This is a genomic window from Pseudomonas sp. P7548, assembly GCF_013386585.1.
Classification (GTDB): Bacteria; Pseudomonadota; Gammaproteobacteria; order Pseudomonadales; family Pseudomonadaceae; genus Aquipseudomonas.
In genome coordinates this window covers 1-57,494 of the sequence record NZ_JACARO010000036.1, presented here as the reverse complement: position 1 = coordinate 57,494, position 57,494 = coordinate 1, and the positions used below count along the sequence as shown (strand labels likewise).

Sequence of the window (57,494 nt, the reverse complement as noted above, 5' to 3'; positions counted from 1 at the left end):
AGCACACGTTCGATGCTGTCGGCCAGTTCCAGTGTGCTTGGGTCAAAGTCGTCGCCCAGCTCGGTTTCACGTACCGCCGAACGGTGCATGCGCGGGGCTTTGCCCAGCAGCACTTCGAGCGGCATGTCCACCGGGCTGTTGCCGAAGTGGCTGTCGGTCACGGTCAGTTGCGGCTCGGCAGTGGCTTCGCCGACCACGGCAAACGGGCAGCGCTCGCGTTCGCAGATGGCCTGGAAGCGCGCGAAGTCTTCTGGGCCGACGGCCAGTACGTAGCGTTCCTGGGATTCGTTGCTCCAGATTTCGTGCGGGGCCATGCCCGGCTCGTCGTTTGGAATGTTGCGCAGTTCGAAACGGCCACCACGGTCACCGTCGTTGACCAGTTCCGGGAAGGCGTTGGACAGACCGCCCGCGCCGACGTCGTGGATGAAGCTGATCGGGTTCTTGTCACCCAACTGCCAGCAACGGTCGATGACTTCCTGGCAGCGACGCTCCATCTCTGGGTTTTCGCGCTGTACGGAAGCAAAGTCCAAGTCTGCCGAGCTGGTGCCGGTGGCCATGGAGGAAGCCGCGCCGCCGCCCAGGCCGATGAGCATCGCCGGGCCGCCGAGCACGATCAGCTTGGAGCCGACCAGGATCTCGCCTTTCTTGACGTGTTCTTCACGGATGTTGCCCATGCCGCCAGCCAGCATGATCGGCTTGTGGTAGCCGCGCACTTCATCGCCACGGGGGGTGGTGATGGACTGTTCGAAGGTACGGAAGTAGCCCGTCAACGCAGGACGGCCGAATTCGTTGTTGAATGCAGCGCCGCCCAGCGGGCCTTCAATCATGATGTCCAGTGCAGTAACGATGCGCTCAGGCTTGCCGTACGGCACTTCCCACGGCTGTTCGAAGCCCGGGATCTGCAGGTTGGACACGGTGAAACCGGTGAGGCCCGCCTTTGGCTTGGCGCCACGGCCGGTGGCACCTTCGTCACGGATTTCGCCACCGGAACCGGTGGCTGCGCCCGGGAACGGGGCAATCGCGGTCGGGTGGTTGTGGGTTTCAACCTTCATCAGGATGTGCACCGGCTCCTGCACCGCGCCGTACTGGCGGGTCTCAGGGTCCGGGAAGAAACGGCCGGCGACGGAGCCGACGATTACCGAGGCGTTGTCCTTATAAGCCGACAGAACGCCTTCGCTGTGCATCACGTAGGTGTTCTTGATCATGCCGAACAGGCTTTTTTCCTGGCTTTCGCCGTCGATGTCCCAACTGGCGTTGAAGATCTTGTGACGGCAGTGCTCGGAGTTGGCCTGGGCGAACATCATCAGTTCGATGTCGTGCGGGTTGCGCTTCAAGCCATTGAAGGCGTTGACCAGGTAGTCGATCTCGTCTTCGGCCAGGGCCAGGCCCAGTTCGGTGTTGGCCTTCTCGAGGGCGGCGCGGCCACCGCCGAGCACGTCAATCGCGGTCAGCGGCTTGGGCTCGGCGTGGCTGAACAGGCCGGCAGCCTGTTCCAGCTGGCTGACGATGATCTGGGTCATGCGGTCGTGCAGGCTGCTGGCGATCAGCTCGGCGTCGGCATCGCTGAACTGGCCGGCGACGTAGAAGGCGATACCCCGCTCCAGGCGCTGGATTTTTTCCAGGCCGCAGTTGCGGGCGATGTCGCTGGCCTTGCTCGACCAGGGCGAGATGGTGCCGAACCGTGGCAGAACCAGGAACAAGCGGCCAGTCGGCTCTTGAACGGGAACGCTTGGGCCGTACTTCAGAAGGCGCGCCAGCACTTGCTGTTCGTCGGCGGTCAATACGCCGGTAACGTCGGCGAAGTGAGCAAATTCAGCGTACAGGCCTGTAACAGCTGGAACCTTCTGGCTCAGTTGCTCAAGGAGTTTGCTGTGGCGAAAGGCAGAAAGGGCAGGAGCGCCGCGCAGGATCAACATCTTCGGGACAGCCTCGGGAAGGGGGTGTGCTTTGAGGCCGTGCATTCTAGCGTAAACCATCGCCAACGGCACCCGAAACGGCACCGGTGGCCGCTGCCGGACGTCAGTTGGCACGGTTTGCACAGTATCGGGGCGTTATCCCGGACATTCCGCGCAGTTATTTTAACCGTCACAATTGCCCGCCAAGCCCCATTTCTGCGGGCTGCAGCACGCTTTTGCGGTGGCTAGCAGACAAGTCCCACGCTGTCGAGATATGGCGCCGTGGGCCGTTTGCGTATACTGCGCAGATGTTCTCCCCTACTGCTTTGCGCCCGCGATGCGCCAAATGGCTCTTCGCCACCGGACTCTTCCTGTTGCTCAGCGCCTGTGTTGATAAACCCAGCACGCTCGAGCGAATCAAGGAGGATGGCGTATTGCGGGTGGTTACCCGTAACAGTCCGGCCACTTATTTCCAGGACCGCAACGGTGAAACCGGTTTCGAATACGAACTGGTCAAGCGTTTTGCCGATGACCTGGGGGTCAAGCTGGAGATCGAGACCGCCGACAACCTTGACGACCTGTTCGGCCAGCTGGGCAAGCCCAACGGCCCGGTACTGGCGGCCGCAGGCCTGGTGAGCAGCGAGCAGCGCCAGCAGCAGGTGCGTTTCTCCCATCCTTACCTGGAAGTGACCCCGCAGATCATCTACCGCAACGGCCAGTCCCGCCCGACCAACGCGGCAGACCTGGTAGGCAAGAAGATCATGGTGCTCAAGGGCAGCACCCACGCCGAGCAACTGGCGGCGCTTAAAAAGCAGAATCCTGCGATTGAATACGAAGAATCCGACGCCGTTGAGGTGGTCGACCTGCTGCGCATGGTGGACGAGGGCCAGATCGACCTGACCCTGGTGGACTCCAACGAAGTGGCGATGAACCAGGTGTACTTCCCCAACGTGCGCGTGGCCTTCGACCTCGGCAACGCCAGCAACCAGAGCTGGGCCGTGGCGGCAGGTGACGACAACAGCCTGCTCAACGAGATCAACAGCTACCTGGACAAGGTCGAGAAGAACGGCACCCTGCAGCGTCTCAAAGACCGCTACTACGGGCATGTCGATGTCCTCGGTTATGTCGGCGCCTATACCTTCGCCCAGCACTTGCAGCAACGCCTGCCCAAGTACGAGAAGCACTTTCGGACCTACGCCAAGGAAGAGAAGGTCGACTGGCGGCTATTGGCAGCCATTGGCTACCAGGAATCGCTGTGGCAACCGGCCGTCACCTCCAAGACCGGCGTGCGCGGCCTGATGATGCTGACCCAGAACACCGCCCAGGCGATGGGCGTGTCCAACCGCCTGGATGCCAAGCAAAGCATCATGGGGGGCGCCAAGTACCTGGCCAAGATCAAGGACGAACTGGACGACAGCATTGCCGAACCGGATCGCACCTGGTTCGCCCTCGCCGCCTACAACGTCGGCACCGGCCACCTCGACGACGCCCGCACCCTGGCCAAGCGCGAAGGCTTGAACCCGAACAAGTGGCTGGACGTGAAGAAGATGCTGCCACGCCTGTCGCAGAAGCAGTGGTACAGCAAGACCCGCTACGGCTACGCGCGGGGTGGTGAGCCGGTGCACTTTGTGGCGAACATCCGGCGTTACTACGACATCCTCACCTGGGTGACCCAGCCGCAGCTGGAAGGCAACCAGGTGGTGGAAGGCAACCTGCATGTGCCGGGCATCGACAAAACCAAGCCGCCGGAAGACAACCCGCAGTTGTAAGAACACTGCAGAACCCATGTGGGAGCGGGCTTGCTCGCGAAAGCGGTGGATCAGTCAGTATATATAGCGACTGACGCTACGCATTCGCGAGCAAGCCCGCTCCCACATTTTGTTCGTGTCGCCTTATAGACCTGTGATCAGGTGTACGACCCCGCCGGCCAACACCATCACACCCGGCACACCGGCTGCCTTCAATGCCTGTTCATCCAACCGCCCCGCATCCTGCAACTGCACCCTCACCCGTGTCAGCGCCACACGCTGCTGCGACTTAAGATTATCCGCCCCCCCCAGCGCGCTCAGCACCCCTGCCGACAACTCATTCTGCACCGGGGCGGCGACCGTCTCGGCAATCAGATCCGGCGTCAGCGCTTTCCAAAACGCTCGCTGCAATTTCTCGAACATGCTCAGTGCTCCAAAACAGATGAGGATTCAACGGTGGCCGCGTGGTATTGGCTCAACGCCTCACGCACTTGGGCGGCTTCTTCCAAGCCCAGGATCTGGCGGGCGATGATATGGCAGTCGGCCAGGTCCAGCTCGCGCACGGTGGCCTTGATGGTCGGGATCAGCGGCACGCTGACCGACAGCTCATCCACGCCCAGCCCGATCAACACCGGCACAGCCAAGGCTTCGGACGCCAACGCGCCGCACACGCCCACCCACTTGCCATGGGCGTGGGCGGCCTTGACCGTGGTGGCGATCAGGCGCAGCACCGCTGGGTGAAAGCTGTCGGCCTGGCTGGCCAGGCGCGGGTGATCGCGGTCCATGGCCAGGGTGTATTGGGTCAGGTCGTTGGTGCCGATGGAGAAGAAATCCACATGGGGTGCAAACACATCGGCCATCAACGCAGCCGAGGGCACCTCGATCATGATGCCCAGCTTCGGCAACTCGTTGAGCCCGAGTGCTGCCGCCTCCTCTTCCAGGATCTTGCGCGCCAAGTGCAGTTCCGACAGCAGGCTGACCATCGGCAGCATGATGTGCAGCCGAGCAAAACCGGCGCTGGCGAGGATGGCGCGAAACTGTTCGCGCAGCAGTTCAGGACGCTCCAGGCACAGGCGAATGCCGCGTAGCCCTAGGAACGGGTTGGTTTCCGCCTCCATGGGCACATAGGCCAATGGCTTGTCGCCGCCGACGTCCAGGGTGCGCACCACCAGGTTGCGCTCGGCGCCCAGGGCGCGGGCGATGGCGGTGTAGGTGCCAGCCTGCTCCTCGGGGCTTGGCGCCCGGTTGCGGTCCAGGTAGAGGAACTCCGAACGCAGCAGGCCGACGCCTTCGCCGCCAAGGGCCAGGGACTGCTCCACCTCTTGCAGCGAGGCGACGTTGGCCGTGACTTCAACGTGATGACCGTCGCGGGTCGTGGCGGGCAAGGATGCCTGGGCGACTTCACGCTGACGGCGCAGCGTCTGCTGTTGGCGCGCCGCTTCAAGCCTCTCGATTTCAGCCAGGTCCGGGTTCAGGTGCAGTTCGCCTTTGTCGGCGTCCAGTAATACCTGTTTGCCGTTGGCCAGCGACAGCACCTGCAGCGATACACCGCAGATGGCGGGCAGGCCGAGGGCCCGGGCGAGGATTGCCACGTGGCTGGTGGCACCGCCGCCGACCGTGACAAAACCCAGCACTTTGCGCGTATCGAGACTGGCGGTTTGTGACGGGGTCAGTTGCTCGGCGATCAGGATCGCGCGCTCCGGTAAATCCCAGGCACTGTCTTGAACGCCAAGGATCAGTTTCAACACACGCTGGCCCACATCGGCCAGGTCTGCCGCCCGTTCAGCGAGCAGTGTATTGCCTAGCGCCTTGAACTGCTCGGCGGTGGCGACCGTGGCGCTGTTCCAGGCAAACGCGGCGCTTTTGCCCTCGGCCAGCAGGCGGTGGGCATGTTCAAGCAGGGTCGGATCTTCGAGCAATTCCTGATGGGCGCGGAAGATCTCGGCCTGGGCGCTGCCGGCGGCCTTGGCTTGCAGGGCTTGCAACGCCTCGGTTGCCGCCAGCAGCCCACGTTGTAGCGCAGCGCGTTCGGCGGCTTCACCGGCGCCCTGTTCAGTGATCGCCAGCTCGGGTTCTACCACCTGAACCACCTGGCCAAAGGCTGAACCCGGCGAAGCACAGACGCCGCGCAGCAAGGTTGCCGACGACACCGCTGCCACCGCTTCGACCGCCTCGGCCACTGCCGCGACCGTCTCCCCGCAACCTTCGACCAGCAGGGTGACGAGCGCCTTGATCGCCGCCTCGGCGTCCTCACCTGCCGCGCTCACCTGCAAGGTGTCGCCGTGCGCAGTTTGCAGCGCCATGATCGCCACCAAGGATTTCGCGTTGGCGCTCTGGGTTTGCTTGTGCAGGTAAATACTCGCGTTAAAGCCTTTGGCCGCCTGGGCAAACACCGCCGCAGGCCGCGCGTGCAACCCGTTGGCATTGGGCAACGTCAGTGGCTTGGAGAACAGTGCGTCGCCCTCCTCTTCATCTGTCGCTTCAATGGCCTCACCCGGAGAAACCTGCATCAGCGGCTGGCCCACTTCCACAAGACCGTTAGCCAACACGGTGAACGGCTCGCCGCTGACCACCAGCACCAGGGTCAACAGGCTGCGGGCATTGAGCGCCACATAGTCGGCATCGAACTCGATCAGCGGTTGGCCCACCGCCACCCGCTGGCCTTCCTGCACCAGCCGGGTGAAGCCCTGGCCAGCCAGGTTCACGGTGTCCAGGCCGATGTGCATCAGGACCTGCACGCCATTGTCATCGGTAACGCTGACCGCATGACCACTGTCCTGGATATTGCTGATCACCCCGGCCAGCGGCGCGCACAGCGTCTGCGACGTGGGGTCGATGCACAGGCCATCGCCGATCAGGCGGCTGGAAAACACCGGATCGGGCACCGTGTCCAGCGCCAGCAGCACACCGGACAGGGGCGCCAGCAGTTCCAGGGGTTGCGTTGCGGTCATGACTTCACCTGCTGTTTTGTTCTGTAAAAATCATTGGCTGGATGCGGATCCTGGGACAACGAAGATCAACTGTGGGAGCGGGCTTGCTCGCGAAGGCGGTGGGTCAGTCAACTTATCCGTGACTGACAGACCGCCTTCGCGAGCAAGCCCGCTCCCACATTAGTCCGCGTATACCCACATTCTTATTTCCACCAATATTCGACTTGCACACCAAAGTTGGAGCCATGCCGCGCCGTGCCGTAGGAGCCGGTGTCGGACAACGCCGAACCCGCCGCCAGTTCATTCGCCGCGCGTTTGGCCGCTTCGTTCCAGGTTGCATAGGTGTAGTACAAACGCACTTCCGGCCGCGCCCAGAAATCGGGCCCTTTGGGCGACCAGGTCGGGGCGAAAGTAAATTTGCTCAGTTTGCGCGTGCCGCCGGTAGCGTCGACTTGATCGTGCCCGAGTTCAGTGACGAGCTTGAACTGTTCGCTGATGGCATACGCGGGGCGCACCCCGATGGACATCCAGGTCTGGTCCTGGCTGCCTGGGCGAATGTCTTTCTGGTACACCGCCTCGATCTGCCCGCCAAAGCGCGGAGTCACCTGCCAGTCGAAGAACTCCACGGCGCGGTAGCTTTTGCTGCTGTTGTCCAGGGTGGTGTCGCCGGTGTAGCCCAAGCCGGTCCCAGGGCCTTCGCCGTATTGCAGGGCGAATTTGTTCTTGCCGCCCAGGAAAGGCTTTTGCACATGCTGCGCCGTGATCGCCCAACCGCTGTTGGTGTCGCGGCCACCGGCTTTTTCGATGTAGCTCAAGCCGAACTCCAGCTCACCGCCGGGGTTGGTCTTGAAGCCCGCCACGTTGAAGTCATGACGGGTGGCGTATTCCTTCTGGTACAGGTTGTCCTTGCGGGAAATGGCGTAGCTGTACTTGAGGTCGCCGATCAACACGTCCTCGATACCACCGCCCGTGGCGCTCTGGTTCCAGTAGTAGAAGTCGGAGATATGGATGTCGTTACGTTTGTAGTAGCGCCGACCGGCCCACACCGAGCCACCATTGAGGCTGGGCAAGTTGGACCACTGCGCATACATCTGCGGCATGCGCGCCGAGCCGTTGTCGTCGCCCTGGAATTTAAGGGCACGGTCGTATTTGTTGTAGAGGGACGCCATGGCGTCGACGCTCAGCACCGAGCCATCGTCGAGAGTCAGCAGGTCCTGGCGCAGTTCCAGCTCGGCATACTGTTCGCATTCGTTGCCCAAACGGTACTTGGATTGCGCCCCCGGCAACTGGAAGCACTGCTGCTTGCCACTGCCCGTTGAAGTGCCCGCGCCGCTGCGCAGGTAACCGGCAAACTCCAAGGCCTGAGCGCCCAACGGCAGGCTCAAACAGGATGCAACGAGGCCCAGCTTTATTGTTGTTTTCATGAAGCACTCCTAATGTTTTTCTTATTGTTATTGCGTGGTGCACGCGCCCTTGTAGGAGCCGGCTTGCCGGCGATGGCGATTCAACTGACGCTATCGCCGGCAAGCCGGCTCCTACATGGGGTAGCGGTGTTTCAGTCCTTCAGGTGCAGGACGAAGGATTCGTAGGGGCGCAAGGCAACCGTGGCGGTACGCTGCGGGCAGTCGGGGTAGTTGCTGATCACCAGGCGTTGCTCGGCGGCCGGATTGATCACACCGTCCGGGAGTTGGATTTCGCAGGGCGTGCCGTAAAAGTTGTTGAGCACCAGCAAGCGTTCGCCGTGGCCTTCGCGCAAATACGCCCAGACCTGCAAGTGGTCTTGCAGCAGTGGGCGGTAAACGCCCTCCTGGATCAGCGGCTCATTACGGCGCAGGGCAATCAGTGCGCGGTAGTGATGCAGCACTGAATCCGGATCGTCCAGCTGGCTTTCGACGTTGATCTGCGCCGCGTTGGCGGGGATGCCGATCCACGGTTCCCCGGTGCTGAAACCCGCATTGGCCTGGGTGTTCCACTGCATCGGCGTGCGGCTGTTGTCCCGCGATTTCTGTTTGATCGCCGCCATGCTTGAGGCTTCGGACTCGCCGGCATCGCGCTTGAGACGGAAGATGTTCAGGGTCTCTACATCGCGGTACTGCGCGATGCTGTCGAAGCCCGGGTTGGTCATGCCCAGCTCTTCACCCTGGTACACATAGGGTGTGCCCTGGAGGAAGTGCAGCGCGGTGCCGAGCATCTTGGCCGAGACCACGCGGTGTTCGCCGTCGTCACCAAAGCGCGAGACCACCCGCGGCTGGTCGTGGTTACACCAGAACAGCGCGTTCCAGCCGCCACCGGCCTGCATGCCCAGTTGCCAGTCAGAAAAAATCTGCTTGAGTTGCAGGAAATCGAAGTCGGCCTTCACCCATTTCTGCATGTTCGGGTAATCGACTTTCAGGTGATGAAAGTTGAAGGTCATCGACAGCTCTCTCGATTCCGGCCGCGAGTAGCGGATGCAGTGTTCGAGGCTGGTGGAGGACATCTCGCCAACGTTGATCAGGTCATGCCCTTCGAAAACTTCGCGGTGCATTTGCTGCAGGTACTCGTGCACGTTCGGGCCGTCGGTGTAGAAACGGCGGCCGTCGGTGTTGTCTTCCGGGAAATCGGCGGGCTTGGAGATCAGGTTGATCACGTCCAGGCGGAAGCCGCCTACGCCTTTGTCGCGCCAGAAGCGCATCAGCTTGAACACTTCGGCGCGCACCTTGGGGTTGTCCCAATTGAGGTCGGCCTGGGTGTGGTCGAACAGGTGCAGGAAGTACTGGCCGGTTTGCGCCTCGTATTCCCAGGCCGAGCCGCCGAACTTGGATTCCCAGTTGTTCGGCTGGTCGCGCCAGATGTAGAAGTCGCGGTAAGGGTTGTCGAGGCTGCTGCGCGCCTGCTGGAACCACTCGTGCTCGATGGAGGTGTGGTTGACCACGATATCGAGCATCAATTTGATGCCGCGCTTGGCCGCTTCGCTGATCAGCAGTTCGCAGTCGGCCATGGTGCCGTAGCTGGGGTCGATGGCGTAGTAGTCGCTGATGTCATAACCGTTGTCACGCTGCGGCGAGCGCAGGAACGGGGTGATCCACAGGCAGTCAACGCCCAGCCATTGGAGGTAGTCGAGTTTGTCCACGATCCCCAGCAGGTCACCGGTGGCGTTACCCGCGTGGCTGTGGAAGCTTTTTGGGTAGATCTGGTAGATCACCGAGTGTTGCCAGGTTTGCATGGGGGGTTCCTTCAATTAGTTTTTTTGCTGGCCTTGAAGGCCTCTTCGCGAGCAAGCCCGCTCCCACATTTGAAATGCATTCCCATGTGGGAGCGGCGGTGCGACTTGCTCGCGAAAGCGGTCGATCAGGCGACCCGATACCCAGGCCGAACAATCTTCATGCTCAACGCACAGGTCAGCACAAACGGCACGACCATCGCGATGACCATCCCGATCACAAAGCTTGGGATGTACTGCGGGATGATCGAGATGAATCCAGGCAGCCCACCGACGCCGATGGCCGATGCCTGCACCTTGTTGAGCGACAGGAAAATACTGCCCAGCGCCGAGCCCAGCAGCGCGGCATAGAACGGGAACTTGAAGCGCAGGTTCACACCGAACATCGCCGGCTCAGTGATGCCGAAGTACGCAGAAATCGCCGAGGTGGAGGCCATGCTTTTGTCCCGCGCGTTGCGGGTCATGTAGAACACGCCGAGGGCGGCACTGCCCTGGGCCAGGTTGGACATGACGATCATCGGCCAGATAAAGGTGCCGCCCTGGGTGGAGATCAGTTGCAGGTCCACGGCGAGGAACATGTGGTGCATGCCGGTGATCACCAGCGGCGCATACAGCAGGCCAAAAATCGCCCCGCCGAGCATTGGCGCCAGGTCGAACAGGGTGACCACGCCTTCGGTGATCAGGATGCCGAGGTGACGCGTGACCGGGCCGATGATCGCCAGGGCCAGCACGCCGGTGACCACGATGGTGGTGATGGGTACGACCAGCAGTTGAATGGCATTCGGCACTCGTGCCCGAAGCCACTTTTCGATCACACTCATCACGTAGGCGGCCATCAGGATCGGCAGGATCTGCCCCTGGTAGCCCACCTTCTCAATCTTGATCCAGCCGAAAATGTCGAAGTACGGCAGGCTCTGGCCGTCCAGCCCCGCCACGGCCTTGCCGTAGTTCCAGGCATTGAGCAGGTCCGGATGGACCAGCATCAGGCCCAGCACGATGCCGAGGATTTCACTGCCGCCAAAGCGTTTGGCCGCCGACCAGCCCACCAGCGCCGGCAGGAACACGAACGAGGTGTTGGCCATCAGGTTGATCAGGCTCCACAGGCCATCCAGGTTCGGATAGGCCTCCAGCAGCGTCTTGCCCTCGATGAACATGCCCTTGGCGCCCATCAGGTTGTTCACGCCCATCAACAGGCCGGCGATGATCAAGGCGGGCAGGATCGGCATGAACACGTCGGAAAATACCCGCACCAGACGCTGCATGGCGTTGGTCTTGTCGGCGCCCTTCTGCTTGACGTCGGCGATGGTCGACACTGCAAGGCCGGTGGCTTCACGCAGGGCGGCGTAGACCTTTTCCACTTCGCCCGGGCCGATCACGATTTGAAACAGGCCGCCGGTAAAGAACGAACCCTTGACCAGATCAACCTGGTTCAACGCGGCGCTGTTGACCCGGCTCGGGTCCTTCAGCGCCAGGCGCAGGCGTGTCACGCAGTGGGCAGCTTGCTCAAGGTTGTCGCTGCCCCCGAGGTTCTCGAGAATCTCGCGGGCGATAGCTGGATAGTCGTGGCTCATGCTTGGTTTCCACTTTGGTTTTTTTTATTGGGGGGCAGTCATTGGCAGCACGCCGAGGGCAAAAGTACTCGTCTGTACGAGTTAATGCAACAACTCGTCTGTACGAGTTACAAATTGTTGGCACTGGCTTGCCGGTGATGCTGTTCGTGAGGCCCCCATCGCCGGCAAGCCGGCTCCTACAAAGGCTCGTTCGCAATGGGTCTAATGGACAAACCCCAACGGTGCCACTATGGTTCCTGCCTGAACGCAAAGGCACAGAGCCATCCCCATGAGCAAATACAACCAGATCTATACGGATCTGCTTGCCAGCATCACCACCGAACGCCTGCAACGCGGCACGCGCCTTCCCTCCGAAACAGAATTGATGGACAGCTACCAGGCCAGCCGAGGCACCGTTCGTCGTGCCATCGAGCAGTTGCAGGAGCGCGGATTTGCCCAAAAGATCCACGGCAAGGGCACCTTCGTGCTGTCCCCCAACCCGATCGAATTCCAGTTGGGCGGCATCGTCAGCTTCCACGAAACCCACGCCGACCTGGGCGATGACGTACGCACCGAAGTGGTCGAATTCACCCAGTTCCCGCTGGAAGGCTCACTGCTGCAACACATCGAAGCCGAACCCGGCACCCTCATCACCCGCATCAAACGGGTACGGCGCATTGGCGGCAAACGCGTGATCCTCGACATCAACCACTTCGTCGCCGACCTGATCCCGGGCTTGGACCGCGACATCGCCGAACAGTCGATCTACGCGTTTATCGAACAGACCCTGCAGCTGCAAATCAGCTACGCCCAACGCACCATCGAAGCCCTGCCCCGCAGCAAGGACGACCAGGCACACCTGGACCTTGACGGGCAAAGCCATGTGATCGTGGTGAGTAACCAGACGTTTTTGCAGGACGGGCGGCAGTTCGAGTACACCGAGTCGCGGCATACGCTGGATAAGTTTTACTTTTCGGATATTGCGCGGCGGTAAGTCGGACTGCACATCGATTGTTACTGTTGAGGCACACAGCGCTACCTGACAAACAGACAGAACCCTACGTAGAATGCCCACGTGGCTATGGAACACCTTCCTTCTAACCTCCTATGACCTAGGGGTTTCGCTCTCCACACTACGCCTGCTGCTTGCAGGCGTTTTTACATCAGTTGTAAAACCACGCGGCAGCTCGCCCAAGACGGCGATCCAGGGAGAAAGTCAGGTATGAATCAGGGATTGTTCCTGCGGCGCCGCAATAAAGTTCACGTCCCGACGGGCACTGGCGGTGCGACGCGCGCCCAGGTTGCATCAGCGATCCGGGAAATTGCGGCATTCCGATGCGTACTATCGGAGCCTCTGATTGAACAAATCGGCAGGTTGTCAGCGGCAGAGCTCAAGTCCTGGCTGCGCGAGATTGTCAGAGTCCTTCGGCGGGAGACAGGGGCTCATGTGCACCACTCCCCGCTTTATCCTGACTTCCCAGAGCAGGTGCTGGCTGCCTCAGAGGCGGAGTTGTACCTTAACGCCGTCATTCACTACCTCACACTTTGGCGCCTACCACCCTCTGAACACGCTCGACCGGCGATGCTTGAAGGCAACTACATCTCCCGCGTGATCGAGCCGGGAAGTGTCTCTGAGTTCGAATCATTGTTCGCGCCGCTGGTGTCATCGCGCAGCTCGCTATCCGAAGAGGAAAGCGCCGACGTGATCTGGTTTATCCGGCAGTACAAAGGCGATGTGTTCCGCCTGCTGCCTGAGGCTATACCTTTCCGTGAGATCCGCGCACAGGTTGGCAGCGCACTTCTCTTGCATGTAGCCGGTGATACGCGAGTGAACGCATTCCTGGAACAGAACGTTGAAACAGCGACTGACGTGCTACGACTTGCGGTAGCACTGAACGCAGGCGACGTGTCGCTGGCGACAGCGTCGACACGTTTCACCGCGATGAAGCGCTCGATGCGCCGCCTGCTGTTGCGGCTGCTCGACGCCATACCCAACGCCGTAGAAGACGTGATGCGCCATACCGAGCGCTGGAAGCGCCTGGCTGAAGTACTGCATCCGGGTGACTACGCCGATAAATACCCACGAGCGCTGGCCGCGATCACGGCAGCGCGTCGCAATGATGCGCCCGCTTCGTTTGGGTCACGTGTAGAAACTTTGTTTGCCCAGCGCCACATCGCCACGCTCACGTCCCTATTGCAGAGTCGTCCTGGTGAGTTTGCACGGCGGTTGGACGCGACCCTGCGACGTGCAGAAGAACCCGAGCCGGTTCTAGACGCGTTCGAGGCGGTTGCGGCACACGTGTCCTCACCTGTTGTGCTGCAACTGCTGGCCCAGGTACGTTCGTCACGCCCTCTTCCTCTGCGAGCGTTCACGCCGAAAGGTGCACTGGCCAAAGTCTATGCCATCAAAGATCGGCGCGAGTCTCTGACACCGGACGTGTTGGCGCGTGCAGCGCGAATCTGCGAAGACGCTCTCGTAAAGCGTTTTGCATCACTGCCGCCACTCGGCCGCTGTTTCATCGATCCCGAGTTACGCGAGTACAGAGTGCCGCTGGCCCAGCGTGCCTCAGCGAAGTCACTGCGTACGCTGGTGCGCGGCAGCCGGTTGCCAATCCCCGATACACGCTTCATTCGCCTGTTCCTATGGTGGAAGAACGGTCGTGCACGCACGGACATCGACTTGTCCGCTGCATTTTTCGACGCCAACTTCGTGTTCAGAGAGGCGGTTGCGTACTACAACCTCAAGGGTTACGGCGGCTACCACAGCGGCGATATCGTGGACGCGCCCGAAGGGGCCTCGGAATTCATCGACCTCGACCTTGATGTCCTTGTCGAGAAGGGAGTCCGCTATGTCGTCACATCCATCAACTCCTTCACCCAGCAACCGTATTGCGATCTTCCAGAATGCTTCGCGGGCTGGATGGCCCGTGCGGACGTGGCATCGGGTGAAGTGTTCGAGCCTAAAACCGTGTTCGACCGTATCGATATCGCGTCCGACACCGTTATCTGTCTGCCGTTTGTGATGGACTTGCAGGAGCGACGCATGATTTGGGCCGATCTGGGACTCACTTCATCGCCACGCTGGAACAACGTCGACAACAACCTCAGCGGGGTATCTTTAATGCTGCGAGCGTTAGTGCATACGCCACGGCCAGATTTGGAGACACTATTCGACCTGCACGTTCGAGCACGGGGAGAACGAGTGGCCTCACTGCAGCAGGCACAGGTGGTATTTGCACCTGATCAAGGAATTACGCCTTTCGATACGGATGTGATTCGATCGCAGTTTCTCTGATACCTGCGCCAGCCTTTACTGCTCGTTGAAAACGACGGCTCTTGCCTCCAATCTTTCTTCCCGTACGCCGGTAGAGCTAACGCCGCACCCCATGTAGGAGCCGGCTTGCCGGCGATGGCGTGCTTGAGATCACTACCTCATTCGAGGGCCTCATCGCTGGCAAGCCAGCTCCTACAGTTGGGGCGAGGCGATCCGTTTACCGTATTCCAAAAACACAAAACCCCGGCGCATGGCCGGGGTTTTGTTATTCAGCATTCACCTGCTAGCGCAGGATCACTCCCACTCAATCGTCGCCGGCGGCTTGCTCGACACGTCATACGTCACGCGCGAGATGCCTTCGATCTCATTGATGATACGGCCACTGACAGTTTCCAGCAGTTCGTACGGCAGATGTGCCCAACGGGCGGTCATGAAGTCGATGGTTTCTACGGCACGCAGGGCCACGACCCACGCGTAACGACGGCCATCGCCAACTACGCCAACCGATTTCACCGGTTGGAACACCACAAATGCCTGGCTGACCTTGTGGTACCAGTCGGCTTTGCGCAGTTCTTCGATGAAGATGTGGTCGGCGCGACGCAGCAGGTCGGCGTATTCCTTCTTCACTTCACCCAGGATGCGCACGCCCAGGCCCGGGCCTGGGAATGGGTGGCGGTAGACCATGTCGTAGGGCAGGCCGAGTTCCAGGCCCAGACGGCGGACTTCGTCCTTGAACAGTTCGCGCAGCGGTTCTACCAGCTTGAGGTTCATTTCCTCAGGCAGGCCACCCACGTTGTGGTGGGACTTGATCACGTGGGCCTTGCCGCTCTTGGCGCCGGCCGACTCGATCACGTCAGGGTAGATGGTGCCCTGGGCGAGGTACTTGATGTTGTCCAGTTTGCTGGACTGGGCATCGAATACGTCGATGAAGGTGCGGCCGATGATTTTGCGCTTCTTCTCTGGGTCGGACTCGCCGGCCAGGTTGTTGAGGAACTGGTCCTCAGCGTTGGCGCGGATCACCTTGACGCCCATGTTCTCGGCGAACATGGCCATCACTTGCTCACCTTCGTGCAGGCGCAGCAGGCCGTTGTCGACGAAGACGCAGGTCAGTTGGTCGCCGATGGCCTTGTGCAGCAGCGCAGCAACCACGGAGGAGTCAACACCACCGGACAGGCCCAGCAGCACGTTGTCGGTACCGACTTGGGCACGAACTTGGGCGATGGCGTCTTCAGCGATCTTCGACGGGGTCCACAGCGCTTCACACTCGCAGATGTCGAGGATGAAGCGCGACAGGATGCGGCCGCCTTGCTTGGTGTGGGTCACTTCGGGGTGGAACTGCACGCCGTAGTAACGACGCTCGTCGCTGAACATGCCGGCGATCGGGCAGCTCGGGGTGCTGGCCAGGATGTGGAAGTCTTCCGGCATCTTGGTGACTTTGTCACCGTGGCTCATCCACACGTCGAGGCCGAACAGGCCGTCGGCGTCGACGTGGTCTTCGATGCCGTCCAGCAGGCGGCTCTTGCCGACCACGTCGACACGGGCATAACCGAATTCACGCAGCTCCGAACCTTCAACCTTGCCGCCCAGTTGCTCGGCCATGGTCTGCATGCCGTAGCAGATACCGAAGACGGGCACGCCCAGGTCGAATACGGCTTGCGGGCAACGCGGGCTGTTGGCTTCGTGCACGGACTCTGGGCCACCGGCGAGGATGACGCCTTTGGGTGCGAATTCGCGGATCGCTTCGTCGTCCATGTCGAACGGATGCAGTTCGCAGTACACACCGATTTCACGCACGCGGCGGGCGATCAGCTGGGTGTACTGGGAACCGAAATCGAGGATCAGGATGCGGTGGGCGTGAATGTCGAGGGCCATGAAGTCAGTCTCGTCTAATGAATCAGAAACAACTCGGGGCTGAAAGAACAGCCCCGGTTACTTAACGTTTTGCTGGAAGCCTCAACCTACGCGGTAGTTTGGCGCTTCCTTGGTGATCTGCACGTCGTGAACATGGGATTCAGCCATGCCGGCGCCGGTGATCCGCACGAACTCTGGCTTGGTGCGCATTTCTTCGATGTTGGCGCTACCGGTGTAGCCCATCGAGGAACGCAGGCCGCCCATCAGTTGATGGATGATGGCGCTCAGGGTGCCCTTGTAAGGAACACGGCCTTCGATGCCTTCCGGTACGAGCTTCTCGGCGCCTGCCGAAGAGTCCTGGAAGTAGCGGTCCGAAGAACCTTGAGCCTGGGACATGGCGCCCAGCGAACCCATGCCACGGTAAGCCTTGTACGAACGGCCCTGGAACAGTTCGATCTCGCCCGGGGCTTCTTCAGTACCGGCGAACATCGAGCCCATCATCACGCAGGAAGCACCGGCGACGATGGCCTTGGACAGGTCACCGGAGAAACGGATGCCGCCGTCGGCGATCAACGGTACGCCCGTGCCTTCAAGGGCAGCGGCGACGTTGGCGATGGCGCTGATTTGCGGCACGCCCACACCAGCAACGATACGGGTGGTGCAGATCGAGCCAGGGCCGATACCGACCTTGACCGCATCCGCGCCTGCCTCGGCCAGGGCCTTGGCAGCAGCGCCGGTGGCGATGTTGCCGCCGATCACTTGCACTTCAGGGAAATTCTCTTTGACCCAACGCACGCGGTCGATCACACCTTTGGAGTGACCATGGGCGGTGTCGACCACCACCACGTCAACACCCGCAGCCACCAGGGCCGAAACGCGGTCACCGGTGTCTTTGCCGGTACCGACTGCTGCACCAACGCGCAGACGACCTTGGTCATCCTTGCTGGCCAGCGGGTAAGCCTTGGACTTCTCGATGTCCTTGACGGTCATCATGCCCTTGAGGGTGAACTTGCCATCGACAATCAGCACTTTCTCCAGGCGGTGCTTGTGCAGCAGCTCGCGCACTTCGTGCTTGTCGGCGCCTTCGCGCACGGTGACCAGGCGCTCTTTGGGCGTCATCACTTCACGAACAGGAACATCCAGGCGGGTTTCGAAACGCACGTCACGGGAGGTGACGATGCCGACCAGGTCGCCATCGTGCAGTACCGGCACACCGGAAATGTTGTGCATGCGGGTCAGGTCGAGCAAGTCACGCACCGTGGCATCGGCCTCGATGGTGATCGGGTCCTTGACCACACCGGCTTCGAACTTCTTGACCTTGCGCACTTCGGCAGCTTGCTGCTCGATGGTCATGTTCTTGTGGATAATGCCGATGCCGCCTTCCTGAGCCATGGCGATGGCCAGACGGGCTTCAGTGACGGTGTCCATGGCAGCGGAAACAAGGGGAATATTCAGCTCGATGCCACGGGTTAGGCGGGTCTTGAGACTGACTTCGTTAGGAAGCACCTCGGAATAACCGGGCACTAGGAGAATGTCGTCGAATGTCAGAGCTTCTTGGCTGATACGCAGCATCGCGGGGGCTCCCGAGCGGGAAAATGGAAGCGCGCCATTATATACATGCACCCTGCCCGGCTCAATGTAAAACTCTGACAAACTTGGTAATACTGATAGATGGAGAAAAACAGCGCCCTGTAGGAGCCGGCTTGCCGGCGATGAGGCCCTTGAACCTTGTGCCAAACCAGCAACCGCCATCGCCGGCAAGCCGGGCACCTACGGGTTGGGCAGCAGAGGTTTAGAGCTCGACTTTGACCCAGCTCATCTTCTGGTCCAGCCAGTCGGCGAATTCGTCGATAAAGCTTTGCTTGAAGCCCGCTTCGGCCCAGTTGTTAAAGATAAAGCCCAGGTTCGAGAAGCCGCATTCCTGCAGGAACAGGAACCCGTTGATGTCATCTTCATGCCCACACAGCGGGCAGGTGAAGTTGTCGGTGTGGCCGGGCATCCACTCCTCCAGGCTTTCGAACAGGGCCTCGCCGACTTCCTTGCGGCACTCCGGGCAGCCGGCTTCTTCGAGAAAACCCTTGGCCGGCGTGTAGATGCAACGCTTGTAGATGATCTCCAGGCCGTTGATCGGCTCGTTGAACGGCAGCGCCTGGGGGTGCAGCACCACGGCGCGGGCACCGTCGGCCAGTGCATAGCCCATGCGGTTGCCGGTACGACCGCAGGTGGTCAACTCTTCCTTGATGATGTTCTTGCGCACCAGCCAGCGCACGATCGCCCGGGCGCGGGGTTCGTGGACGGGCAAGGTGGAGATTTTCGGGACAAGGATGCTTTGGGAGTTCATGAGGCCTGAGAGTCCTGCGGTGTGTCGTCTGACGCCTTCGCGGGCAAGCCCGCTCCCACAGGGGGTCGCATTCCAATGTGGGAGCGGGCTTGCCCGCGAAGGGGCCCTGAAGGCTGGCAGCTTAATCCCTACCCCACACAGGTCAAGTACTCAAGTATCGCCCAATCAAGGCAAGCCCACTGGCCAACACCAACCACGTCACCAACCGCACAAAGGCTTCACGGGACATGCGCATCGTCAGCCTGCGCCCAACCCACAGCCCCAATGCCATCGCCGGCAACAGGCACAGCGCCAACATCAACAACGGCAAATCCGCATACACCCCGGCTATCAGGAACAGGCTCAGGCGCACCACCGTGCTGCAACTGATCAACGCACTCTGGGTCGCGCGCGCCGCCTCCTTGGGCAGGCGACTGTTCAGGTAGATGGCATATAAAAAGCCACCACTGCCGAACAACGCGCCAAACAGTCCGCCCACCGTGCCCATGGGAATCGACCACCCGGCCGCCAGTTGTGTCGGCCGCGCCTTCACCGCCAGGCTATAGATCGCGTAGGCACTGATGAACAGGCCCATCAACAGCAGCAGCAGGTCTGAATGCAGGTTCAGCAAAAACACCACGCCCAGCGCACAACCGATGGCCATGCACGGCAGCAAGCGCAGCAGCTCCGGCGTGTTCACCTCCCGCCGCGATTGCAGCAGGTTGCCGAACGCCGCGACAAAATCCAGCAGCACCAGCAATGGGATGATCTTTGACAACGGCATGAACAGGATCAGCACCGGCCCCGCCACCAGCGCTGTGCCAAAGCCAGCAATGCCGAACACCACGTAGGCCACGATGATGCCCAGGCCGATCACCAGCCACTCCACGCCACCAAACGACCACTGACTCATCAGCTCAACCGGGCTCATGGGCGATTCCTTATTCGAGATGGCGATCACTTTAGCCATCCATGAGTGTTGCGACTAATATCTTCAAAGCCCTCCACCCATCTCGAAAAGGCATGACGCGTGATCTCAACCCGCCAACTGCGCTACTTCGTCGAAATCGCCGACAGCGGCAGCTTCAGTGCCGCCGCCGAGCGCCTGTTCGTGGCGCAATCGGCCTTGAGCCGGCAGATCAAGGAGCTGGAAACCCAGCTGCAAACCCCACTGTTCGAACGCACGGCACGCCAACCCCGGCTGACTGCGGCGGGCGAGGCCTTTTACCCCCGTGCACGCAACCTGCTGAGTGAGCTGCTCAAGGCCAGCGAGATGGCAACGCAAGTGGGCAACGGCGAACTGGGTACGCTGCGCCTGAGCCATTCGAGCACCGTGCCGATGAGCGGCCCGCTATTGAAAGGCATCAGCACCTGGCTGGAGCGCTGCCCGGGGGTGTCCATGGATATCGTCAAACTGTCCTCCGAGGCGCAGTTGGAGGAAATCGCCGACGGGCGGCTGGAAGTCGGGCTGTTGCGCCTGCCCGTGTTGCGCCAGCGCGAAGGGGTGCGGATCGTGCCGTTATACAGCGAACAATTGCTGCTGGCGGTGCCACCCAATCATCGGCTGGCGCACAGCAACACGCCGGTCGAACTGGCGCGGCTCAAGGATGAGGCGTTTATTTCGATCCCCCATCCCCAGCGCGGCGGCCTGAGCTACCTGTCAGCCGAGTTATGCATGCGCGCCGGATTTTTCCCCAAGGCGGCGCGGGTCATGTCTCGCAAGACCACCCAGTTGCAGCTGATCCAGGCCGGCTTTGGAATAGCCTTGTTACCAAAATCCATGCAGGACATCGCGCCGGCCAATGTGCACTTTTTGCCCCTGGCCGACCCGGAGTGCCTCAGCACCGTGGCCTTGGCCTGTGCACAGGCGCCGAGCGCGCTGGTGGAGCAATTCTGCCAAACCTTGACCGAATGCCTATAAACTGCCGCCCATGATTAAAGATCCTTTTGCCCGCCTGGGCCTGGACCGCGAAGTCCTGACTGTCAGCCAGCTCAACGGCCGCGCGCGGGTGTTGCTCGAAGACGTGTTCACCAATATCTGGGTCGAAGGCGAGATCTCCAACCTCGCCCGCCCGGCCTCCGGCCACGTGTATTTCACCCTCAAGGACAGCGGCGCGCAGGTGCGTTGTGCACTGTTTCGCAACAACGCCGCGCGGGTACGCCAAGCGTTGAAGGATGGCCTGGCAGTGAAGGTGCGGGGCAAGGTCTCGCTGTTCGAAGGCCGGGGTGATTACCAACTGATCCTCGATACCGTCGAGCCCGCCGGTGATGGCGCGCTGCGCCTGGCGTTCGATGCGCTGAAGGAAAAGCTCAGCGCCGAGGGCCTGTTCAGCGCCGAGCGCAAGGTGCCACTGCCGGCGCACCCTCGCCGCATCGGCATCATCAGTTCGCCAACCGGCGCGGTCATCCGCGACATCATCAGCGTGTTCCGCCGCCGTGCGCCAAACGTTGAACTGACCCTGATCCCCACTGCCGTGCAAGGCCGCGAAGCCATCCCGCAGATTGTGCGCGCCTTGAAACTGGCCGATGCGCGGGGCTTCGATGCGCTGATCCTGGCCCGTGGCGGCGGCTCGTTGGAAGACCTCTGGTGTTTCAACGAAGAAGCCGTGGCCCGTGCGGTGGACGCCTGCGTCACGCCAATCGTCAGCGCCGTCGGGCATGAGACCGATGTGTCCATCAGCGATTTCGTCGCTGACGTGCGCGCGCCAACGCCCTCCGCTGCGGCTGAACTGCTCGCACCCGACGCCAGCCACCTGGTGCGCCAGGTCGACAACCTGCACCGCCGCCTGGTGATGCTGATGCGCAATCGCCTGAGCCACGACCGCCTGCGCCTGGAGGGCATGGCCCGTCGCCTGCGTCACCCCGGCGAACGCCTGCGCCAACAGGCCCAGCGCCTGGATGACCTGGACATGCGCTTGCGCCGTGCCTTCGAACGCAGCCTCAATACCCGCCGCGAGCGGTTGATCCGCCTGGAAACCCGCCTCGCCGGCCAACACCCTGGCCGCCAGCTGGCCCTGCTGCGCCAGCGCCTGGACAGCCTCGCCGAGCGCCTGCCCCGCGCCATGCGCGAAGGCCTCAAGGCGCGCCGCTTGCACCTGCAAAACCAGGTTCAGACACTTCACGTGGTCAGCCCCCTGGCGACCCTGGGTCGAGGCTACAGCATCTTGCTGGACGAGCGCGGCCAGGCGATCCGCAATGCCGCGCAAACCCACACCGGCCAGCGGCTCACCGCGCGCCTGGGTGAAGGCCAATTGCAAGTGCGGGTGGAAGACAACCACCTGACACCCGTCACACTTTCGTTACTGGATTGATCGATGCCACGTTTTCTCGGTTTGTTGATGCTCGCCTGCCTGACCTTCAATGCCCACGCCGACAGCTATATCACCCGTCTGCTGAACAAGCCGGTGCCTGGTGGCGTTGCGGTGGTCGACCTGGGCACAGCGGCGGCCGCCCCCAAGGCCACGTACCTGAACCGGCCGGTGCTGGTGGTCAAGGAACAGAACAACTGGCTGGCGATCGTCGGTATCCCGCTGACCGTCAAGCCCGGCACCCAGCGTATTACCAGCGGCTCGCAAAACCTGCCGTTTGTGGTGGGCTTCAAGAAGTACCCCGAGCAGCACATCACCTTGAAGAACAAGAGCCAGGTGAACCCGGACCCGGCGCAGCTCAAGCGCATCGAGGGTGAACTGGCGGTGCAGCTCAAGGCTTACCGCAACTTCAGCCCGAACACGCCGAGCAACCTGCTGCTGGATAAACCGGTCAACGGGCCGCTGTCGAGCAAGTTTGGCGTGCGCCGGTTCTTCAACGGCGAAGAACGCAACCCGCACTCGGGCCTGGACTTCGCAGTCGGCGCCGGCACGCCGATCAAGACCCCGGCAGCCGGCAAGGTGATCCTGACCGGCAACTACTTCTTCAACGGCAACACTGTGTTTGTCGACCATGGCCAGGGCTTTATCAGCATGTTCTGCCACATGTCCAAGATCGACGTGAAAGTCGGCGATCAACTGCCCCGTGGCGCGGTAGTGGGCAAGGTCGGCTCCACGGGACGCGCCACCGGGCCACACATGCATTGGAACATCAGCCTCAACGATGCGCGGGTCGACCCGGCGATCTTTATCGGCGCGTTCCAGCCTTGATATGAAGGGTGAGGCTACTGACCTCATCGCGGGCAAGCCCAGCTCCCACATGGGAACACCCTCTTCTGTAGGAGCTGGCTTGCCAGCGATGGCGCCAGATCAGTCGCCCTATTGCGCGGCCAATAAATGCAGCGCAAACAAAACATAACCCATCAGAAAAAACAGCAATAAAATCTCGCATAACACGCAGATAGCAGAACTTATCTCAATTTTTCTCGACTGCTTGCCATCTTTCACCTCGGCGGTTAGGGTTGGGCTTATGAAAACCTCTCACACCCTCATTCAGCTCCGCCAGCACCGCAGCCTGTGCCTCGTCAGCGCACGACTGCCAGGCTGAATCGATCTGCCTCGCCCCACGTTTTACCCCAAACAATAGTTACTCGGCAGGCCGCCTTTTCTCGGCCCCTACTACAAAGGATTCCCCGATGAGCATGCTCAAAGACCCGTCTTCGAAGTACCGCGCGTTCCCGACCATCGATATTCCAGACCGCACCTGGCCGTCGAAAACCATCACTGAGGCGCCGATCTGGTGCAGTTCCGACCTGCGTGATGGCAACCAGTCGCTGATCGAACCGATGGACGCGGCGAAAAAGCTGCGCTTCTGGAAAACCCTGGTGGCCGTGGGCGTGAAGGAAATCGAAGCGTCGTTCCCGTCCGCCTCGCAAACCGACTTTGACTTCGTGCGTACCCTGATCGAAGAAGGCCACATCCCGGACGACACCACCATCCAGGTGCTGACCCAGGCCCGCGAAGACCTGATCGCACGTACCTTCGAGTCGTTGCGCGGCGCGAAAAAAGCCATCGTTCACCTGTACAACGCCACGTCGCCCTCCTTCCGTCGCATTGTGTTCAACCAGGACAAGGACGGCGTCAAGGCGATCGCGGTCAACGCGGCCAAGCTGTTCGTCAAATACGCCGCCCAACAGCCGGAAACCCAGTGGACGTTCCAGTATTCGCCGGAAACCTTCAGCGCCACTGAACTGGAGTTCGCCAAAGAAGTGTGCGACGCGGTCATCGAGGTGTGGAACCCGACGCCTGAGCACAAGGTGATCCTCAACCTGCCAGCCACCGTTGAATGCGCCACGCCGAACATCTATGCCGACCAGATCGAATGGTTCGGTCGCCATATCAACCGCCGTGACAGCGTGATCATCAGCCTGCACACCCACAACGACCGTGGCACCGGCGTGGCCGCCACCGAGCTGGGCCTGATGGCCGGCGCCGACCGTGTCGAAGGCTGCCTGTTCGGCAACGGCGAGCGCACCGGCAACGTCGACCTCGTCACCGTGGCATTGAACATGTACACCCAGGGCCTGGATCCGCAGCTGGACTTCTCCGACATCGACGGCGTGCGCAAAGTCGTTGAAGAATGCAACCAGATCCAGGTGCACCCTCGTCACCCGTATGTTGGCGACTTGGTCCACACCGCCTTCTCCGGCTCCCACCAGGACGCAATCCGCAAGGGCTTCGCCCAGCAGAAGGACGGCGCGCTGTGGGAAGTGCCGTACTTGCCGATCGACCCAGCCGATATCGGCCGCAGCTACGAAGCGGTGATCCGTGTGAACAGCCAGTCGGGCAAGGGCGGCATCGCCTACCTGCTGGAGCAGGAATACGACATCAGCTTGCCACGCCGCATGCAGATCGAGTTCAGCCAGGTGGTACAGGCCGAAACCGACCGCGTGGGCCTGGAAATGACGGCGCCACAGATCTACGCCTTGCTGCAGCGTGAATACCTGCAAGCCAACACCCCGTACGCGCTGGTCAGCCACCGCCTGCAGGAAGAAAACGGCAACAGCTTTGTCGAGGTCGAAGTCTCGGGCAAAGGCCAGGGCGAAACCAACCTGCACTGGAAAGGCAAAGGCAACGGCGCCCTGGAAGCGCTGGTGGCTGGCTTGCCGATTGGCGTGGAGATCATGGACTACAACGAACACGCTATCGGTGCGGGCACCAATGCCAAGGCCGCGGCCTACATCGAACTGCGCGTGAACGGCGAGCGCCCGGTGCATGGTGTGGGCATTGATGAAAACATCACTACTGCCAGCTTCAAGGCGTTGTTCAGCGCGCTGAACCGCTCGTTGAGCCAGCAGGAAGCCAAGGCGGCGTAATCAGCTGCTGAAATGCGAAAGGCCCCTGGGTGTGAATCCAGGGGCCTTTTTTATTTGAGAGGTGTGGTGAGGGTTCTGACCTCTTCGCGAGCAAGCCCGCTCCCACATTCGACCGCGTTTTTCCTGTAGGAATGCAGTTCAATGTGGGAGCGGGCTTGCTCGCGAAAGCGGTCTGTCAGACAAACTGGAAAGTATCAGCATCCAGGTTCGCCGGGAATTTAGTGCGATACGCCGCCAACTCCGCCGCATTCAGGCTCACCTGAAACACCCCGTCCGCCTCCCCCGCACTCAGCAGGGTCTCCCCCTGGAAATCCAGCACCTGGCTGTCGCCGGTGTAGGCAAAGCCCTTGCCGTCGGTACCGACCCGGTTCACCGCCGCCACGTAGCACAGGTTCTCGATGGCGCGTGCCGGCAACAGTCGATTCCAATGTTGGCGCCGTGCACCGGGCCAGTTGGCGGTGTACAGCAGCAGGTCGGTGTCGTGAGCGTCGCGGCTCCACACCGGGAAGCGCAGGTCGTAGCAAATCAGCGGGCGAATGCGCCAGCCCTTCAACTCGAACTGCACCTGGCGCTCACCCGGCGTGTAGTGATCGTGCTCGCCGGCCATACGAAAGAGGTGACGTTTGTCGTAATGCAGCACCTCACCATCCGGCCGGGCCCACAACAGGCGGTTGCGGTGGCTGCCGTCGGCGGCCTGGATGATCACGCTACCGGTGATCACCGCGTTGTACTTGGCAGCCTGGGCCTGGAGCCAATGGTGGGTCGGGCCGCGCTCCGGCTCGGCAAGGGTTGCCGAGGCCATGGAGAAACCGGTGGTGAACATCTCCGGCAACACGATCAGGTCAGCGCCCCTGGCCTGCTCCAACAGCCCCTCGAAATGTTCGAGGTTGGCCTGGCGGTCGTGCCAGGCCAGGGTGGTCTGGATCAGGGCGATGTTCAGGTCGGGCAATGCATTCAGATCACGCATAGTTTTTCCGCTGCCTGCTGCAGCGTCTCCTCGCGTTTGGCAAAGCACAGGCGCACCAGGCGCTGGCCTTGGGGCGGGTCCTGATAGAACACCGAGACCGGGATGGTCGCCACGCCGTGCTCGCGGGTCATCCACAAGGACATGGCGACGTCATCCAAGTCCGGGCGAATCTGTGAGTAATCCACCAATTGGAAATAGGTGCCGGTCACCCGGGTGAAGCTGAACCGCGATGGCGCCAGCAAGTCGCAGAACAGGTCGCGCTTGGCCTGGTAGAACGCCGGCAGTTCCTCGACGTGTTCCGGGTGTTCGGCCATGAAATCGGCCAACGCATACTGCAGCGGGGTCACCCCGCAGAAGTTGACGTATTGGTGCACCTTGCGCAGCTCGGCCGTGAGGGCCGGCGGGGCGACTACATAGCCGGTTTTCCAACCCGTGACGTGGTAGGTCTTGCCGAAGGAGCTGACCACGAACGCCCGCTGGTACAGCTCTTCATGGGCCAGCACGCTGACGTGGGGCACGCCATCAAAGACCAGGTGTTCGTAGACTTCATCGCTGACCAGGTAGATATCGCGGTCACGGATCAAGTCGGCCAATTGGTCCAGCTCGGCACGGCTGATCAGCGCGCCGGTCGGGTTGTGCGGCGAATTGAGAATGATCATGCGCGTGCGCGATGACAGCGCCGCCTTGATCTTCTCGAAGTCCAGCGCGAAGCCATCAAGGCTCAGTTGCACGTGCACACAGCGCCCACCGGCCAGCTCGACCGAGGGCTCATAGCTGTCGTAGCTGGGGTCGAACACGATGACTTCATCACCGTTGCGAATCACCGCCTGGATCGCGCAGAAGATCGCCTCGGTCGCGCCCGGGGTGATAGTCACTTCACTGTCGGCATTGACCGTGGCGCCATAGCTACGGGAGATTTTGGCAGCCACCTGCTGACGCAGTACGGGCAGGCCGGCCATGGGGGCATACTGGTTGTGGCCGAGGGCGATATGCCTGCCCACTGCATCGAGCAAACCCTGGGGGCCATTGAAGTCAGGGAAGCCCTGGGACAGGTTGAGCGCGCCGGTTTCGGCGGCCAGTTGCGACATGGTGGTGAAAATGGTCGTGCCGACATTCGGCAGCTTGCTGGTGATCATCGAAAGGCCCCTGCAGGTGAACCCCAAGTTTTAAGCTGCCGGCCGCACGGGGTCAAGGCACAAACCTTCGCGCACAAAAAAGGGCTCATCAAGAGCCCTTTTTGCGAGGTCGGAATCAGCGCTTGTCGCGGCGCTTCTTGTCGGCCTTCTTATGGTGAGTCATCAATCGACGCTTCTTGTTCACCTGGCGGTCAGTCAGCGTGTTCTTGTTGCCTTCGTACGGGTTGTCACCGCCTTTGAACTCGATGCGGATCGGCGTACCGACCAGCTTCAAGACGCGACGGTAGGTGTTTTCCAGGTAACGCACGTAGGACTTTGGCACCTTCTCGATCTGGTTACCGTGGATCACGATAATCGGCGGGTTGGCACCCCCCAAGTGGGCGTAACGCAGCTTGATCCGACGGTTGTTGACCATCGGCGGCGCGTGCTCGCCCACCGCGTCTTCCAGGATCTGGGTGAGGCGGTTGGTCGGCCAGCGGGTGACCGCGGACTTGAACGAGTTCTGGACGGACGCGTAGAGGTTGCCCACGCCGGTGCCGTGCAGGGCCGAAATGAAGTGGATATCGGCGAACTCGACGAAGAACAGCCGGCGTTGCAGCTCGATCTTCACGAAATCGCGCTCGCTTGGCGTCATGCCGTCCCACTTGTTGATCGCGATCACCAGCGCCCGACCGGCTTCAAGAGCAAAGCCCAGCAGGTTGAGATCGTGATCCACCACGCCTTCGCGGGCGTCCATCACAAAGATCACCACGTTGGCGTCTTTGATCGCTTGCAGGGTTTTCACCACGGAGAACTTTTCAACTTCCTCGTGGATCTTGCCGCGCTTGCGCACACCGGCGGTGTCGATCAGCGTGTACTTCTCGTCGTTACGCTCGAACGGGATGTAGATACTGTCGCGGGTGGTGCCAGGTTGGTCGTACACGATAACCCGGTCTTCACCGAGCATGCGGTTGACCAGCGTGGACTTGCCGACGTTGGGGCGGCCGATGATGGCGATCTTGATACCGTCTTTTTCGCTCGGGCCAGGAATGCGCTTGGCTTCCTCACCTTCGGCAACGATCTCTTCTTCGCCCTCTTCTTCCTCGACGTCATCCTTCGGGAAACTGCTCAGGGCAATTTCCAGCATCTGCGTAATGCCGCGACCGTGAGCACCGGCGATCGGGATCGCATCACCCAGGCCCATCGGGCTGAATTCGGCGCGGGCCAGTTCAGGATCGATGTTGTCGATCTTGTTGGCGACCACGTAGGAACGCTTGTTGCGCTTGCGCAGGTGCTCGCCAATCATCTGGTCGGCAGCGGTGTAGCCCGCACGGGCGTCCACCAGGAACAACACGACATCGGCTTCTTCAATGGCCAGCAGCGACTGCTCGGCCATCTTTTCGTCCATGCCATGCTCGTCACCGGAGATACCACCGGTGTCGACAATAATGTAGGAGCGCCCTTGCCACTTTGCCTCACCGTATTGGCGATCACGGGTCAAACCGGACAAGTCGCCAACGATGGCGTCACGAGTCCTGGTCAGGCGGTTGAACAAGGTGGACTTGCCGACGTTAGGTCGGCCCACCAGGGCGATTACGGGAACCATGCGGCTCTCCACTTCGTTATTTCAGAAAATACAAAAGCCGCTGCAAGGCAGCGGCTGGTGCTCGGGGCAGCATCGTCAGATGCCGCATGCCCCGCCGAAGCGGGGCCGCCTGGGTGTTACCCCAAGCATAGTTCTTACTTGATGGTCAGCGCTTCCAGCTTGCCGCTGTTGCCAAACACATAAAGCATGTTACCCACGACCAGCGGACGAGCGCGCAGGCCGTCGCTGTCGATACGCTCGCGACCGACAAAGCGACCGTCCACCTGGCTCAGCAGGTGCAGGTAGCCTTCGAAGTCGCCCACGGCAACGTAGCTGGAGAAGACTTCCGGTGCCGACAGTTGACGGCGAGCCAGGGAGTCATTGCTCCACAACGCAGTGGTGGAACGCTCGTCGACACTTTCAACGGTGCCCGACGCCAGGCTCACATAGACGCTGCCAAACCCTTGGGCGACACCGGCATAGCTGGAAGCATCACGCTGCCAGTTAATGCGGCCGCTCTGCAGGTCCAGCGCAGCCACGCGGCCTTGGTAGGTCGCGACGTAGATGGTTTCACCCGACAGCAGCAGGCCGCCGTCGATGTCCACTACGCGGTCCAGTTCGGAACGACCTTGAGGGATTGCCACGCGGGTTTCCCAGGCCGGCACGCCGTTCTGGGTATCCAGGGCGACCACTTTACCGGTCGACAGGCCTGCAACGGCCAGATTATTGGTCACAATCGGACCACTGGTGCCGCGCAACGTCAGGACCGCAGGGGTGCTGTCGTACAACCAGCGCTGGTTGCCGGTAGCGGCATCCAGGCCGATCACGCGGTCATCCTGGGTTTGCACCACCACGACGTCGCCGTTCGTAGCCGGTGCAGCCAGTACTTCGCTGGTCACGCGAGCGCGCCATTTTTCTTCACCGCTGCTGGAGTCCAGGGCAATCACATCACCCTTGAGCGTGCCCACCAGCACCAGGCCGTAGCCGACGCCCACACCACCGGAAACCGGCAGTTCGAGGTCTTTTTTCCACTTCACGTCGCCGTTCATGCGATCCATGGAGATGATCACGCCAGTGGAGTCAGTGGCGACAATGTTGTCGCCATCGATCGCGGGCTGCAGCAGGTTGTAGAGGTCACCCTGACCATCACCCACCGAGCGGCTCCACTGCTTTTGCAGGATCACTTCTTCCTTGAAGCTGGTCAGCTCGGCAGGAGGCAGTTCTTTTTTGCTGTTGCTGCTGCAACCCGCGGCCAAAACGGCCAGAGCCAGCAATGCTGCATGTTTCCAACGGATCACGTCACGCATCCCCTTTGGCCAAGTCGTCCAGCTTGATTTGTAAGCCACCGACCGCCGCTTCATCAGACAGCGCCGCCTTGGCTTTTTTGTACGCAGCATTGGCTTCGTCGTTACGACCCAGTTGGACCAGCAGGTCGCCCTTGAGCTCTTCACGAGTGGCTACAAATGCCTTGTCAGCATCGCCGTCGAGCAGTTTGAGTGCTTCGTCAGCCTTGTTCTGTGCTGCCAATACCTGAGCCAGGCGCTGACGTGCGATTTCACCCAGGGTCGGGTTGGTCGGCTTGTCGGCGATGGCCTTCAGCTCAGCCGCAGCGTCATCCAGCTTGCCGGTGTCGACCGCGACCTTCGCGACGAACAGGCTGCCGTATTGGGCGTAGGTGCTACCGCCGAATTCGCTTTTCAGCTTGCCGGCCAGGTCCGCCACCTGCGCAGGATCAGGCTTGCCGTCCGGCGTCAGCGTGGTTTCCAGCAATTGCTGATAGAGGATCGAGGCGCCTTGGGACTGGTTGGCCTGATACTTGTGCCAGGCTTGCCAGCCGAACACCACCACTAAAGCCAGCAGGCCGCCAGTCACCAGGGGCTTGCCGTTACGCTGCCACCAGTCCTTCAGCTCGGCCAGTTGCTCATCATCAGTACTCGACACCCCAATACTCCTTAATCGCTAAATTCGGCTGTTCGACAGCTTCAACCCTGCACGACGCAGGTGGCCAAGTGCGCGGCGAGCGCATCAAAGGCAATGTTCTGTTGCTCGCCCTGGCCACGCAGGGGTTTGAAACCTATCACTTGCTGGGCCAGTTCGTCATCGCCCAGGATCAGCGCATACAGCGCACCGCTCTTGTCGGCCTTCTTAAACTGGCTCTTGAAGCTGCCGGCGCCGGCATTGATCTGCAGGCGCAGGTTCGGCAACTGGTCGCGCACTTTTTCGCTCAAGGCCAGGGCTGCCAGTTCGGCGGCCTCGCCAAAGGCGCACAGGTACACGTCCACCTGACGGGAGATCTCTTCCGGGACCTTCTCCAGGGTTTCCAGCAGCAGGATCAGCCGCTCGATACCCATGGCGAAGCCAACGCCTGTGGTCGGCTTGCCGCCCATCTGCTCGACCAGGCCGTCGTAACGACCACCGGCACATACGGTGCCCTGGGCGCCGAGTTTGTCGGTGACCCACTCGAATACGGTCTTGCTGTAGTAGTCGAGGCCACGCACCAGCTTGGTGTTGATCACGAACGGAATACCGGCCGCCTCCAAACGAGCCTTGAGGCCCTCGAAGTGGATACGGGACTCGTCGTCCAGGTAATCGGCCATTTTCGGCGCATTGACCAGCACAGCCTGGGTGTCAGCGTTCTTGGTATCCAGCACGCGCAACGGGTTGGTTTTCAGACGGCGCTGGCTGTCTTCGTCCAGTTTGTCCAGGTGGGCCGACAGGTACTCGACCAAGGCTACTTTATAGCGGCCACGGGATTCACTGGTGCCCAGGCTGTTGAGTTCAAGCTTGACCGCGTCACGGATGCCCAACAGGCCCCACAGGCGCCAGGTCAGCACGATCAGCTCGGCATCGATGTCCGGGCCTTCGATGTTGAACACTTCCAGGCCGATCTGGTGAAACTGGCGATAACGGCCTTTCTGTGGACGTTCGTGACGGAACATCGGGCCGATGTACCACAGTTTCTGCGGCTGGCCAGCACCGGTGAGGCCATGCTCAAGCACAGCACGCACACACGCCGCGGTGCCTTCCGGACGCAGGGTCAGGGAGTCGCCGTTGCGGTCTTCAAAGGTGTACATCTCTTTTTCGACGATGTCGGTCACTTCACCGATGGAGCGCTTGAACAGCTCGGTGAATTCCACGATCGGCATGCGGATCTGCTTGTAACCGTAGTTATCCAGCAGGCGCGCGACGGTGCCTTCGAAGTAACGCCACAGCGGCGTCTGCTCCGGCAGGATGTCGTTCATGCCACGAATGGCTTGCAGAGACTTGCTCACATCAAATCCTTAAATTCGTTCAATCAGCCGCGCGCGATCAGCGCTGCGTCAGCCGCGACCTTCTCGGCCGCTTTCTCGCGGATCAGTCTTTCGAGCTCATCCACCAGATTGTCATTCGTTAGCTTCTGCGACGGCTTGCCGTCGATGTAGATCAGGTTCGGCGTACCGCCGGTCAACCCGATGTGTGCCTCTTTGGCTTCACCCGGGCCGTTGACCACGCACCCGATGACCGCAACATCCAGCGGCACCAGCAGGTCCTCGAGGCGCCCTTCCAGTTCGTTCATGGTTTTCACCACGTCGAAGTTCTGCCGCGAGCAGCTCGGGCAGGCAATGAAGTTGATGCCACGGGAACGCAAATGCAGGGACTTGAGAATGTCGTAACCGACTTTCACTTCCTCTACCGGGTCTGCCGCCAGGGAGATGCGGATGGTATCGCCAATCCCTTCGGCGAGCAGCATACCGAGACCCACCGCAGATTTCACTGTGCCTGAGCGCAAACCGCCTGCTTCAGTGATACCCAGGTGCAGGGGCTGCACGATTTCCTTGGCCAGCAGGCGGTAGGCTTCCACCGCCATGAACACGTCGGAGGCCTTTACGCTGACCTTGAAGTCCTGGAAATTCAGGCGTTCAAGGTGCTCGACGTGGCGCAACGCCGATTCAACCAGCGCAGCCGGTGTCGGCTCACCGTATTTTTTCTGCAGGTCTTTTTCCAGGGAACCGGCGTTCACGCCGATGCGAATCGGAATCCCGCGATCACGGGCGGCGTCCACCACGGCACGCACGCGGTCTTCACGACCGATGTTGCCCGGGTTGATCCGCAGGCAATCAACGCCCAGTTCGGCTACACGCAACGCGATCTTGTAGTCGAAGTGGATGTCGGCAACCAGTGGCACCTTGACCAGTTGCTTGATGCGACCAAAGGCTTCGGCAGCGTCCATGTCCGGCACGGAGACGCGCACGATGTCCACGCCAGCCGCTTCCAGACGGTTGATCTGGGCAACGGTGGCAGCCACATCATTGGTGTCGCTGTTGGTCATGCTCTGTACCGCGATGGGGGCGTCGCCACCCACCGGCACCGAGCCGACCCAGATCTTGCGCGATACGCGACGTTTGATTGGAGATTCGCCGTGCATGACTATTGTCCCAACTTCAGGCGAGCGGTCTCGCCACTGGTGAACGGCGCTACGTCCACAGGCTGGCCGTTGTAGGCCACTTGCGCGCCACGGGCAAAGCCCAGACGCAGCGTCAAAGGAGGCTTGCCGCCCTGGTCAAGAGTATCTCCCTTACGCTTCAGACCGCTAAACAGCACTTTGCCATTGCCATCGGTGACTTGCGTCCAGCAGTCAGCGATGAAGGTAATCTGGATACGCCCGTCGCCCGCGATCAATGCAGGGGTGGTGGGTGGTGAAATCGCTGGCGCAGCCGGTGTGGCTGGCGCAGGGGTCGCTGGCGCTTGAACCGGCGCGGCAGGCGTATGGGCCTGGGCAACGGGAGCCGCCGGGGTATGGGCCGGTGCAGCCGGTGTTGCCGGGGCGGGCACGGCGGCGGTGGCGGCGGGTGCGGTTTCAGGCGCTGGCTGCTCGGTGGCAGCAGGTGCTTCAGGCGCAGCCTGGCTCTCGGCGACGGCCTGGTCTTCCGGCTCGTCCAGCGGATGAATCTGGGTGGTGCCGTCGGCGCTTTCGACTTCGACGTGCTCCATGGCGTTGCTGGTCAGGTCCTTGTTGCGCTGGGACGTCTGGTCTTGCCACCAGACGAAGCCGCCGCCGATCACGGCGATCAGCAACAACAGGCTGACGATGCGCAAAATAGTGTGGGAAACCCGCACCGGCTCTTCGATACGGCCCAGGCCATGCACATTGCTGCCCTGAGAGTCCGTACCGGTGAACTGGTCGAATTCTTGGACCAGAACGGCCTGGTCAATGCCCAGCAACTTGGCGTAGGCGCGGATATAGCCGCGGGCAAAGGTATGCCCAGGCAGCTTGTCGAACGCGCCGGCTTCCAGGTTGGCCAGGGATGTACTGGTCAAATTGAGCTTGAGGGCCACTTCTGCCAGCGACCAGCCATTGCTTTCGCGGGCCTGACGCAAGGTCTCGCCTGGGTTTACGCGATTAGCTGCTACAACTTCCGGGTGCGCCGCTTTCATCATTGCTCCGACAGGTATTGCTGATATTCCGGCGTACCGGGATAGAGTCGTTCGAGTTGCTGGCCAAAACGTGCGGCCGTGTCGCGTTCTTCATGAACCGTCGCCAGGCGCACACCGAGCAATAGACTACGTGCATTTTGCCCGCTGAGCAGGCTAAAACGCTCGTAATAGTCACGTGCCGGCACATAATGCCTGTCTTCGTAAGACATCTCAGCCATTTCGAGCAACGCACGTGGCTGGCGACTGTTCAAGTGCAGGGCTTTTTCCAGATGCTGACGGGCGCTGTCGCGCTGGCCGAGGCGCATCGAGGTCACCCCAAGGTTCTCGAACACCCGCGAACGCTCAGGATAGAGGGTATCGGCAGCGGCTTGCTGGAAATAACGGGCGGCCTGGTCATACCGCTTGTGCGCGAAGAGGAAGCTGCCGTAGTTGTTCAGCAGCCGCGCATCGGCGGGACGGGTGGCCAAGGCCTTCTGGAAATACTGATCGGCCAATTCAGGCTCGGCCTGGGCCTGGAACACCAGGGCCAGGGCCGCATTGGCGTCGGCATCGTCGCTGTCGAGCTCAAGAGCCTTCTTCAACGGCACCTTGGCCTGTTCGCTCATGCCTTGCTGCAGGTAACCCAAACCCAGTTGCACATAGGCAACTCGCGCCTCGTCACGGCCTTTACCGGTTTGCAAAGGGCTGTCATGGCCCGATGAAACACAACCGGCCGCAAGACCGGTAACAAGCAAAAGCAGCGCAAGGCGCAAGGGCATAGAGATCCTCTCTCAGATTCGATTCACAGCGATCAGCGGCAAATCGTCGGCGGCGTTCTGTTCGCGTCCGGCGATATAACGTTCGCTGCGGCGGGTGCGGTCCATCACCTGCCCTACCAATTGGCCACAGGCGGCGTCGATGTCTTCACCACGGGTGGTGCGGACGGTGACGTTGTAGCCAGCCTGGTGCAGTTGATCCTGGAAACGGCGGATGGCGTTGTTGCTCGGCCGCTCGTAGCCAGAATGGGGAAACGGGTTAAACGGAATCAGGTTGATCTTGCACGGGGTATCCTTGAGCAACTCGATCATCTCGATCGCGTGCTCGACCTTGTCGTTGATGTCCTTGAGCAGGGTGTACTCAATGGTCAACACACGCTTTTCGCCCAAGGTCGCCATGTAGCGCTGGCAAGATTCGAGCAGCATCTTAAGCGGATACTTCTTGTTGATCGGCACCAATTGGTTACGCAATGCGTCATTGGGTGCGTGCAGCGACAGCGCCAGGGAGACGTCGATGTGCTTGGCCAGCTCATCAATCATCGGTACCACGCCGGAGGTCGACAGGGTCACGCGGCGCTTGGAGATGCCGTAGCCCAGGTCGTCCATCATCAGGTGCATGGCCGAAATGACGTTGTCGAAGTTCAGCAGCGGCTCACCCATGCCCATCATCACCACGTTGGTGATGGCACGGTCGACGGTCGCCGGGACGCTGCCAAAGGATTTGTTGGCAATCCACACTTGGCCGATGACTTCGGCGGCGGTGAGGTTGCTGTTGAAGCCTTGCTTGCCGGTGGAGCAGAAACTGCAGTCCAGGGCACAGCCTGCCTGGGACGAAACGCACAAAGTGCCGCGCTTGCCCTGGGGAATGTAGACGGTCTCGACGCAGCTGCCGGACGCCACGCGCACCACCCACTTACGGGTGCCGTCGCTGGAGATGTCCTCGCTGACCACTTCGGGACCACGGACCTCGGCAATGGCCTTGAGCTTGTCGCGCAGGGCCTTGCTGACGTTCGTCATGGCGTCGAAATCGTCGACGCCAAAGTGGTGAATCCACTTCATTACCTGACCGGCACGGAAACGCTTCTCCCCGATTGAGTCGAAGAATTTCTCCATTTCCGGCTGAGTCAGACCCAGCAGGTTGGTTTTAACAGTCGATGTAGTCATGGATTCACCCTCACTCTTTAAGCCGATGCTTAGCGAGCGGTTACTTCAGTAGCAGCGAAAAAGTAAGCGATTTCGCGGGCAGCAGCGGCTTCGGAGTCCGAACCGTGAACAGCGTTGGCGTCGATGGACTCGGCGAAGTCAGCACGGATGGTGCCGGCAGCCGCTTCTTTAGGGTTGGTAGCGCCCATCAGCTCACGGTTCAGAGCGATAGCGTTTTCGCCTTCCAGAACCTGAACAACAACAGGACCGGAGATCATGAAGGCAACCAGGTCGCCGAAGAAACCACGAGCGCTGTGCTCAGCGTAGAAGCCTTCAGCTTCAGCTTTGGACAGTTGCTTGAGTTTCGAAGCTACAACCTTCAGGCCGGCTTTTTCGAAACGAGTGGTGATCTCGCCGATGACGTTTTTTGCAACAGCGTCAGGCTTGATGATGGAGAAAGTACGTTGAACAGCCATGGTGTAACTCCAGAAACGGTAATTTACGAAAAATTAAACCCGCGAATTATACGCGGGTTATTGGGTATTGCCTAACTGCGTAAAGGAGGCGTCAGTCCTGTTCTTCTTTCCAGGCAGTCTGAATAGCTTCCAGGACCTTCTCACCGCCGCGATCACGCTCATCTTCGAACCCTGGCAATGCCATGACCATGTCACGCAAAGCAACAAAGTTCAGCGAATAAGGGTCCAGGTCCGGATGACCATCCGCCAACAGAATGGCGATTTCTTGTACATCAACCCATTTCAGGCTCATGACATTTCCTTGAATCAATGCGGCGCTTCGGCGGCATGGTTGAGGGAATATTTCGGGATTTCGACAGTAATGTCTTCCGTTCCGACCTTTGCCTGACAGCTTAGGCGCGAATGGGCTTCCAGGCCCCATGCGCGGTCAAGAAAGTCCTCCTCCAGCTCGTCGGCCTCTTCCAGCGTATTGAAACCTTCGCGGATGATGCAGTGACAAGTGGTGCAGGCGCAGACACCGCCGCAGGCACTCTCGATCTCGATGTGGTTGTCATGGGCAACTTCGAGGATGGACTTGCCGGTCTCAGCCTCCACGACCATACCGTCCGGGCAATGCTCGGCGTGTGGCAGAAAAATGACCTGCGGCATTAATTATTCCTCGATTTCATTCAGGTTGCGTCCCGCCAGGGCGGCTTTTACCGTCTGGTCCATACGACGGGCGGCAAAGGCATCGGTCACTTGCGACAGGCGCTTGGTCTGTTGCTCGATGGCATAACCATCGGTGCCCTTCATCAGTTCGGCCAGCTCCTGCATCTGCAGGTCGATGACCAGGCGCTCTTCGGCATCCAGCAGACGCTCGCCGTCGACCTCAAGGGCGCCCTGCACAGCCTCAAGCAGGCGCTGGGCGTCGACTTGCTGCTCACGCAGCACGCGGGCGACCTTGTCGTCACCGGCATACTGGAACGAATCCTTGAGCATCTTGGCGATTTCACCGTCGGTGAGGCCGTAGGACGGCTTGACCTGGATACTGGCTTCAACACCCGAGCCCAGCTCGCGCGCAGCCACATTCAGCAGGCCGTCGGCGTCGACCTGGAAGGTCACGCGAATCTTTGCTGCGCCCGCGACCATGGCCGGGATACCGCGCAATTCAAAGCGTGCCAGGGAGCGGCAGTCGCTGATCAGCTCGCGCTCGCCTTGCAGCACATGAATCATCATGGCCGTCTGGCCATCTTTGTAGGTGGTGAAGTCCTGGGCACGGGCGACGGGGATGGTGGTGTTGCGCGGAATCACCTTCTCCATCAGACCGCCCATGGTTTCCAGACCCAAGGACAACGGAATCACATCGAGCAGCAGCAGTTCGCCACCATCGCGCTTGTTGCCAGCCAGGGTATCGGCCTGGATCGCTGCACCAATGGCCACGACTTGATCCGGGTCGATTTCCGTCAGCGGCTGGCGACCGAAGGCTTCAGCAACCGCTTCACGCACGCGCGGCACGCGGGTAGAGCCACCGACCATGACCACGGCACCGACGTCTTCCAGCTCGATACCGGAATCGCGCACGGCGCGGCGGCAGGCTTTAAGGCTGCGGGCAACCATCGGCTCGATCAACGTATCGAAGGCTTCACGAGTCAGTTGGGCCGACCAGGTGCCGTAGGACACTTCAACCGTTGCAGCATCCGTCAGTGCTTCCTTGGCGGCGCAGGCAGTTTGCAGCAAGTTGCGCTGCGCGCCCGGATCCAGGTCGGCCGACAAGCCGGCGCTGCTGATGATCCAGCCTGCGATGGCATGGTCGAAGTCATCGCCGCCCAAGGCACTGTCGCCACCGGTAGCAAGCACTTCGAAGACACCGCCGGTCAGGCGCAGGATCGAAATATCAAAGGTGCCGCCGCCCAGGTCATAAATGGCAACCAGGCCTTCCGCGTGCTGGTCCAGGCCATAAGCCACGGCTGCTGCAGTCGGCTCGTTGAGCAGGCGCAACACGTTCAGGCCGGCGAGTTTTGCCGCGTCCTTGGTGGCTTGGCGCTGGGCGTCATCGAAGTAAGCAGGCACAGTGATCACCGCGCCGACCAGTTCGCCGCCCAACGTGCTTTCCGCGCGCAGGCGCAGCACCTTGAGGATATCGGCCGACACTTCCACCGGGCTTTTCGGGCCCTGGACGGTGTCGATGAACGGCATATGGGATTCGCCACCGACAAAACGGTACGGCAGCTGGTCGCCCAGTTGCTTGACGTCGGACAGACCACGACCCATCAAGCGCTTGACCGACAGCACGGTATTCAGAGGGTCGGTAGACGCCGCCAGCTTGGCCGACTCACCGACTTCGGTGCGATCAGCGTGGTAGCGCACGGCAGACGGCAGGATCACCTGGCCATCCGCGTCAGGCAACGGCTCGGACAAGCCGCTGCGCAGGGCAGCAACCAGGGAATTGGTGGTGCCCAGGTCAATCCCGACCGCCAGGCGACGCTGGTGCGGTTGAGGGCTTTGGCCGGGTTCGGCGATTTGCAGTAGGGCCATGGTAATCAGGTCTTATCTGTCTATCAGGCGTGCATCACGGGCAGCACACGGGGTTAATCGTCGAGGCGCTCTTCTAGCTGGCGCACTTCGTAGGTGAGCTTGTCGAGGAACTGCATGCGCCGCATCAGGCGTTCGGCCTGCTCGCGTTGCGCCGCATCATCCCAACAGGCTGCGAAGCTTTCGTTGAGCGCATCCTGGGCCGTTTTCAGACGACGCTTGAAGACCGCGACACCCGCCAGATCGGCTTCGTCCTGCAAGTCTTCGAGCTCTTCGCGCCACTGCATCTGCTGCATCAGGAAGTCCGGGTCGTGCACCGTGACTTCCAACGGCAACTCCCCACCGTTCATGGCGAGCAGATAGCGCGCACGCTTGGGCGGGTTTTTCAGCGTCTGATAGGCTTCGTTGAGGCTGGCCGATTTCTCCAGCGCCACGCGCTGCTCACGCTCGGAGGCGTCAGCAAAGCGATCTGGATGCACGCCACGCGCCAGCTCTCGGTAGCGCGCAGCAAGCTGATCGAGGTCCAGGCGAAAGCTCGGCTGCAGCTCGAATAAAGCGAAATGACAAGGAGTACCCACGAATAGCCTCAGATGTTGAAGCTTTCGCCGCAGCCACATTCACCGCGCACGTTGGGGTTGTTGAACTTGAAGCCTTCGTTCAACCCTTCCTTGACGAAATCGAGTTCGGTGCCGTCCAGGTAGGTCAGGCTTTTAGGGTCGATGATCACTTTTTCGCCGTGACTTTCGAACACCTGGTCTTCCGCAACCACCTCGTCGACAAACTCCAGCACGTAGGCAAGGCCGGAACAGCCCGTGGTGCGAACACCCAGACGAATCCCCTCACCTTTACCGCGCCCATTCAGGGAGCGGCGAATGTGCTGCGCAGCCGCTTCTGTCATGCTGATAGCCATCGTTGACTCCTTACTCGTCGCCAAATTGCTTAGATCAAGCCTTTCTTCTGCTTGTAGTCGCGCACGGCCGCCTTGATGGCGTCTTCTGCGAGTACCGAGCAGTGGATTTTCACTGGCGGCAGGGCCAGTTCTTCGGCCAGCTGGGTGTTGCTGATAGTGACAGCCTCATCCAGGGTCTTGCCTTTCATCCATTCGGTCGCCAGGGAGCTGGAGGCGATGGCAGAACCGCAGCCGTAAGTCTTGAACTTGGCGTCTTCGATAACGCCGTTGTCATTGACCTTGATCTGCAGGCGCATGACGTCGCCGCACGCCGGAGCGCCGACCATGCCGGTGCCGACATCTGGGTCTTCCGCGTCCATCTTGCCGACGTTACGCGGGTTTTCGTAGTGGTCGATGACCTTTTCGCTGTAAGCCATGGTACTGAATCCTCACTCATCAGGGCCGCTCTGGAACCCTGTAGAAACGCCTGCGTTTTCCGCCACGTTCCTACAGAGCTGGGGTGGCGGCTTCTATAGTTAGTGTGCCGCCCACTCGATCTTGGAAATATCGACACCGTCTTTGTACATGTCCCACAGCGGCGACAGAACGCGCAGCTTGTTGACGGCTTCGCAGACTTTTTGCGCGGCGTAGTCGACTTGCTCTTCGGTGGTGAAACGGCCGAACGTAAAGCGGATCGAGCTGTGTGCCAGTTCGTCGTTGCGGCCCAGGGCGCGCAGCACGTACGAAGGCTCAAGGGACGCCGAGGTGCAGGCCGAACCGGACGAAACCGCCAGGTCCTTGAGCGCCATGATCAGCGACTCGCCTTCGACGTAGTTGAAGCTCAAATTCAGGTTGTGCGGTACACGGGCGGTCATGCTGCCGTTGATGTACAACTCTTCGAGGCCTTCGACCTGCTTGTAGAAGCGGTCGCTCAGGGCTTTGATACGGATGTTTTCGGCAGCCATGTCTTCCTTGGCTACGCGGAAGGCTTCGCCCATGCCAACGATCTGGTGGGTCGCCAGGGTGCCCGAACGCATGCCGCGCTCGTGACCGCCGCCGTGCATGGTGGCTTCGATGCGCACTCGTGGCTTGCGGCTCACGTACAGGGCGCCGATGCCTTTAGGGCCATAGGTCTTGTGGGCAGAGAACGACATCAAGTCGACTTTCAGTTTCGACAGGTCGATATCGACCTTGCCGGTGGACTGGGCAGCGTCGACGTGCAGCAGCACACCCTTGGAGCGGGTCAGCTCGCCGATGGCCGCGATGTCGTTGATGGTGCCGATTTCGTTGTTCACGTGGATCACGGAAACCAGGATGGTGTCTTCACGCAGGGCCGCTTCGATCATGGCCGGGGTGACGATACCGTCGGTGGTTGGCTCAAGGTAGGTGACCTCGAAACCTTCACGCTCCAGTTGGCGCATGGTGTCCAAGACAGCCTTGTGCTCAATCTTGGTGGTGATCAGGTGCTTGCCTTTGGTCGCGTAGAAATGCGCCGCGCCCTTGATTGCCAGGTTGTCGGACTCGGTAGCACCGGAAGTCCAGACGATTTCGCGTGGATCGGCGTTAACCAGGTCGGCGACCTGACGACGAGCGTTCTCGACCGCTTCCTCGGCTTTCCAGCCGAATACGTGGGAACGGGAGGCCGGGTTGCCGAAGTTTCCGTCAACCAGCAGGCATTCGCTCATCTTTTGCGCGACACGCGGATCAACCGGGGTGGTCGCAGAGTAATCAAGGTAAATCGGCAATTTCATGGACTTTCTCCTAAATCAGGCTGGCTGGCGTGCCGTTAGCTCTTCGGCTGTCACTCGACGGCGGACGCTTCAATCTTGTCCAGACGCGGCGCCTTGGTGTTGCAACGGCGCTGGTCCTGACGCTGGGCTACTTCTTGCACCTCACGGCGAGTTACAAGATCAGCCAAGCTGATACCACTCAAAAACTCATGGATCTGCAGGCTCAAGTCACACCACAGGTGGTGCGTCAGGCAGGTGTCACCGGCGTGGCAATCACCCAAACCCTGACATTTGGTGGCATCGACGGATTCGTTGACCGCATCGATCACCTGCGCTACCTGGATACCCTGCATGTCGCGGGACAACTGATAGCCGCCACCTGGCCCACGCACACTGGAGACCAGGTTGCTGCGGCGCAATTTGGCGAACAGTTGCTCGAGATAGGACAGGGAAATGCCTTGGCGCTCGGAGATATCGGCCAGGGACACCGGCCCAGTTTGCGCGTGCAAGGCCAGGTCAAGCATGGCGGTCACCGCGTATCGGCCTTTTGTAGTCAGTCTCATGGACAAGTACCAAGGTGTTTCAGAATGGGAGCAAGTATGCGATTCCCGAGTATTTAAGTCAACTATAAGACCTAGTACTTTAGTCAGGATTACCCGTAAAAAGGGCGCGCGAATCATAGCAGGGTGCGAGGGGTAATGGCACATTCAACATCATGTAGCCGATAAAGCGTACGCCTTGTAGGAGCCCGGCTTGCAGGCGATTGCGACCCTGAGGACGCCATCGCCGGCAAGCCGGGCTCCTACAAGGGAGTATTTCAGCTGGCCTGCTGGTTGGTTTCGGCCTTGATCTCGGCAAAGTCTTCCTCGCGCAACTCAGGCAGATCTTTCGCACAGTAGGGGCTACCCAAGTCCTTCAACGCACCACACATGCCGTCCAGCTTGCCATCCACAGCCTGCAGATGATCGAGCAACTGGCCAATGGCGCGCGCCACAGGGTCGGGCATGTCCTCACTGACGCCATAGGCATCAAAGCCGATCTTCTCGGCCATGGCCTTGCGCTTGGCTTCCTGCTCATCGCCCACTTCAGGCTTGACGATGATGCGACCCGGGATGCCGACAACGGTAGCGCCCGGTGGCACAGCCTTGGTCACCACCGCATTGGAGCCAACCTTCGCCCCCGCGCCAACCGTGAAAGGACCGAGCACCTTGGCGCCCGCCCCCACCACCACGCCATCACCCAGCGTCGGGTGGCGCTTGCCTTTGTTCCAGCTGGTGCCGCCCAGGGTCACGCCCTGATAAAGGGTCACGTCATCGCCGATCTCGGCCGTTTCGCCAATCACGATGCCCATGCCATGGTCGATAAAGAAGCGGCGGCCCACCTTGGCACCCGGGTGAATCTCGATCCCGGTCAGCCAACGCCCGAAGTTCGACACCAGCCGCGCCAGCCATTTCCAGCCCATGCCCCACAGGGCGCCGGACAAGCGGTGAATCCAGATCGCATGCATGCCGGGGTAGCAGGTCAGCACTTCAAAGGCGTTGCGCGCCGCCGGGTCACGGTGGAAAACACTCTGGATATCTTCTCGCAAACGCTCGAACATTTTTAATCCTTCCGCTTAAGAAGCTCGCCACGGGCCGCCTTCTGGGTTTCCGTGAGGATGCCACGCAATATATTCATTTCTGCCCGACTGACCGAGCTACGTCCGTAAAGTCGACGCAGGCGAGCCATCAAGTGCCGTGGCTTTTCAGGATCGAGAAACTCGATGGCCACCAGGGTTTGCTCCAGGTGTTCATAGAACCGCTCCAGCTCGTCCATGGTGGCCAACTCGCCACTCTTGGTCGAGGCAACCTCTTCCTTCTCCACCTTGCTCGGCTGGCCAGCAGCGGCCAGCCAGGCCATGCGCACTTCGTAGGTCAACACCTGCACCGCTGCCCCGAGGTTCAGCGAGCTGAACCCAGGGTCTGATGGAATGTGCACGTGGTAATGACATCGCTGCAGCTCTTCATTGGTCAGGCCGGAATCTTCACGACCAAAGACCAAGGCGATTTCAGCGCCGCCAGCGGCCTCTTCCACCACTTTGGTCCCGCATTCGCGCGGGTCCAGTAGCGGCCAGGGGATGCGGCGGTCGCGAGCGCTGGTGCCGAGCACCAGGTTGCAGCCGACCAACGCATCTTCCAAGGTGGCGACGACCTGGGCGTTTTCAAGGATGTCATTGGCGCCGGATGCACGGGCATCGGCCTCGTGATGCGGGAACACGCGGGGCTCGACCAGCACCAGGCGCGTCAACCCCATGTTTTTCATGGCTCGCGCCACCCCGCCGATGTTGCCGGGATGACTGGTATTGACCAAGACGACACGAATGTTTTGCAGCAAGGGAGGCGCTCTCGGACACGGGAAAGGGGAGCAAATCTTACAGAACAGCCTAAGGTTATGCCATGAAAGCTAACGTCGTCCTTCACCTGAAGAAAGTTTCTGCTAGAATGCTCGGCTTTCTTTAACAACCTTAGGTGACACATCCATGCAGCCCATGCTGAATATCGCGCTGCGCGCCGCCCGCAGCGCCAGTGAATTGATCTTCCGCTCCATCGAGCGCCTGGATACCATCAAGGTCGACGAAAAAGACGCCAAGGATTACGTATCCGAGGTGGATCGCGCCGCCGAACAGAAAATCATCGACGCCCTGCGCAAGGCCTACCCTACCCACGGCATCCTCGGTGAAGAAACCGGCCTGCACAAAGGCAGCGGTGAAGGCGAAGACTACCTGTGGATCATCGACCCACTGGATGGCACCACCAACTTCCTGCGCGGAATCCCGCACTTTGCCGTGAGCATCGCGTGCAAATACCGTGGCCGCCTGGAACACGCCGTTGTTCTGGACCCCGTCCGCCAAGAAGAATTCACCGCCAGCCGTGGCCGTGGCGCCCAACTGAATGGTCGTCGCCTGCGCGTCAGCGGCCGCACCAGCCTGGACGGCGCCCTGCTGGGCACCGGCTTCCCATTCCGCGATGACCAGATGGACAACCTGGAAAACTACCTGGGCATGTTCCGCGCCCTGGTTGGCCAGACCGCCGGCATCCGTCGCGCAGGCGCTGCGAGCCTGGACTTGGCTTATGTGGCCGCTGGTCGCTTCGATGCGTTCTGGGAGTCGGGCCTGTCCGAGTGGGACATGGCGGCAGGCGCCCTGCTGATCCAGGAAGCGGGCGGTCTGGTGAGCGATTTCACCGGCGGTCACGACTTCCTTGAGAAAGGTCACGTGGTTGCTGGCAACACCAAATGCTTCAAGGCAGTGCTGACGGCGATTCAGCCGCACCTGCCGGCTTCGCTGAAGCGCTAAGCGAGCGGGCACAAAAAAGCACCCTTCGGGGTGCTTTTTTATGCCTGGGATTAGGGTGACGCTGCATTTCCTGCCACAACATACACCCAATGTGGGAGCGGGCTTGCCCGCGAATGCGGTGGATCAGTCAATACATCCAGCGACTGACACTCCGCTTTCGCGGGCAAGCCCGCTCCCACATTTTGAACCACACCAGACTTAGGGATTACTGCTGGTTCTGACCGAGAATCAAGCGACCTTCTTTGTCGACCGGAATCTGGTTGCCCGGGTCACGCTCCATGCGCACCGAACCCTCTTTGCCATCCAGGGTGTAACGCACGTCATAACCGACCACCTTGTCGCTGATGTCGTTGACGGTGTTACAACGGGTCTGCGTGGTGGTGTAGGTATCGCGGTTCTGCATACCTTCCTGAACCTTGTTCCCGGCATAACCACCACCCACTGCACCGGCCACGGTGGCCAGCTTCTTGCCATTACCGCCGCCGACCTGGTTGCCCAGCAGGCCACCGGCCAGGGCACCCACGACGGTACCGACGATCTGATGTTGATCCTGAACCGGCTTCTGCCGGGTTACGGCGACGTCTTTGCAGACCTCGCGCGGGGTTTTGATCTGGGTCTTGACCGGCTGCACCGCCAGCACTTGCGCATACTCAGGGCCGCTTTTTACCAGGCTGTAGGTGGCAACAGCACCCCCGGCAGTCACACCGACAGCACCCAATACCGCACCAACCAGCAACGACTTGTTCACGTGAACCTCCTGACCATCACAAACGGACCGAAACGTCCGCGCTATACCCAGCCTTGGAGCAAAAAAAAAGGCACGAGTTCAATACTCGTGCCTTCTTTGTAACAGCGGATCAACAAACGCCCATCAAGGGCGGTCGTCGACCTCCTTGCCAGTACTGGCCGGAGGGATCAGGTCTTCGCTGTTGAGGTTCAGCCAGATCAGCACCACGTTGGCGATGTAGATCGACGAGTAGGTACCCGCCAGAACGCCAATGAACAGCGCCAGGGAGAAGCCCCACAGGTTGTCGCCACCAAAGATCATCAGGGCCGCGATCGCCAGCAAGGTGGAGATCGACGTCGCCATGGTCCGCAGCAGGGTCTGGGTGGTGGAAACGTTGATGTTCTCGATCAACGACGCCTTGCGCAGTACGCGGAAGTTCTCGCGAACCCGGTCGAATACCACGATGGTATCGTTGAGGGAGTAACCAATGATCGCCAGCACAGCCGCCAGGACGGTCAGGTCGAAGGTCACCTGGAAGTACGCCAGGATACCCACGGTCACGATCACGTCGTGGATCAGCGACACAATGGCGCCGACACCGAACTTCCACTGAAAGCGGAACGCCAGGTAGATCATGATACCGACCAGCGCCATCAGCATGCCGAGGCCGCCCTGGTCGCGCAGCTCTTCACCCACTTGCGGGCCGACAAACTCGACGCGCTTGACCGACGCCGGGTTGTCGCCACCGACCTTCTGCAAGGCCTCGGCCACCTGGTGACCCAGTTGCGGGTCTTCGCCCGGCATACGCACCAGCAGGTCGGTGGTTGCACCAAAGCTCTGCACGATGGCTTCGTGATAGCCGGCCTTGACCAGCTCGTTGCGCACCAGCGTCACATCGGCCGGCTTCTCGTAGGTCAGCTCGATGAGCGTACCGCCGGTGAAGTCCAGACCGTAGTTCAGGCCCTTATGGAACCAGCTGAACAACGCCAGGACGGTAAGGAGCACGGTGACGCCGAACGCAACGTTGCGAACGCCCATGAAGTTGATTGTACGTAACATGGCAGCCCCTTAAATCCACAACTTCTTGAAGTCACGCCCGCCAAAGATCAGGTTGACCATTGCGCGGGTCACCATGATGGCCGTGAACATCGAGGTAAAGATACCGAGGGACATGGTCACCGCAAAACCCTTGACCGGGCCTGTGCCCATGGCAAAGAGAATCCCGCCGACCAGCAAAGTGGTCAAGTTGGAGTCGAGAATCGCGGTAAATGCCCGGCCGAAGCCTTCGTTGATTGCACGCTGTACGGTCATGCCCGCCGCGATCTCTTCACGAATCCGCGAGAAGATCAGCACGTTGGCGTCTACCGCCATACCCATGGTCAGTACGATACCGGCGATACCTGGCAAGGTCAGGGTAGCGCCCAGCAGCGACATCAGGGCCAGCAGCATCACCATGTTGCCCGCCAGGGCCACGGTGGCGATGATGCCGAAGAAGCGGTAGATGGCGATGATGAACAGGGACACGAACAGCATGCCCCACAAGGCCGCGTCGATACCCTTGGTGATGTTGTCAGCACCCAGGCTCGGGCCGATGGTACGTTCTTCAGCGAAGTACATCGGGGCAGCCAGGCCACCGGCACGCAACAGCAGCGCCAGTTCGGACGACTCGCCCTGGCCATTCAGGCCGGTGATGCGGAATTGAGCACCCAGCGGCGACTGGATGGTCGCCAGGCTGATGATCTTCTTCTCTTCCTTGAAGGTCTGTACCGGTACGTCTTTCTCTACACCGTCGACCACTTGCTTGGTGTAAGTGGTAACCGGACGCTGCTCGATGAAGATCACCGCCATGCTGCGACCAACGTTGCTGCGCGTGGCGCGGCTCATCAGGTCGCCACCGTGGCCATCCAGACGGATGTTCACTTCGGGGGTGCCGTGCTGCGAGTCAAAACCTGCCTTGGCGTCGGTTACCTGGTCACCGGTAATGATCAAGCCACGTTCGATCAGTGCAGGTGGACGGTTACCTTCGCGGAACTCGAACTCCTCGGCAGTGGCACGGGTAGCACCCGGCTCAGCGGCCAGACGGAATTCCAGGTTGGCGGTTTTACCCAGGATACGCTTGGCTTCAGCGGTGTCCTGTACGCCCGGCAGCTCAACCACGATGCGGTTGGCGCCTTGGCGCTGAACGATCGGCTCGGCCACACCCAGCTCATTGACGCGGTTACGTACCGTGGTCAAGTTCTGCTTGATGGAGTATTCGCGGATTTCCGCCAGCTTGGCCGGGGTCATCGCCAGACGCAGCACAGGTTGACCGTTCAGGTCGGCCGGTACGATGTCGAAATCATTGAAGTTCTTGCGAACCAGTGCACGGGCCTGTTCACGGGACGCCTCATCAGAGAAGCCCAGCTGGATGGCACCGTTGAGCTGCGGCAGGCTGCGATAACGCAACTTCTCTTTGCGCAGCAGGCTCTTCACGTCGCCTTCGTAGACTTTCAGGCGTGCGTCGAGGGCCTTGTCCATGTCGACTTCCAGCAGGAAGTGCACACCACCGGACAAGTCCAGACCCAGCTTCATCGGGTGCGCGCCAATGCTGCGCAGCCATTTTGGCGTGGTCTGTGCCAGGTTGAGCGCGACCACGTAGTCGTCACCCATGGCCTTGCGCACGACGTCTTTGGCCGGCAATTGGTCTTCTGCCTTCGTCAGGCGCAACAAACCGCCCTTCGCATCAGCCGCCAATGTTGCCGCCTTGACCTGGATGCCCGCATCGGTGAGCGCTTTGCTCGCGCGCTCCAGGTCAGCCTGATTGACTTGCAGCGAAGTGCTGGCGCCAGTGATCTGGATCGCCGGGTCATCAGGATAGAGATTGGGAGCGGAATAAATAAAACCGATCGCCAGCACCGCCAGGATCAGTACGTATTTCCACAGAGGGTATTTGTTCAGCATCACGCCGCCCGCTTATAACGCGGGGCGCCTTGCGCGCCCCGTCGATTGGTAAAGGTTGTTACTTTAGATCGCTTTGAGCGTGCCTTTTGGCAGCGTGGCGGCGATGGCGCCCTTCTGGAACTTCATTTCTACGGTGTCGGAGACTTCCAGAACCACGAAAGCGTCGGAAACCTTGGTGATCTTGCCAGCGATACCGCCGGTGGTCACAACTTCGTCACCTTTTTGCAGGCTGCCCAGCAGGTTTTTCTGCTCTTTGGCGCGCTTGGCCTGTGGACGCCAGATCATCAGGTAGAAGATGACCAGGAAGCCGACCAGGAAAATCCACTCGAAACCACCGCCCATAGGACCGGCAGCGGCAGGCGCAGCGGCATCAGCCATGGCGTTAGAGATAAAAAAGCTCATTTAGCACTCCAGTTGCAAATAGTGAATCTTAGGGTCGGAAAACTCAGTCCAAGGGCGGCACAGGGAGCCCGCGCTTGGCATAGAAGGCATCGACGAAGGCGGCCAATGTACCCTGTTGAATAGCCTCGCGCAAACCAGCCATCAGGACTTGGTAGTGACGCAAATTGTGGATGGTATTCAACATGCTACCCAGCATTTCCCCGCACTTGTCCAGATGGTGCAGATAAGCACGGGAGAAGTTCTGGCAGGTGTAGCAATCACAGGTGGGATCCAGCGGCGAATCATCATGGCGATGGAACGCGTTACGGATCTTCAGCACGCCTGTATCGATGAACAGATGCCCATTGCGGGCATTACGGGTTGGCATCACGCAATCGAACATGTCCACACCGCGGCGCACACCCTCTACGAGATCCTCCGGTTTGCCAACGCCCATAAGGTAACGAGGTTTGTCAGCGGGCATCAGGCCCGGCAGGTAATCCAGCACCTTGATCATCTCGTGCTTGGGCTCGCCCACCGACAGACCGCCGATGGCCAGGCCGTCAAAGCCAATCTTGTCGAGGCCTTCCAGCGAGCGCTTGCGCAGGCTTTCATGCATGCCGCCCTGCACGATACCGAACAGCGCGGCCGTATTGTCGCCGTGGGCACTCTTCGAACGCTGGGCCCAACGCAGGGACAATTCCATGGAAATCCGCGCGACGTCTTCATCGGCCGGGTACGGGGTGCACTCGTCGAAAATCATCACGATGTCGGAACCCAGGTCACGCTGCACCTGCATCGACTCTTCTGGCCCCATGAACACTTTGGCGCCGTCCACCGGCGAGGCGAAGGTCACGCCCTCCTCCTTGATCTTGCGCATGGCGCCCAAGCTGAACACCTGGAAACCACCCGAGTCGGTCAGGATCGGGCCTTGCCACTTCATGAAGTCATGCAGGTCGCCGTGCTTCTTGATCACTTCCGTGCCCGGGCGCAGCCACAGGTGGAAGGTGTTGCCGAGGATGATCTCGGCGCCGGTGGCGACGATGTCACGCGGCAGCATGCCTTTAACGGTGCCGTAGGTACCCACCGGCATGAAGGCCGGGGTCTCAACGGTGCCGCGTGGGAAGGTCAAACGGCCGCGGCGAGCTTTACCATCCGTGGCCAGCAATTCAAACGACATACGACTCATGATTGTTCCTCAGGGCCGCGCGGCGCCGGGTTACGGGTGATAAACATCGCATCACCGTAGCTGAAAAAACGGTACTCGTTGGCGATGGCGGCTTGATAAGCGGCCATGGTTTCCGGGTAACCGGCAAATGCCGACACCAGCATCAACAGTGTGGATTCCGGCAAATGGAAGTTGGTCACCAGGCAATCGACCACATGGAACGGCCGGCCCGGGAAAATAAAGATATCGGTGTCGCCACTGAACGGCTTGAGCACGCCATCACGCGCCGCACTCTCCAGCGAACGCACGCTGGTGGTGCCCACGGCAACCACCCGACCGCCGCGCGCCTTGCACGCGGCCACCGCATCCACCACTTCCTGGCTGACTTCCAGCCACTCGCTGTGCATATGGTGGTCTTCGATCTTGTCCACACGCACCGGCTGAAACGTACCGGCCCCCACGTGCAGGGTCACATAAGCCGTTTCGACGCCCTTGGCGGCAATCGCATCCAGCAGCGGCTGATCAAAGTGCAGCCCGGCAGTCGGCGCGGCCACTGCACCAAGTCGCTGGGAGTACACGGTTTGATAGCGCTCGCGGTCCGCGTCTTCGTCGGGGCGGTCTATATAAGGAGGCAGCGGCATATGGCCGACGCGCTCCAGCAACGGCAATACTTCCTCGGCGAACTTGAGCTCGAACAACGCATCATGGCGCGCCACCATCTCGGCTTCGCCACCGCCATCGATGAGGATGCTCGAACCCGGTTTCGGCGACTTGCTGGAGCGCACATGGGCCAGCACGCGATGGCTGTCCAGCACCCGCTCCACCAGGATTTCCAGCTTGCCGCCGGAAGCTTTCTGGCCAAAAAGGCGAGCCGGAATCACCCGGGTATTGTTGAACACAATCAGATCGCCTGGGCGCAAATGCTCAAGCAAATCAGTGAATTGACGGTGTGCGAGGGCACCGCTCACCCCGTCCAGGGTCAGCAGTCGACTGGCGCGACGCTCGGCCAACGGGTGGCGAGCGATCAGCGAATCAGGGAGCTCAAAAGTAAAGTCAGCAACGCGCATGATGGGGTTCGTCTAGCAGGGCCGGGAAGTCTAGCGGAAATAGTGAAAATTGACCATGAAACGTGATTGACCAACGGTAATCACCTCTCTATACTTCGCCGCCATTGAGCCCTGATGGCGGAATTGGTAGACGCGGCGGATTCAAAATCCGTTTTCGAAAGGAGTGGGAGTTCGAGTCTCCCTCGGGGCACCATCTTAAAAAAAGACCTTGAAATTCAAGGTCTTTTTTTTCGCCTGTCGAAAAGTGGGCAGCCAGCGAAATCACTGCTCACCGCCCTCTCCACCTTGAAACACAACCTCAACTCACCGACCTAAACACACGCTTGAACACTACCTCATTCGCCAAACCGGCCTGCAAGGCGTCTAGCGAATCAGGCGCGATTCAAAACGTATACTTAAAACTCGTCATAACATTACGCGGCGCACCATAAACACTCCAACTATCCGCATACGCGTAGTAGCTGCGATCAAACACGTTGTTCACGTTCAACGTCGCACTCAAATTCTTACTGATGTCATACCGCGCCATCAAATTGGTCAGCGCATAACTGCCCTGATCGAACGTGTGCAGGTCCATCCCCGTCTTGCTCTGCCAGTTCACGCCACCGCCCACGGTGATCTTGTCGAGCACACCTGGCAGGCGGTATGTGGTGAAGGTCTTGAGGCTGTGCCGTGGGCTGGTGGTGACAATGCGCTGATCGTCCTGGTTGGTGCTCACGCTGTACGCATAGCCCGCCGACGCTTGCCAGCCTTCGCTCAGTTCACCGTTGAGTTCCAGTTCGACGCCTTGGGTGGTGGTGCCTTGCTCCAGGCGGTAGATGTCCGGCGCGCGCACGTACACCGCGAGGTTGTCCTGGTCGATCTTGAACAGCGCCAGGCTGGCGTTGAGTTTGTCGTCGTTGAAGCTGCCTTTCACCCCGACTTCATAGCCGGTGCCTTCCTGCGGGTCGAGGGCTTTGTTGTTTTCGTCGTGGACGCCATAGGCCTGCGGGTTGAAGATTTTGGTGTAGCTGGCGTACACCGCCCACGTTTCGCTCAGGTCGTAGACGATACCCGCGTAGGGCAGGAAAACGCCGTTGCGGGTTTCCTTGCTTTCGGTGTCTTGGGTCGGGTCAGCGTACACGCTGGATTCGTTGTTGCGCTTCCAGTTGGTGACGCGGCTGCCGAGGATGACCGCGGTGTTGTCGGTGACATGAAAGCGCGAGGTCAGGTAGGCGGCGTATTGGTTTTCTTCGATGTGGGTCTTGCCCACCGGCGTGGTGTCCGGGCGATTGGCGCCGCTGCCATTCCAGTTGAAGATGTTGGGCACCGTGCCGTCGTAGCCGGTCCAGGAGCCGAACCAACCGCCGTGGCTCGGGGTGTTTTCGTTGTAGCGCGACATCGTGACGCCGGCGATCAACTCATGCTCGCGGCCGAGCAGGCTGAAGGGTCCGGTGAGGTAGGCATCGAGGTTGTTCTGGCGCGGTGTACCGGACCAGCGGTTGGGGTACAGATAAGCGCCCGCACCCGTGGCCTGATCGATATCACCGTTCATGTAGTTGATCAGTTCATCGAACTGGTTCTGGGTATGGCTGACTTCCACCTTGCCGCTCCAGCCGTTGTCGAACTGGTGCTCGATGGAGGTGAAGACGTTGGTCTGCTTGCGGTCGTTGTACGCCCAGTCCGGCGCGCTGTTGGCGGAGCGGCTGAAATGGGTGCGGTTGCCGTTGCTGTAGAACATCTGGAAGCCGGTGCGCAGCGGGTCGTTGACCTGGTTGTTGATATAGCTGAAACCCACCGTGAGCATGGTGGCGTCGCTCAGGTCGAACTCGGAAATGCCGTACACCAGTTGCGAGTCGGTGTTGACGCGATCAACCCAGGAGTTCTGTTTCTTGTAGTCCACCACCAGGCGTCCGCGAACATTGCCGCTGTCGTTCAAAGGCCCGGACACATCGAAGCCCGTGCCATAACGGTCCCAACTGCCCGCCTCGCCCGTGATGCTGGCCTGGGCTTCGGCGGTCGGGCGCTTGCGGATCAGGTTGATGGTCGCCGAGGGCGTGCCCGAGCCGCTGATCAGGCCAGTGGCGCCGCGCACCACTTCAACACGGTCGTACATGGCGGTGTTTTGCGTGGTGTTGTCCAGACGCGCCGAGGTGGGTACGCCGTCGATCTCGAAGTTGTTGATCTGGAAACCACGGGACCAGTACGTATCGTTCTCCGCGCCTACACCGACGCGCAGCACGGTGATGCCCGGCGTGGCTTCCAGCACTTCGGTGAGGTTGGTGAGCTTCTGGTCGTCGAGGCGCTGACGGGTGATGACCGTGAGCGACTGCGGGGTTTCTTTTTGAGTCAGGTTCAGCCGCGTCGAACTGCTGGACGAGTACGTGGTGTACAAGCCGGTGCCTTCAGTGGTCGAACCCGGCGCCATGCCGGAGATCGACACCGTACTCAGTTGCAACGCGCCGCCTGCACCCGGCTGCAATTGATATCGCCCCTCGCCGGTCTGCACCACCGTCAGCTCACTGCCTGCCAATAGCGTTTGCAGTGCCTGGTCGACCGTGTAGCTGCCGCGCAATGCCGGGCCGGTCTTGCCAGCGGTCAGCGCGGCATTGCCTGCCAGGTAGATGCCGGCCTGGGCGGCGAGCCGGTTGAGTTGGTCAGCCAGGGCGCCGGCCGGCAGATCGTAGGCCTGCACGCTGGCCTGCTCGGCGGCTGCCGCCCGTGGCGCCATGCTCAGGCTGGTGGGAATGGCCAAGGCAAACGCGATAGCCAGCGCCAAAGGTTGTGGTGAGTTACGCAGGAATGAGGACATAAAACGGTTCCGGTCGAAGGAGGCATCAAGCCGTTGTCCTTCACTAATTCGAATGAGCAACCAAAACCGGAAGCACACGATGCAAAAAAAATCAGCGCGGAACCACCGTGGTCCACCAGGCGAAGCGCCGCTCGATGCGCACGGGCAAGACCTGCTCCAGCATCGCCAGTACCTGATCGGTGTCTTGCAGGGGATACGTGCCCATCACCCGAAGGTTGGCGACCTGCGGGTCGATGCCCAGATGGCCATGGCGATAGCTGGCCAGTTCGCCGATAAAGTCCCCCAGGCGCATATCGTTCGCCATCAGCACACCTTTTGCCCAAGCCTCACGCCCAGGTTGCGCACGTTGCGTTGCGCCCAGGTGCTGACGGTCAAATAGAACGCCCTGCCCCGCCGGTATGATGCGGCGTTGATCCGTGTCACCGCAGCTGGCCTCCACGCTGCCCTCAAATACATTGAGCAGCGTGTGCCCCTCCTGTTCACGCACGCTGAAGCGTGTGCCGAGCGGACGCACGCGGCCCTGCGGCGTATCCACCACGAAGGGGCGGCCGTCCTTGCCGGTATTGATCAGGATTTCGCCGCTGTAGAGTTTCAACTCGCGCCGACCGGCGCTGAATTTCACATCCAACGCCGTGCCGCTGTTGAGCCAAATGCGCGTTCCGTCGGCCAACAACTGCTCGCCCAGCACCGTGGTGCTCGTATGGAAATCCGCGTTCCAAGCCCCCGCCACCCAACGCTGCTGCCAACCGGCCCACCCCAACAGCGTACCGCCCAAGACCACCGACAACCCACGCAACACCTGGCGCCGCGAACGCTGGGACTGCCGCAAACTCTCCAACGTCTTGTTGGCACTCACGGCATCGTCCTGCAACGGTGCAAAGCGTTGCCCCACACGTGCGACATAGCTCCAGGCCAGACGGTTGACTTCACTGTGGGCATGCCATTGGCGCCAGGCCTCATGCAGCGGCAACGCGTTGGGTTCGGCATTCAGGCGGGCGAACCAGTCGGCGGCCTGTTGCAAAGTGGCGTGGTCGAGGCCACCGGGGTTGGTGCTCATGCCAAGGCACCGTCCAACTCAGCCTCCAGCACCATGCACTGGAACATGGCTTGGCCGATGTATTTGCTAACGGTGCGCTCGCTCACGCCAATCCGTAACGCGATCTCGCGATAGCTCAAGCCCTCGATCTGGGCCAGGCAGAATGCCTCGGACACCTTGGTCGGCAAGCTATCAAGCATCGCCTGCAAATGCACCAGGGCTTCCAATACCAATGCGCGGTGTTCTTCCGAAGGCGCGCACGCTTCAGGCCGGCTCGCCAACACCTCAAGCCAGGCCTGCTCCACGTGCTTGCGTCGGAAGAAATCCACACACACATTGCGCGACAAGGTGCTGAGGTACGCACGCGCATGCCCTTCGCTGCCGAACTCACGCGGGTGGCTCAACAGCCTGACAAACACATCATGAGCCAGCTCGGCGGCATCGCTGACATTGCCGAGTTTTCGCGCCAGCCAGCGTTGAATCCAACCGTGATGGGCGCAATACAGGCTACTGATGCTCAAAGATACGGTGCCGGGCTCGGGAAGCGGGGGCATACACAGCCCTACGAATAAGAATTGTTCCCAATGGTAATGAGAAAAACTGGCCACCACAACGAGCAAAAGCAACGGCATTGCGGCGGACAGTGTGAAGCACGAGGTCTTTTTTTTCCGCTACAGAACAGGGATCATCGCCCTCCCAAAAGACGCCGAGGAACCGAAACCATGGAATTGACGCTGGAAGCGGTGGCGCTCTTTGCACTGAAACTGGTGCACGAGACGGACGGCGGCAGCCCGATTTTGCGCGATGACCCGGTGATGGTGGGGTATGACCGCGAGGTGTTTGGGTTGTTGGTGCGGCAGGGGGATCTGGCGGCTATTCAACTCAAGGTTGATGAGTGCCTGACACTGGCACTCAAGTCCCTGGGCGGCGCCGATACCGTGATGGGGCGAGAGCTGCAACGGCTTGCGGTGGACGTGCGCCAAGCGTCAACACTCGAAGCACTCAATGCCCCGCTCAGCACACTCAAGGACTATCTGAAAGCCATCCTGTAAAGCGCGACTCAGCGTCGCCCTTCCACCGCCATCCGCACCGCCAACCCCATCAACACCGAACCCATCAACCAGCGCTGCACCACTTGCCAGCCCGGCCGGGTGACGAAAAACACCGCGATGGAACCGGCCATGGTGGCAATCATCGCGTTGACGCTCACGCTGATAAAAATCTGCGTGAAGCCCAGCACCAACGATTGTGTCAGCACACTGCCATGGCCATTCGGGTCGATGAATTGAGGCAGCAACGACAGATACATCACCGCTACCTTGGGGTTCAGCAGGTTGGTCACCAGGCCCATGGTGAACAGCTTGCGCGGGCTGTCTTGAGGCAGGTCCCGTACCTGAAACGGTGAACGCCCGCCCGGCTTCACGGCCTGCCAGGCCATGTAGAGCAGATACAACGCACCGCCAAAACGCAGGGCGTCGTAGGCAAACGGCACCGCCATCACCAGCGCCGTGATCCCCAGCGCCGCACACAGCATGTAAACCAGAAACCCCAACGCCACGCCGCCCAACGAGATCAACCCCGCCGTGCGCCCCTGGCAGATCGAGCGTGAAATGAGGTAAATCATGTTCGGGCCGGGGGTGAGCACCATGCCGAGGGAGATCAGCGCGTAGGCTAGCCAGCTGGACAGTTCAGGCATGATGGGGCTCCGCTTTTCTAAACATCTGGCCAAGGTTGTCAGGTTGTCCGCCATGGTAGGGTGTTCGAAATGCCCGTGTTAGATACAGATCCGTGAGCAAAACGGCATACACACAAGGACAGGCACATGATCGACTTCAATAACAAAGGCTTTTTCAAACTCAAGCAAAACAACGAATACGCCGAACGCGTCTCGGCGCTGCTGCTGGACGGCGAAGAAGTGGTCGACGCCTACAAGGCCATGCGCGATGGCGTGGTCTTCACCACCAAACGCATCATCGCGGTCAACGTGCAGGGGATTACCGGCAGCAAGAAGGACTTCACCTCGCTGCCGTACAAGAACATCGTGGCGTATTCGGTGGAAACGGCTGGGACGTTTGATCTGGATTCGGAGTTGGAGATCTACTTTTCTTCGCTCGGGAAAGTGAAGTTTGAATTCACCGGGAAGACCTCGATTGTGGAAATCTCGCGGTTGATTTCCAAGCATCTGCTGGGCTGATCGGCAGGTAAAAAGCGACACCCTCACAACATTTCCGCGATTACAAACCCGCTGACTTTTCCCACGGGCACCATCGAACAAAGCCAATATCAACCCTCACTTCCGCCCTCGTAGGCTCACTCCCCCACACAAGGAAGTGAGCCGGTCATGTCAGAGCGCTTTTACCCTCCCACCGAAGAAGAACTGCTCAAACAGCGCATCCTGACCCCGCAACCATCGCGCGCGCCCTATTCGCCGGTGATCGATTCTTTCATCCCCGCTC

Annotated in this window: 51 protein-coding genes and 1 tRNA gene (1 of these 52 running past the window's edge); 11 read left to right on the top strand and 41 right to left on the bottom strand. The window is 60.5% G+C overall.

The window, feature by feature from the left end; all coding sequences use genetic code 11:
* A protein-coding gene (gene purL, locus HX803_RS14980; RefSeq protein ID WP_178921840.1) for a phosphoribosylformylglycinamidine synthase crosses the window boundary here: on the bottom strand, nt 1–1,916 show its beginning. It extends 1,981 nt beyond the left edge of the window; the window shows 1,916 of its 3,897 coding nt (coding positions 1–1,916); its start codon is at nt 1,914–1,916; its stop codon lies beyond the left edge, outside the window.
* Nucleotides 1,917–2,203: 287 nt separating this feature from the next.
* Here purL and mltF point away from each other — a divergent pair, with 287 nt between their 5' ends.
* Nucleotides 2,204–3,664, top strand: a complete 1,461-nt coding sequence (mltF, locus tag HX803_RS14975) for a membrane-bound lytic murein transglycosylase MltF (RefSeq protein ID WP_178921653.1) — start codon at nt 2,204–2,206, stop codon at nt 3,662–3,664.
* A 123-nt stretch (nt 3,665–3,787) separates the two neighbouring features.
* Here the strand turns inward: mltF and HX803_RS14970 are convergent, their stop codons facing one another.
* From HX803_RS14970 to treP, 5 genes are all read right to left on the bottom strand, one after another.
* Nucleotides 3,788–4,066 (bottom strand): PTS transporter subunit EIIB, encoded by a 279-nt coding sequence (locus HX803_RS14970; protein WP_178921651.1) that lies wholly within the window; start codon nt 4,064–4,066, stop codon nt 3,788–3,790.
* Nucleotides 4,067–4,068: 2 nt separating this feature from the next.
* Nucleotides 4,069–6,594 (bottom strand): phosphoenolpyruvate--protein phosphotransferase, encoded by a 2,526-nt coding sequence (gene ptsP / locus HX803_RS14965; RefSeq protein WP_178921648.1) that lies wholly within the window; start codon nt 6,592–6,594, stop codon nt 4,069–4,071.
* Nucleotides 6,595–6,776: 182 nt separating this feature from the next.
* Entirely contained in the window at nt 6,777–7,997 is a 1,221-nt protein-coding gene (locus HX803_RS14960) for a carbohydrate porin (RefSeq protein WP_176994404.1), read from the bottom strand.
* Between the two features lie 131 nt (nt 7,998–8,128).
* Complete coding sequence (treC, locus tag HX803_RS14955) at nt 8,129–9,775, bottom strand: alpha,alpha-phosphotrehalase (protein ID WP_178921647.1); 1,647 nt, start codon at nt 9,773–9,775, stop codon at nt 8,129–8,131.
* 125 nt (nt 9,776–9,900) lie between these two features.
* Nucleotides 9,901–11,343: a PTS system trehalose-specific EIIBC component gene (gene treP, locus HX803_RS14950; RefSeq protein WP_178921646.1), complete on the bottom strand. Its 1,443-nt coding sequence runs from the start codon at nt 11,341–11,343 to the stop codon at nt 9,901–9,903.
* 268 nt (nt 11,344–11,611) lie between these two features.
* Here treP and treR point away from each other — a divergent pair, with 268 nt between their 5' ends.
* Both treR and HX803_RS14940 read left to right on the top strand, forming a co-directional pair.
* On the top strand, nt 11,612–12,316 hold the full coding sequence (gene treR, locus HX803_RS14945; protein WP_176994407.1) for a trehalose operon repressor: 705 nt from the start codon (nt 11,612–11,614) through the stop codon (nt 12,314–12,316).
* 228 nt (nt 12,317–12,544) lie between these two features.
* On the top strand, nt 12,545–14,617 hold the full coding sequence (locus HX803_RS14940; RefSeq protein WP_178921645.1) for a TerD family protein: 2,073 nt from the start codon (nt 12,545–12,547) through the stop codon (nt 14,615–14,617).
* 273 nt (nt 14,618–14,890) lie between these two features.
* Here the strand turns inward: HX803_RS14940 and guaA are convergent, their stop codons facing one another.
* From guaA to HX803_RS14920, 4 genes are all read right to left on the bottom strand, one after another.
* Nucleotides 14,891–16,468, bottom strand: coding sequence for a glutamine-hydrolyzing GMP synthase (gene guaA / locus HX803_RS14935; protein WP_177006534.1), 1,578 nt, complete (start codon nt 16,466–16,468; stop codon nt 14,891–14,893).
* Between the two features lie 81 nt (nt 16,469–16,549).
* Nucleotides 16,550–18,019 carry an IMP dehydrogenase gene (gene guaB, locus HX803_RS14930; protein ID WP_178921644.1) on the bottom strand — a complete coding sequence of 490 codons (1,470 nt, stop codon included), beginning with the start codon at nt 18,017–18,019 and terminating at the stop codon, nt 16,550–16,552.
* Between the two features lie 220 nt (nt 18,020–18,239).
* On the bottom strand, nt 18,240–18,788 hold the full coding sequence (locus HX803_RS14925; RefSeq protein ID WP_178921643.1) for a sugar ABC transporter ATPase: 549 nt from the start codon (nt 18,786–18,788) through the stop codon (nt 18,240–18,242).
* Nucleotides 18,789–18,930: 142 nt separating this feature from the next.
* Nucleotides 18,931–19,698 carry a sulfite exporter TauE/SafE family protein gene (locus tag HX803_RS14920; protein WP_178921642.1) on the bottom strand — a complete coding sequence of 256 codons (768 nt, stop codon included), beginning with the start codon at nt 19,696–19,698 and terminating at the stop codon, nt 18,931–18,933.
* 99 nt (nt 19,699–19,797) lie between these two features.
* Between HX803_RS14920 and HX803_RS14915 the strand changes: the two genes are divergently transcribed.
* The 4 genes from HX803_RS14915 (at nt 19,798) to leuA (ending at nt 25,008) form a co-directional block, all read left to right on the top strand.
* The gene (locus tag HX803_RS14915; protein ID WP_178921641.1) at nt 19,798–20,688 is read left to right on the top strand and encodes a LysR family transcriptional regulator; all 891 of its coding nucleotides are present in this window, start codon (nt 19,798–19,800) and stop codon (nt 20,686–20,688) included.
* 10 nt (nt 20,689–20,698) lie between these two features.
* The gene (xseA, locus tag HX803_RS14910; RefSeq protein ID WP_178921640.1) at nt 20,699–22,078 is read left to right on the top strand and encodes an exodeoxyribonuclease VII large subunit; all 1,380 of its coding nucleotides are present in this window, start codon (nt 20,699–20,701) and stop codon (nt 22,076–22,078) included.
* Nucleotides 22,079–22,081: 3 nt separating this feature from the next.
* A complete protein-coding gene (locus HX803_RS14905) occupies nt 22,082–22,903 on the top strand; it encodes a peptidoglycan DD-metalloendopeptidase family protein (protein ID WP_178921638.1) in 822 nt (273 codons plus the stop codon).
* A 425-nt stretch (nt 22,904–23,328) separates the two neighbouring features.
* A complete protein-coding gene (leuA, locus tag HX803_RS14900; RefSeq protein WP_178921636.1) occupies nt 23,329–25,008 on the top strand; it encodes a 2-isopropylmalate synthase in 1,680 nt (559 codons plus the stop codon).
* Between the two features lie 175 nt (nt 25,009–25,183).
* On the opposite strand, the gene HX803_RS14895 is transcribed toward leuA, so the two are convergent.
* From HX803_RS14895 to trmJ, 21 genes are all read right to left on the bottom strand, one after another.
* Complete coding sequence (locus HX803_RS14895) at nt 25,184–25,975, bottom strand: amidohydrolase (protein WP_178921634.1); 792 nt, start codon at nt 25,973–25,975, stop codon at nt 25,184–25,186.
* A complete protein-coding gene (locus tag HX803_RS14890; protein ID WP_178921633.1) occupies nt 25,963–27,111 on the bottom strand; it encodes a pyridoxal phosphate-dependent aminotransferase in 1,149 nt (382 codons plus the stop codon). The genes HX803_RS14895 and HX803_RS14890 overlap by 13 nt, the downstream gene beginning before the upstream one ends.
* Before the next feature lie 115 nt (nt 27,112–27,226).
* Complete coding sequence (gene der / locus HX803_RS14885; protein WP_178921631.1) at nt 27,227–28,696, bottom strand: ribosome biogenesis GTPase Der; 1,470 nt, start codon at nt 28,694–28,696, stop codon at nt 27,227–27,229.
* Nucleotides 28,697–28,830: 134 nt separating this feature from the next.
* Nucleotides 28,831–29,982 carry an outer membrane protein assembly factor BamB gene (gene bamB / locus HX803_RS14880; RefSeq protein WP_176997027.1) on the bottom strand — a complete coding sequence of 384 codons (1,152 nt, stop codon included), beginning with the start codon at nt 29,980–29,982 and terminating at the stop codon, nt 28,831–28,833.
* A complete protein-coding gene (locus HX803_RS14875; RefSeq protein ID WP_176997026.1) occupies nt 29,975–30,616 on the bottom strand; it encodes a YfgM family protein in 642 nt (213 codons plus the stop codon). Before HX803_RS14875 ends, bamB begins: the two co-directional genes overlap by 8 nt.
* Before the next feature lie 41 nt (nt 30,617–30,657).
* On the bottom strand, nt 30,658–31,947 hold the full coding sequence (gene hisS, locus HX803_RS14870; RefSeq protein ID WP_178921629.1) for a histidine--tRNA ligase: 1,290 nt from the start codon (nt 31,945–31,947) through the stop codon (nt 30,658–30,660).
* A 23-nt stretch (nt 31,948–31,970) separates the two neighbouring features.
* Nucleotides 31,971–33,080 carry a flavodoxin-dependent (E)-4-hydroxy-3-methylbut-2-enyl-diphosphate synthase gene (ispG, locus tag HX803_RS14865; protein WP_025859271.1) on the bottom strand — a complete coding sequence of 370 codons (1,110 nt, stop codon included), beginning with the start codon at nt 33,078–33,080 and terminating at the stop codon, nt 31,971–31,973.
* A gap of 2 nt (nt 33,081–33,082) precedes the next feature.
* The gene (locus HX803_RS14860) at nt 33,083–34,090 is read right to left on the bottom strand and encodes a RodZ family helix-turn-helix domain-containing protein (protein ID WP_178921628.1); all 1,008 of its coding nucleotides are present in this window, start codon (nt 34,088–34,090) and stop codon (nt 33,083–33,085) included.
* On the bottom strand, nt 34,090–34,848 hold the full coding sequence (gene pilW / locus HX803_RS14855; RefSeq protein WP_178921625.1) for a type IV pilus biogenesis/stability protein PilW: 759 nt from the start codon (nt 34,846–34,848) through the stop codon (nt 34,090–34,092). The genes HX803_RS14860 and pilW overlap by 1 nt, the downstream gene beginning before the upstream one ends.
* Nucleotides 34,849–34,860: 12 nt before the next feature.
* Nucleotides 34,861–36,009: a 23S rRNA (adenine(2503)-C(2))-methyltransferase RlmN gene (gene rlmN, locus HX803_RS14850; RefSeq protein WP_178921624.1), complete on the bottom strand. Its 1,149-nt coding sequence runs from the start codon at nt 36,007–36,009 to the stop codon at nt 34,861–34,863.
* A gap of 29 nt (nt 36,010–36,038) precedes the next feature.
* The gene (ndk, locus tag HX803_RS14845) at nt 36,039–36,464 is read right to left on the bottom strand and encodes a nucleoside-diphosphate kinase (protein ID WP_060754319.1); all 426 of its coding nucleotides are present in this window, start codon (nt 36,462–36,464) and stop codon (nt 36,039–36,041) included.
* A 91-nt stretch (nt 36,465–36,555) separates the two neighbouring features.
* Nucleotides 36,556–36,756, bottom strand: coding sequence for a Fe-S cluster assembly protein IscX (gene iscX / locus HX803_RS14840; RefSeq protein ID WP_123715338.1), 201 nt, complete (start codon nt 36,754–36,756; stop codon nt 36,556–36,558).
* 14 nt (nt 36,757–36,770) lie between these two features.
* Nucleotides 36,771–37,112, bottom strand: coding sequence for an ISC system 2Fe-2S type ferredoxin (gene fdx, locus HX803_RS14835; RefSeq protein ID WP_017736823.1), 342 nt, complete (start codon nt 37,110–37,112; stop codon nt 36,771–36,773).
* A gap of 3 nt (nt 37,113–37,115) precedes the next feature.
* Nucleotides 37,116–38,978, bottom strand: a complete 1,863-nt coding sequence (gene hscA, locus HX803_RS14830) for a Fe-S protein assembly chaperone HscA (RefSeq protein ID WP_178921621.1) — start codon at nt 38,976–38,978, stop codon at nt 37,116–37,118.
* Nucleotides 38,979–39,031: 53 nt separating this feature from the next.
* Complete coding sequence (hscB, locus tag HX803_RS14825; protein WP_178921619.1) at nt 39,032–39,553, bottom strand: co-chaperone HscB; 522 nt, start codon at nt 39,551–39,553, stop codon at nt 39,032–39,034.
* Between the two features lie 8 nt (nt 39,554–39,561).
* The gene (gene iscA, locus HX803_RS14820; protein WP_003175963.1) at nt 39,562–39,885 is read right to left on the bottom strand and encodes an iron-sulfur cluster assembly protein IscA; all 324 of its coding nucleotides are present in this window, start codon (nt 39,883–39,885) and stop codon (nt 39,562–39,564) included.
* A gap of 29 nt (nt 39,886–39,914) precedes the next feature.
* Entirely contained in the window at nt 39,915–40,301 is a 387-nt protein-coding gene (gene iscU / locus HX803_RS14815) for a Fe-S cluster assembly scaffold IscU (protein ID WP_010207899.1), read from the bottom strand.
* A 99-nt stretch (nt 40,302–40,400) separates the two neighbouring features.
* Nucleotides 40,401–41,615, bottom strand: coding sequence for an IscS subfamily cysteine desulfurase (locus HX803_RS14810; RefSeq protein WP_176997020.1), 1,215 nt, complete (start codon nt 41,613–41,615; stop codon nt 40,401–40,403).
* 50 nt (nt 41,616–41,665) lie between these two features.
* Complete coding sequence (gene iscR, locus HX803_RS14805) at nt 41,666–42,157, bottom strand: Fe-S cluster assembly transcriptional regulator IscR (RefSeq protein WP_003194020.1); 492 nt, start codon at nt 42,155–42,157, stop codon at nt 41,666–41,668.
* 254 nt (nt 42,158–42,411) lie between these two features.
* On the bottom strand, nt 42,412–43,194 hold the full coding sequence (cysE, locus tag HX803_RS14800) for a serine O-acetyltransferase (RefSeq protein WP_178921617.1): 783 nt from the start codon (nt 43,192–43,194) through the stop codon (nt 42,412–42,414).
* Nucleotides 43,195–43,196: 2 nt separating this feature from the next.
* On the bottom strand, nt 43,197–43,967 hold the full coding sequence (gene trmJ, locus HX803_RS14795) for a tRNA (cytosine(32)/uridine(32)-2'-O)-methyltransferase TrmJ (protein ID WP_178921615.1): 771 nt from the start codon (nt 43,965–43,967) through the stop codon (nt 43,197–43,199).
* 145 nt (nt 43,968–44,112) lie between these two features.
* On the opposite strand from trmJ, the gene suhB reads away from it, so the two are divergent.
* Nucleotides 44,113–44,928, top strand: coding sequence for an inositol-phosphate phosphatase (gene suhB, locus HX803_RS14790; RefSeq protein WP_003175971.1), 816 nt, complete (start codon nt 44,113–44,115; stop codon nt 44,926–44,928).
* 205 nt (nt 44,929–45,133) lie between these two features.
* Here suhB and HX803_RS14785 read toward each other — a convergent pair whose 3' ends face one another.
* The 6 genes from HX803_RS14785 to queA form a co-directional block, all read right to left on the bottom strand.
* Nucleotides 45,134–45,676, bottom strand: a complete 543-nt coding sequence (locus HX803_RS14785; protein WP_178921613.1) for a glycine zipper 2TM domain-containing protein — start codon at nt 45,674–45,676, stop codon at nt 45,134–45,136.
* Between the two features lie 123 nt (nt 45,677–45,799).
* On the bottom strand, nt 45,800–46,714 hold the full coding sequence (gene secF / locus HX803_RS14780) for a protein translocase subunit SecF (protein WP_178921611.1): 915 nt from the start codon (nt 46,712–46,714) through the stop codon (nt 45,800–45,802).
* Nucleotides 46,715–46,723: 9 nt separating this feature from the next.
* Complete coding sequence (gene secD / locus HX803_RS14775) at nt 46,724–48,595, bottom strand: protein translocase subunit SecD (RefSeq protein ID WP_178921609.1); 1,872 nt, start codon at nt 48,593–48,595, stop codon at nt 46,724–46,726.
* A gap of 63 nt (nt 48,596–48,658) precedes the next feature.
* Entirely contained in the window at nt 48,659–48,997 is a 339-nt protein-coding gene (yajC, locus tag HX803_RS14770) for a preprotein translocase subunit YajC (protein ID WP_003175975.1), read from the bottom strand.
* A 43-nt stretch (nt 48,998–49,040) separates the two neighbouring features.
* Nucleotides 49,041–50,156, bottom strand: coding sequence for a tRNA guanosine(34) transglycosylase Tgt (tgt, locus tag HX803_RS14765; RefSeq protein ID WP_178921838.1), 1,116 nt, complete (start codon nt 50,154–50,156; stop codon nt 49,041–49,043).
* A 5-nt stretch (nt 50,157–50,161) separates the two neighbouring features.
* Entirely contained in the window at nt 50,162–51,211 is a 1,050-nt protein-coding gene (gene queA, locus HX803_RS14760; protein WP_178921608.1) for a tRNA preQ1(34) S-adenosylmethionine ribosyltransferase-isomerase QueA, read from the bottom strand.
* A gap of 108 nt (nt 51,212–51,319) precedes the next feature.
* On the opposite strand from queA, the gene HX803_RS14755 reads away from it, so the two are divergent.
* Nucleotides 51,320–51,404: transfer RNA gene (locus HX803_RS14755), tRNA-Leu, on the top strand.
* Nucleotides 51,405–51,593: 189 nt separating this feature from the next.
* Here the strand turns inward: HX803_RS14755 and HX803_RS14750 are convergent.
* The 3 genes from HX803_RS14750 to HX803_RS14740 all read right to left on the bottom strand — a co-directional run bounded on the left by HX803_RS14750 (nt 51,594) and on the right by HX803_RS14740 (nt 55,592).
* Nucleotides 51,594–54,002, bottom strand: coding sequence for a TonB-dependent siderophore receptor (locus HX803_RS14750; protein WP_178921607.1), 2,409 nt, complete (start codon nt 54,000–54,002; stop codon nt 51,594–51,596).
* A gap of 91 nt (nt 54,003–54,093) precedes the next feature.
* Nucleotides 54,094–55,059, bottom strand: a complete 966-nt coding sequence (locus HX803_RS14745; RefSeq protein ID WP_178921606.1) for a FecR domain-containing protein — start codon at nt 55,057–55,059, stop codon at nt 54,094–54,096.
* On the bottom strand, nt 55,056–55,592 hold the full coding sequence (locus tag HX803_RS14740) for a sigma-70 family RNA polymerase sigma factor (RefSeq protein WP_178921605.1): 537 nt from the start codon (nt 55,590–55,592) through the stop codon (nt 55,056–55,058). Before HX803_RS14740 ends, HX803_RS14745 begins: the two co-directional genes overlap by 4 nt.
* 168 nt (nt 55,593–55,760) lie before the next feature.
* On the opposite strand from HX803_RS14740, the gene HX803_RS14735 reads away from it, so the two are divergent.
* Complete coding sequence (locus HX803_RS14735) at nt 55,761–56,090, top strand: hypothetical protein (RefSeq protein ID WP_178921604.1); 330 nt, start codon at nt 55,761–55,763, stop codon at nt 56,088–56,090.
* An 8-nt stretch (nt 56,091–56,098) separates the two neighbouring features.
* On the opposite strand, the gene HX803_RS14730 is transcribed toward HX803_RS14735, so the two are convergent.
* Nucleotides 56,099–56,734: a LysE family translocator gene (locus HX803_RS14730; protein WP_178921603.1), complete on the bottom strand. Its 636-nt coding sequence runs from the start codon at nt 56,732–56,734 to the stop codon at nt 56,099–56,101.
* Nucleotides 56,735–56,860: 126 nt separating this feature from the next.
* On the opposite strand from HX803_RS14730, the gene HX803_RS14725 reads away from it, so the two are divergent.
* On the top strand, nt 56,861–57,232 hold the full coding sequence (locus HX803_RS14725) for a PH domain-containing protein (RefSeq protein WP_176997007.1): 372 nt from the start codon (nt 56,861–56,863) through the stop codon (nt 57,230–57,232).
* The last annotated feature ends 262 nt before the right edge of the window (nt 57,233–57,494 follow it).

What these genes read in the sequence shown, in the direction of transcription:
- cysE (WP_178921617.1), bottom strand. Translation starts at nt 43,194, where the DNA reads ATGTTCGAGCGTTTGCGAGAAGATATCCAGAGTGTTTTCCACCGTGAC.
- iscX (WP_123715338.1), bottom strand. Translation starts at nt 36,756, where the DNA reads ATGAGCCTGAAATGGGTTGATGTACAAGAAATCGCCATTCTGTTGGCG.
- HX803_RS14960 (WP_176994404.1), bottom strand. Translation starts at nt 7,997, where the DNA reads ATGAAAACAACAATAAAGCTGGGCCTCGTTGCATCCTGTTTGAGCCTG.
- mltF (WP_178921653.1), top strand. Translation starts at nt 2,204, where the DNA reads ATGTTCTCCCCTACTGCTTTGCGCCCGCGATGCGCCAAATGGCTCTTC.
- HX803_RS14905 (WP_178921638.1), top strand. Translation starts at nt 22,082, where the DNA reads ATGCCACGTTTTCTCGGTTTGTTGATGCTCGCCTGCCTGACCTTCAAT.
- HX803_RS14895 (WP_178921634.1), bottom strand. Translation starts at nt 25,975, where the DNA reads ATGCGTGATCTGAATGCATTGCCCGACCTGAACATCGCCCTGATCCAG.
- suhB (WP_003175971.1), top strand. Translation starts at nt 44,113, where the DNA reads ATGCAGCCCATGCTGAATATCGCGCTGCGCGCCGCCCGCAGCGCCAGT.
- fdx (WP_017736823.1), bottom strand. Translation starts at nt 37,112, where the DNA reads ATGCCGCAGGTCATTTTTCTGCCACACGCCGAGCATTGCCCGGACGGT.
- pilW (WP_178921625.1), bottom strand. Translation starts at nt 34,848, where the DNA reads ATGCCCTTGCGCCTTGCGCTGCTTTTGCTTGTTACCGGTCTTGCGGCC.
- treP (WP_178921646.1), bottom strand. Translation starts at nt 11,343, where the DNA reads ATGAGCCACGACTATCCAGCTATCGCCCGCGAGATTCTCGAGAACCTC.
- guaA (WP_177006534.1), bottom strand. Translation starts at nt 16,468, where the DNA reads ATGGCCCTCGACATTCACGCCCACCGCATCCTGATCCTCGATTTCGGT.
- treR (WP_176994407.1), top strand. Translation starts at nt 11,612, where the DNA reads ATGAGCAAATACAACCAGATCTATACGGATCTGCTTGCCAGCATCACC.
- bamB (WP_176997027.1), bottom strand. Translation starts at nt 29,982, where the DNA reads ATGCGTGACGTGATCCGTTGGAAACATGCAGCATTGCTGGCTCTGGCC.
- rlmN (WP_178921624.1), bottom strand. Translation starts at nt 36,009, where the DNA reads ATGACTACATCGACTGTTAAAACCAACCTGCTGGGTCTGACTCAGCCG.
- ndk (WP_060754319.1), bottom strand. Translation starts at nt 36,464, where the DNA reads ATGGCTGTTCAACGTACTTTCTCCATCATCAAGCCTGACGCTGTTGCA.
- yajC (WP_003175975.1), bottom strand. Translation starts at nt 48,997, where the DNA reads ATGAGCTTTTTTATCTCTAACGCCATGGCTGATGCCGCTGCGCCTGCC.
- leuA (WP_178921636.1), top strand. Translation starts at nt 23,329, where the DNA reads ATGAGCATGCTCAAAGACCCGTCTTCGAAGTACCGCGCGTTCCCGACC.
- hscA (WP_178921621.1), bottom strand. Translation starts at nt 38,978, where the DNA reads ATGGCCCTACTGCAAATCGCCGAACCCGGCCAAAGCCCTCAACCGCAC.
- HX803_RS14750 (WP_178921607.1), bottom strand. Translation starts at nt 54,002, where the DNA reads ATGTCCTCATTCCTGCGTAACTCACCACAACCTTTGGCGCTGGCTATC.
- HX803_RS14860 (WP_178921628.1), bottom strand. Translation starts at nt 34,090, where the DNA reads ATGAAAGCGGCGCACCCGGAAGTTGTAGCAGCTAATCGCGTAAACCCA.
- queA (WP_178921608.1), bottom strand. Translation starts at nt 51,211, where the DNA reads ATGCGCGTTGCTGACTTTACTTTTGAGCTCCCTGATTCGCTGATCGCT.
- HX803_RS14940 (WP_178921645.1), top strand. Translation starts at nt 12,545, where the DNA reads ATGAATCAGGGATTGTTCCTGCGGCGCCGCAATAAAGTTCACGTCCCG.
- HX803_RS14735 (WP_178921604.1), top strand. Translation starts at nt 55,761, where the DNA reads ATGGAATTGACGCTGGAAGCGGTGGCGCTCTTTGCACTGAAACTGGTG.
- der (WP_178921631.1), bottom strand. Translation starts at nt 28,696, where the DNA reads ATGGTTCCCGTAATCGCCCTGGTGGGCCGACCTAACGTCGGCAAGTCC.
- secD (WP_178921609.1), bottom strand. Translation starts at nt 48,595, where the DNA reads ATGCTGAACAAATACCCTCTGTGGAAATACGTACTGATCCTGGCGGTG.
- ptsP (WP_178921648.1), bottom strand. Translation starts at nt 6,594, where the DNA reads ATGACCGCAACGCAACCCCTGGAACTGCTGGCGCCCCTGTCCGGTGTG.
- ispG (WP_025859271.1), bottom strand. Translation starts at nt 33,080, where the DNA reads ATGCACGGCGAATCTCCAATCAAACGTCGCGTATCGCGCAAGATCTGG.
- HX803_RS14740 (WP_178921605.1), bottom strand. Translation starts at nt 55,592, where the DNA reads ATGCCCCCGCTTCCCGAGCCCGGCACCGTATCTTTGAGCATCAGTAGC.
- guaB (WP_178921644.1), bottom strand. Translation starts at nt 18,019, where the DNA reads ATGCTGCGTATCAGCCAAGAAGCTCTGACATTCGACGACATTCTCCTA.
- HX803_RS14920 (WP_178921642.1), bottom strand. Translation starts at nt 19,698, where the DNA reads ATGAGCCCGGTTGAGCTGATGAGTCAGTGGTCGTTTGGTGGCGTGGAG.
- iscU (WP_010207899.1), bottom strand. Translation starts at nt 40,301, where the DNA reads ATGGCTTACAGCGAAAAGGTCATCGACCACTACGAAAACCCGCGTAAC.
- HX803_RS14730 (WP_178921603.1), bottom strand. Translation starts at nt 56,734, where the DNA reads ATGCCTGAACTGTCCAGCTGGCTAGCCTACGCGCTGATCTCCCTCGGC.
- HX803_RS14745 (WP_178921606.1), bottom strand. Translation starts at nt 55,059, where the DNA reads ATGAGCACCAACCCCGGTGGCCTCGACCACGCCACTTTGCAACAGGCC.
- secF (WP_178921611.1), bottom strand. Translation starts at nt 46,714, where the DNA reads ATGTTACGTACAATCAACTTCATGGGCGTTCGCAACGTTGCGTTCGGC.
- treC (WP_178921647.1), bottom strand. Translation starts at nt 9,775, where the DNA reads ATGCAAACCTGGCAACACTCGGTGATCTACCAGATCTACCCAAAAAGC.
- tgt (WP_178921838.1), bottom strand. Translation starts at nt 50,156, where the DNA reads ATGTCGTTTGAATTGCTGGCCACGGATGGTAAAGCTCGCCGCGGCCGT.
- HX803_RS14810 (WP_176997020.1), bottom strand. Translation starts at nt 41,615, where the DNA reads ATGAAATTGCCGATTTACCTTGATTACTCTGCGACCACCCCGGTTGAT.
- iscR (WP_003194020.1), bottom strand. Translation starts at nt 42,157, where the DNA reads ATGAGACTGACTACAAAAGGCCGATACGCGGTGACCGCCATGCTTGAC.
- HX803_RS14970 (WP_178921651.1), bottom strand. Translation starts at nt 4,066, where the DNA reads ATGTTCGAGAAATTGCAGCGAGCGTTTTGGAAAGCGCTGACGCCGGAT.
- HX803_RS14925 (WP_178921643.1), bottom strand. Translation starts at nt 18,788, where the DNA reads ATGAACTCCCAAAGCATCCTTGTCCCGAAAATCTCCACCTTGCCCGTC.
- xseA (WP_178921640.1), top strand. Translation starts at nt 20,699, where the DNA reads ATGATTAAAGATCCTTTTGCCCGCCTGGGCCTGGACCGCGAAGTCCTG.
- HX803_RS14890 (WP_178921633.1), bottom strand. Translation starts at nt 27,111, where the DNA reads ATGATCACCAGCAAGCTGCCGAATGTCGGCACGACCATTTTCACCACC.
- iscA (WP_003175963.1), bottom strand. Translation starts at nt 39,885, where the DNA reads ATGGCTATCAGCATGACAGAAGCGGCTGCGCAGCACATTCGCCGCTCC.
- HX803_RS14725 (WP_176997007.1), top strand. Translation starts at nt 56,861, where the DNA reads ATGATCGACTTCAATAACAAAGGCTTTTTCAAACTCAAGCAAAACAAC.